The sequence below is a fragment of the Synechococcus sp. CCY 0621 genome, assembly GCF_019038465.1.
Lineage (GTDB): Bacteria > Cyanobacteriota > Cyanobacteriia > PCC-6307 > Cyanobiaceae > Cyanobium.
This window is the reverse complement of sequence record NZ_JAFKRH010000014.1, coordinates 1-55,088: the sequence shown is the minus strand read 5'-3', so window position 1 is coordinate 55,088 and position 55,088 is coordinate 1. Positions and strand designations below refer to the sequence as shown.

The 55,088-nt window shown below is 68.3% G+C and carries 57 protein-coding genes (1 of these 57 running past the window's edge); 23 read left to right on the top strand and 34 right to left on the bottom strand.

The features are described from left to right. On the bottom strand, positions 1–903 hold the 5' end (the start) of the coding sequence (locus KUG43_RS04165; RefSeq protein ID WP_216906403.1) for a putative bifunctional diguanylate cyclase/phosphodiesterase. Its footprint begins 954 nt before the window's first position; 903 of the gene's 1,857 nt are visible here — the first part of the coding sequence; the start codon lies at positions 901–903; its stop codon lies off the left edge, out of view. On the opposite strand from KUG43_RS04165, the gene KUG43_RS04160 reads away from it, so the two are divergent. Then, positions 865–1,143: a hypothetical protein gene (locus KUG43_RS04160; protein ID WP_216906402.1), complete on the top strand. Its 279-nt coding sequence runs from the start codon at positions 865–867 to the stop codon at positions 1,141–1,143. The two genes, KUG43_RS04165 and KUG43_RS04160, sit on opposite strands and share 39 nt — an antisense overlap. Before the next feature lie 260 nt (positions 1,144–1,403). Here KUG43_RS04160 and KUG43_RS04155 read toward each other — a convergent pair whose 3' ends face one another. From KUG43_RS04155 to KUG43_RS04135, 5 genes are all read right to left on the bottom strand, one after another. Beyond that, entirely contained in the window at positions 1,404–3,479 is a 2,076-nt protein-coding gene (locus tag KUG43_RS04155) for a transglutaminase family protein (protein ID WP_216906400.1), read from the bottom strand. A gap of 30 nt (positions 3,480–3,509) precedes the next feature. Beyond that, positions 3,510–5,936 (bottom strand): glycogen/starch/alpha-glucan phosphorylase, encoded by a 2,427-nt coding sequence (locus tag KUG43_RS04150; protein ID WP_216906398.1) that lies wholly within the window; start codon positions 5,934–5,936, stop codon positions 3,510–3,512. A 106-nt stretch (positions 5,937–6,042) separates the two neighbouring features. Further along, positions 6,043–6,942, bottom strand: coding sequence for a transglutaminase family protein (locus KUG43_RS04145; protein ID WP_216906396.1), 900 nt, complete (start codon positions 6,940–6,942; stop codon positions 6,043–6,045). Then, complete coding sequence (locus KUG43_RS04140) at positions 6,927–7,907, bottom strand: alpha-E domain-containing protein (RefSeq protein WP_216906394.1); 981 nt, start codon at positions 7,905–7,907, stop codon at positions 6,927–6,929. The genes KUG43_RS04145 and KUG43_RS04140 overlap by 16 nt, the downstream gene beginning before the upstream one ends. Continuing rightward, positions 7,901–9,340, bottom strand: a complete 1,440-nt coding sequence (locus KUG43_RS04135; protein WP_216906392.1) for a circularly permuted type 2 ATP-grasp protein — start codon at positions 9,338–9,340, stop codon at positions 7,901–7,903. Before KUG43_RS04135 ends, KUG43_RS04140 begins: the two co-directional genes overlap by 7 nt. Before the next feature lie 408 nt (positions 9,341–9,748). Between KUG43_RS04135 and KUG43_RS04130 the strand changes: the two genes are divergently transcribed. The 3 genes from KUG43_RS04130 to KUG43_RS04120 all read left to right on the top strand — a co-directional run bounded on the left by KUG43_RS04130 (position 9,749) and on the right by KUG43_RS04120 (position 11,692). Continuing rightward, a complete protein-coding gene (locus tag KUG43_RS04130; protein WP_216906389.1) occupies positions 9,749–10,066 on the top strand; it encodes a PilZ domain-containing protein in 318 nt (105 codons plus the stop codon). 68 nt (positions 10,067–10,134) lie between these two features. Next, positions 10,135–10,932 carry a hypothetical protein gene (locus KUG43_RS04125; RefSeq protein ID WP_216906386.1) on the top strand — a complete coding sequence of 266 codons (798 nt, stop codon included), beginning with the start codon at positions 10,135–10,137 and terminating at the stop codon, positions 10,930–10,932. Positions 10,933–10,954: 22 nt separating this feature from the next. Continuing rightward, the gene (locus tag KUG43_RS04120) at positions 10,955–11,692 is read left to right on the top strand and encodes a hypothetical protein (protein WP_216906384.1); all 738 of its coding nucleotides are present in this window, start codon (positions 10,955–10,957) and stop codon (positions 11,690–11,692) included. Here the strand turns inward: KUG43_RS04120 and ureC are convergent. The 6 genes from ureC to KUG43_RS04090 form a co-directional block, all read right to left on the bottom strand. Beyond that, on the bottom strand, positions 11,677–13,401 hold the full coding sequence (gene ureC / locus KUG43_RS04115; RefSeq protein WP_216906382.1) for an urease subunit alpha: 1,725 nt from the start codon (positions 13,399–13,401) through the stop codon (positions 11,677–11,679). The genes KUG43_RS04120 and ureC overlap by 16 nt on opposite strands. A 7-nt stretch (positions 13,402–13,408) precedes the next feature. Next, positions 13,409–13,726: an urease subunit beta gene (locus KUG43_RS04110; RefSeq protein ID WP_159816252.1), complete on the bottom strand. Its 318-nt coding sequence runs from the start codon at positions 13,724–13,726 to the stop codon at positions 13,409–13,411. Positions 13,727–13,740: 14 nt separating this feature from the next. Then, positions 13,741–14,043 carry an urease subunit gamma gene (locus tag KUG43_RS04105; RefSeq protein WP_015110097.1) on the bottom strand — a complete coding sequence of 101 codons (303 nt, stop codon included), beginning with the start codon at positions 14,041–14,043 and terminating at the stop codon, positions 13,741–13,743. A 79-nt stretch (positions 14,044–14,122) separates the two neighbouring features. Beyond that, a complete protein-coding gene (locus KUG43_RS04100; RefSeq protein ID WP_216906380.1) occupies positions 14,123–15,703 on the bottom strand; it encodes a serine hydrolase in 1,581 nt (526 codons plus the stop codon). A 92-nt stretch (positions 15,704–15,795) separates the two neighbouring features. Beyond that, positions 15,796–16,479 carry a Coq4 family protein gene (locus KUG43_RS04095; protein WP_216906378.1) on the bottom strand — a complete coding sequence of 228 codons (684 nt, stop codon included), beginning with the start codon at positions 16,477–16,479 and terminating at the stop codon, positions 15,796–15,798. A gap of 52 nt (positions 16,480–16,531) precedes the next feature. Further along, the gene (locus KUG43_RS04090) at positions 16,532–17,446 is read right to left on the bottom strand and encodes an urease accessory protein UreD (protein ID WP_216906376.1); all 915 of its coding nucleotides are present in this window, start codon (positions 17,444–17,446) and stop codon (positions 16,532–16,534) included. A gap of 110 nt (positions 17,447–17,556) precedes the next feature. On the opposite strand from KUG43_RS04090, the gene ureE reads away from it, so the two are divergent. Genes ureE through KUG43_RS04075 form a run of 3 tightly spaced genes read left to right on the top strand, consistent with a single transcriptional unit; the run spans position 17,557 to position 19,804 of the window. Continuing rightward, on the top strand, positions 17,557–18,111 hold the full coding sequence (ureE, locus tag KUG43_RS04085; protein ID WP_216906373.1) for an urease accessory protein UreE: 555 nt from the start codon (positions 17,557–17,559) through the stop codon (positions 18,109–18,111). Beyond that, positions 18,108–18,791, top strand: coding sequence for an urease accessory protein UreF (locus KUG43_RS04080; RefSeq protein WP_216906371.1), 684 nt, complete (start codon positions 18,108–18,110; stop codon positions 18,789–18,791). The genes ureE and KUG43_RS04080 overlap by 4 nt, the downstream gene beginning before the upstream one ends. Further along, positions 18,791–19,804: an ABC transporter substrate-binding protein gene (locus KUG43_RS04075; protein WP_216906370.1), complete on the top strand. Its 1,014-nt coding sequence runs from the start codon at positions 18,791–18,793 to the stop codon at positions 19,802–19,804. Before KUG43_RS04080 ends, KUG43_RS04075 begins: the two co-directional genes overlap by 1 nt. 24 nt (positions 19,805–19,828) lie before the next feature. Here KUG43_RS04075 and KUG43_RS04070 read toward each other — a convergent pair whose 3' ends face one another. Together KUG43_RS04070 and KUG43_RS04065 are read right to left on the bottom strand one after the other, a co-directional pair. Then, positions 19,829–20,698, bottom strand: coding sequence for an MlaD family protein (locus KUG43_RS04070; protein ID WP_216906368.1), 870 nt, complete (start codon positions 20,696–20,698; stop codon positions 19,829–19,831). 2 nt (positions 20,699–20,700) lie between these two features. Next, positions 20,701–21,357, bottom strand: a complete 657-nt coding sequence (locus KUG43_RS04065; protein ID WP_216906365.1) for a hypothetical protein — start codon at positions 21,355–21,357, stop codon at positions 20,701–20,703. 14 nt (positions 21,358–21,371) lie between these two features. Here KUG43_RS04065 and ureG point away from each other — a divergent pair, with 14 nt between their 5' ends. The 6 genes from ureG to urtE all read left to right on the top strand — a co-directional run bounded on the left by ureG (position 21,372) and on the right by urtE (position 27,530). After that, positions 21,372–21,986: an urease accessory protein UreG gene (gene ureG / locus KUG43_RS04060; RefSeq protein WP_216906363.1), complete on the top strand. Its 615-nt coding sequence runs from the start codon at positions 21,372–21,374 to the stop codon at positions 21,984–21,986. A 213-nt stretch (positions 21,987–22,199) separates the two neighbouring features. Next, positions 22,200–23,495, top strand: coding sequence for an urea ABC transporter substrate-binding protein (urtA, locus tag KUG43_RS04055; RefSeq protein ID WP_216906361.1), 1,296 nt, complete (start codon positions 22,200–22,202; stop codon positions 23,493–23,495). A 139-nt stretch (positions 23,496–23,634) separates the two neighbouring features. After that, complete coding sequence (locus KUG43_RS04050) at positions 23,635–24,792, top strand: ABC transporter permease (RefSeq protein WP_216906359.1); 1,158 nt, start codon at positions 23,635–23,637, stop codon at positions 24,790–24,792. Positions 24,793–24,852: 60 nt separating this feature from the next. After that, a complete protein-coding gene (gene urtC / locus KUG43_RS04045; protein WP_216906357.1) occupies positions 24,853–25,959 on the top strand; it encodes an urea ABC transporter permease subunit UrtC in 1,107 nt (368 codons plus the stop codon). A 69-nt stretch (positions 25,960–26,028) separates the two neighbouring features. Further along, the gene (gene urtD, locus KUG43_RS04040) at positions 26,029–26,775 is read left to right on the top strand and encodes an urea ABC transporter ATP-binding protein UrtD (RefSeq protein ID WP_216906355.1); all 747 of its coding nucleotides are present in this window, start codon (positions 26,029–26,031) and stop codon (positions 26,773–26,775) included. Between the two features lie 29 nt (positions 26,776–26,804). Continuing rightward, positions 26,805–27,530 (top strand): urea ABC transporter ATP-binding subunit UrtE, encoded by a 726-nt coding sequence (urtE, locus tag KUG43_RS04035; protein WP_216906354.1) that lies wholly within the window; start codon positions 26,805–26,807, stop codon positions 27,528–27,530. Positions 27,531–27,628: 98 nt separating this feature from the next. Here urtE and KUG43_RS04030 read toward each other — a convergent pair whose 3' ends face one another. The 6 genes from KUG43_RS04030 to queC form a co-directional block, all read right to left on the bottom strand. Further along, positions 27,629–27,901: an FmdB family zinc ribbon protein gene (locus tag KUG43_RS04030; RefSeq protein WP_216906351.1), complete on the bottom strand. Its 273-nt coding sequence runs from the start codon at positions 27,899–27,901 to the stop codon at positions 27,629–27,631. 87 nt (positions 27,902–27,988) lie between these two features. Then, positions 27,989–29,194, bottom strand: coding sequence for a formamidase (fmdA, locus tag KUG43_RS04025; RefSeq protein WP_216906349.1), 1,206 nt, complete (start codon positions 29,192–29,194; stop codon positions 27,989–27,991). A 166-nt stretch (positions 29,195–29,360) separates the two neighbouring features. Further along, positions 29,361–29,858, bottom strand: coding sequence for a hypothetical protein (locus tag KUG43_RS04020; protein WP_216906347.1), 498 nt, complete (start codon positions 29,856–29,858; stop codon positions 29,361–29,363). A gap of 26 nt (positions 29,859–29,884) precedes the next feature. Then, positions 29,885–30,757 (bottom strand): aminotransferase class IV, encoded by an 873-nt coding sequence (locus KUG43_RS04015; protein WP_216906345.1) that lies wholly within the window; start codon positions 30,755–30,757, stop codon positions 29,885–29,887. Then, entirely contained in the window at positions 30,754–32,052 is a 1,299-nt protein-coding gene (locus tag KUG43_RS04010) for an anthranilate synthase component I family protein (protein WP_216906343.1), read from the bottom strand. Before KUG43_RS04010 ends, KUG43_RS04015 begins: the two co-directional genes overlap by 4 nt. Further along, complete coding sequence (gene queC / locus KUG43_RS04005) at positions 32,049–32,789, bottom strand: 7-cyano-7-deazaguanine synthase QueC (protein ID WP_216906769.1); 741 nt, start codon at positions 32,787–32,789, stop codon at positions 32,049–32,051. The genes KUG43_RS04010 and queC overlap by 4 nt, the downstream gene beginning before the upstream one ends. 71 nt (positions 32,790–32,860) lie before the next feature. Between queC and KUG43_RS04000 the strand changes: the two genes are divergently transcribed. Further along, a complete protein-coding gene (locus KUG43_RS04000) occupies positions 32,861–33,400 on the top strand; it encodes an ecotin family protein (protein ID WP_216906341.1) in 540 nt (179 codons plus the stop codon). Positions 33,401–33,404: 4 nt separating this feature from the next. On the opposite strand, the gene KUG43_RS03995 is transcribed toward KUG43_RS04000, so the two are convergent. The 7 genes from KUG43_RS03995 to gcvT all read right to left on the bottom strand — a co-directional run bounded on the left by KUG43_RS03995 (position 33,405) and on the right by gcvT (position 40,368). After that, on the bottom strand, positions 33,405–34,061 hold the full coding sequence (locus KUG43_RS03995) for a 7-carboxy-7-deazaguanine synthase QueE (protein WP_216906339.1): 657 nt from the start codon (positions 34,059–34,061) through the stop codon (positions 33,405–33,407). Then, positions 34,048–34,515: a TA system VapC family ribonuclease toxin gene (locus KUG43_RS03990; protein WP_216906337.1), complete on the bottom strand. Its 468-nt coding sequence runs from the start codon at positions 34,513–34,515 to the stop codon at positions 34,048–34,050. Before KUG43_RS03990 ends, KUG43_RS03995 begins: the two co-directional genes overlap by 14 nt. Further along, positions 34,496–34,795 carry a hypothetical protein gene (locus KUG43_RS03985; RefSeq protein ID WP_216906335.1) on the bottom strand — a complete coding sequence of 100 codons (300 nt, stop codon included), beginning with the start codon at positions 34,793–34,795 and terminating at the stop codon, positions 34,496–34,498. Before KUG43_RS03985 ends, KUG43_RS03990 begins: the two co-directional genes overlap by 20 nt. Before the next feature lie 86 nt (positions 34,796–34,881). Beyond that, positions 34,882–36,582: a CTP synthase gene (gene pyrG / locus KUG43_RS03980; protein WP_286194371.1), complete on the bottom strand. Its 1,701-nt coding sequence runs from the start codon at positions 36,580–36,582 to the stop codon at positions 34,882–34,884. A gap of 199 nt (positions 36,583–36,781) precedes the next feature. Further along, complete coding sequence (locus KUG43_RS03975; RefSeq protein WP_216906333.1) at positions 36,782–37,267, bottom strand: Dps family protein; 486 nt, start codon at positions 37,265–37,267, stop codon at positions 36,782–36,784. 89 nt (positions 37,268–37,356) lie between these two features. Beyond that, positions 37,357–39,180 carry an aspartate--tRNA ligase gene (gene aspS, locus KUG43_RS03970; RefSeq protein ID WP_216906331.1) on the bottom strand — a complete coding sequence of 608 codons (1,824 nt, stop codon included), beginning with the start codon at positions 39,178–39,180 and terminating at the stop codon, positions 37,357–37,359. Between the two features lie 72 nt (positions 39,181–39,252). Next, positions 39,253–40,368 carry a glycine cleavage system aminomethyltransferase GcvT gene (gene gcvT, locus KUG43_RS03965; RefSeq protein ID WP_216906329.1) on the bottom strand — a complete coding sequence of 372 codons (1,116 nt, stop codon included), beginning with the start codon at positions 40,366–40,368 and terminating at the stop codon, positions 39,253–39,255. Positions 40,369–40,524: 156 nt separating this feature from the next. Between gcvT and KUG43_RS03960 the strand changes: the two genes are divergently transcribed. Beyond that, on the top strand, positions 40,525–40,764 hold the full coding sequence (locus tag KUG43_RS03960; RefSeq protein ID WP_216906327.1) for a hypothetical protein: 240 nt from the start codon (positions 40,525–40,527) through the stop codon (positions 40,762–40,764). Positions 40,765–40,946: 182 nt separating this feature from the next. After that, on the top strand, positions 40,947–41,306 hold the full coding sequence (locus tag KUG43_RS03955; RefSeq protein ID WP_286194370.1) for a cyclic nucleotide-binding domain-containing protein: 360 nt from the start codon (positions 40,947–40,949) through the stop codon (positions 41,304–41,306). On the opposite strand, the gene speB is transcribed toward KUG43_RS03955, so the two are convergent. After that, entirely contained in the window at positions 41,300–42,160 is an 861-nt protein-coding gene (speB, locus tag KUG43_RS03950) for an agmatinase (RefSeq protein ID WP_216906323.1), read from the bottom strand. The two genes, KUG43_RS03955 and speB, sit on opposite strands and share 7 nt — an antisense overlap. Then, the gene (gene speE / locus KUG43_RS03945; RefSeq protein WP_216906321.1) at positions 42,157–43,032 is read right to left on the bottom strand and encodes a polyamine aminopropyltransferase; all 876 of its coding nucleotides are present in this window, start codon (positions 43,030–43,032) and stop codon (positions 42,157–42,159) included. Before speE ends, speB begins: the two co-directional genes overlap by 4 nt. Positions 43,033–43,089: 57 nt before the next feature. On the opposite strand from speE, the gene KUG43_RS03940 reads away from it, so the two are divergent. Then, positions 43,090–43,827: a carbonic anhydrase gene (locus tag KUG43_RS03940; RefSeq protein WP_216906318.1), complete on the top strand. Its 738-nt coding sequence runs from the start codon at positions 43,090–43,092 to the stop codon at positions 43,825–43,827. After that, entirely contained in the window at positions 43,824–44,258 is a 435-nt protein-coding gene (gene arfB / locus KUG43_RS03935) for an alternative ribosome rescue aminoacyl-tRNA hydrolase ArfB (RefSeq protein ID WP_216906315.1), read from the top strand. Before KUG43_RS03940 ends, arfB begins: the two co-directional genes overlap by 4 nt. On the opposite strand, the gene mazG is transcribed toward arfB, so the two are convergent. Both mazG and bicA read right to left on the bottom strand, forming a co-directional pair. Then, complete coding sequence (gene mazG / locus KUG43_RS03930; protein ID WP_216906312.1) at positions 44,218–45,111, bottom strand: nucleoside triphosphate pyrophosphohydrolase; 894 nt, start codon at positions 45,109–45,111, stop codon at positions 44,218–44,220. The genes arfB and mazG overlap by 41 nt on opposite strands. Positions 45,112–45,162: 51 nt before the next feature. After that, a complete protein-coding gene (gene bicA / locus KUG43_RS03925) occupies positions 45,163–46,869 on the bottom strand; it encodes a bicarbonate transporter BicA (protein WP_216906309.1) in 1,707 nt (568 codons plus the stop codon). A 634-nt stretch (positions 46,870–47,503) separates the two neighbouring features. On the opposite strand from bicA, the gene KUG43_RS03920 reads away from it, so the two are divergent. The 5 genes from KUG43_RS03920 (at position 47,504) to KUG43_RS03900 (ending at position 52,033) form a co-directional block, all read left to right on the top strand. Next, entirely contained in the window at positions 47,504–48,511 is a 1,008-nt protein-coding gene (locus KUG43_RS03920) for a sodium-dependent bicarbonate transport family permease (protein ID WP_216906306.1), read from the top strand. Between the two features lie 57 nt (positions 48,512–48,568). Next, a complete protein-coding gene (locus KUG43_RS03915; protein WP_216906304.1) occupies positions 48,569–48,883 on the top strand; it encodes a P-II family nitrogen regulator in 315 nt (104 codons plus the stop codon). Positions 48,884–49,136: 253 nt separating this feature from the next. After that, positions 49,137–50,477: a cation:proton antiporter gene (locus KUG43_RS03910; protein WP_216906302.1), complete on the top strand. Its 1,341-nt coding sequence runs from the start codon at positions 49,137–49,139 to the stop codon at positions 50,475–50,477. Positions 50,478–50,541: 64 nt separating this feature from the next. Then, complete coding sequence (gene arsS, locus KUG43_RS03905; RefSeq protein WP_216906300.1) at positions 50,542–51,516, top strand: arsenosugar biosynthesis radical SAM (seleno)protein ArsS; 975 nt, start codon at positions 50,542–50,544, stop codon at positions 51,514–51,516. Positions 51,517–51,583: 67 nt separating this feature from the next. Next, positions 51,584–52,033: an arsenate reductase ArsC gene (locus tag KUG43_RS03900; protein WP_216906297.1), complete on the top strand. Its 450-nt coding sequence runs from the start codon at positions 51,584–51,586 to the stop codon at positions 52,031–52,033. Positions 52,034–52,076: 43 nt separating this feature from the next. Here the strand turns inward: KUG43_RS03900 and KUG43_RS03895 are convergent, their stop codons facing one another. The 3 genes from KUG43_RS03895 to KUG43_RS03885 are packed head-to-tail and all read right to left on the bottom strand — an operon-like array spanning position 52,077 to position 54,968. Next, a complete protein-coding gene (locus KUG43_RS03895; protein ID WP_353617922.1) occupies positions 52,077–52,964 on the bottom strand; it encodes a DUF547 domain-containing protein in 888 nt (295 codons plus the stop codon). Between the two features lie 4 nt (positions 52,965–52,968). Next, a complete protein-coding gene (locus tag KUG43_RS03890) occupies positions 52,969–54,261 on the bottom strand; it encodes a hypothetical protein (protein ID WP_216906295.1) in 1,293 nt (430 codons plus the stop codon). Next, the gene (locus KUG43_RS03885; protein WP_216906292.1) at positions 54,252–54,968 is read right to left on the bottom strand and encodes a glycosyltransferase family 2 protein; all 717 of its coding nucleotides are present in this window, start codon (positions 54,966–54,968) and stop codon (positions 54,252–54,254) included. The genes KUG43_RS03890 and KUG43_RS03885 overlap by 10 nt, the downstream gene beginning before the upstream one ends. Between the last annotated feature and the right edge of the window lie 120 nt (positions 54,969–55,088).

Below are 55,088 nucleotides of genomic sequence, written 5' to 3'. Positions count from 1 at the left end.
GCCCATCCCGGGGGTGTTGCCAAGGGTGCGGCGGATCTCCTCAGCCCACTGCAGAGCCTGGCCCCGGTCGGCCATGGGCAGGGGCCGCAGCAGGATGAATTCATCACTGCCGACCCGGGCCAGCCAGTCGTCTGGCCGCAGCAGGTGGCGCAGGCAGCTGCCACTGGCCTGGAGCACCTGGTTGCCGATCTCATGGCCCAGGCTGTTGTTGATCGACTGGAAGTTGTCGAGGTCGAGGTTGATCAGGGCGATGCTGTGGTCCGTACCGGAGGTGCGCAGCAGACGGGCCAGCTGACGAACGGCGGCGGCCTTGTTGGGCAGCCTGGTGAGGGGATCGACAAAGGCGATGCGCTCCAATCGCTGCTGAATCTCGTGCTGTTCGCTGATGTCCTGAACCGTTCCCACCGTGAACAGCGGTCGTCCGTCATCGTCGAGGGTCGTGCACCCCCGCTCCAGCACCACCTTGAGCAGGCCATTGCCAAGCAGCAGACGATGCTCGATTCGATAGGGCTGGCCCGAGCGGAAGGCGTCCTGGAAGGTGGCATCCACCAGGGAACGATCCTCCGGATGCACCGTCCTGAGGAACACCTCGTAGGACGGCGCCGTCAGCTCCGGGGCGGTATTGAAGATGCTGTAGGCCTCGTTCGACCAGAGCAGTTCTCCGGTGCGATGGTTCAACTCCCAGCTGCCCACGTGGGTGAGTCGCTCGGCTTCCTGGAGCAGCGAGCCCAGCCGGGAGCTTTCCCGCAAGGCCGTGTCCAGATCACTGCGGTCACGGTGGCTGACGAGGGCCACCAGCCGGCCCCGTAACTCCAGCACCTGATAGCTGACGGACACATCCCGGCAGCTGCCGGAACGGGCCCGATGGCGCGTGGCGAAGCTGCCCCTGGGCTGCTGGCGCATCACCCTCAGCTGATCCCGCATCAGATCATCGGACAGGCCCCTATCCGCCTGAATCGCAGCTGGATTCAATGTGAGGAAGTGGTCCCGCTCATAGCCAAGCCGTTCGTGGGCGGAACGGTTGCAATCAATGAAATGGCCAGTGGCGAGATCCAGGACAACGAGATCATCGCTGCCCAGGTCAGCGGCAAAACGCAGGGCATCACCGACGCTGTCAACGCAAGGAATCAGCCCCTGTTCTGAAGGGGTGCTGAACCAGAAAGATTGCACTGGTGCTTCCATTCACCAGGGATGTTAGGCATCGTTTTCGGTGCTGACCAGGCTGGGGAAGGAAAATCTCCCTCCCTCCCGAAGTGGTTCGTGATAACTGCAGCGCTGCTGAGAATTGGACTGACAATATGGCCCCGAGCTGTCTGAAGAGTGAAGGAAAGAGAAGAATTTGATGGCGCTGAACGCTCTCCCCGGCTTTGGTTGTGGTTCATGTCCGCTGCTCACGCAGACGGTCAGCCGATCCGCAGATCGATGGTGTGGTCGGTGGGGCGTTGACGCCCCTGCCAGGCGGGCGCCCCGGGAACGAACCCGGGCGCCAGGCAGGTTTCAAAGCGGTGGCCATCGGGGTGCAGGCGGAAGCCGAAATCCCCGCCGGGGGCGCGCAGCACCAGCTCCAGCGGCATGTGCGGCTCGATCGCCGGATGCAGGCACGGGTAGAGACGCTGGAAGCGGAAGCGCACCGCCAGCACCTGGGACGCCCCCTCCCCGGCGGGCTCCAGCGGCAGGGGCCGACCATTCACCAGCAGCTGGCAGTCCCGACGGAACGTCGGGTTGGCCACCACCTCGAAGCGGCGCAGGGAGCCGTCGATGAACCGGCTGGTGAAGCCCCCCTGCACCGGGGTGTCGCAGATCAGGGGCCAGGGCTCGGGGGCGGGCCGCAGTTCCAGGGCCGGGGCCACATCGGTGGAGTTGGCCTCCCCGTGCCAGCGCAGCAGGGGCGGAAAGCGCCACTCCCAGATGGCCCGGAACGGCGCCGGATCCAGGGCCAGCCCATCCGCCGCCAGGTCGGCCAGGATGCCCTCCAGATCAGCCCAGAGCTGGCTGGGCAGCAGCTGGCGGTCATGCAGGCTGGAGCCCCAGTCGTGCAGCTCGGTGGGGCGGTGGCGGGGCTCCAGCAGGTGGGCCGCCAGGGCCGTCCACAGCAGGGCAATGGTGCTGCTCCACGCCATGCTGGGCAGGCTTTCCAGCGCCCGGAACTCGACCAGGCCGAGGCAACCGGCCGGGGCCCCGGGGTTCCAGAACTTGTCGAAGCTGATCTCGCTGCGGTGGTTGTTGCCGCTGCGGTCGGCATGGAGATGGCGCAACGTTTCGCCGATCAGACCCCGGACATCCCCGAAGGGTTCGCTCGAGGGCTGGCCCTCCGCCTGCTCGATGGCACGGTAGGCCAGCTCCAGATCGAAGCAGTCACCGATCGCCTCGTCCGGCCGTGGCGACTGGGAGGAGGGGCCCACCCCGGGGCCGCAGAACAGGTACGCCAGTGACGGGTGCCGTTGCCAGTAGCGCAGGATCCCCGTCAGCCAGGCCGGCCTTGAGAAGAAGGGGTGGTGGGCCAGGTCGGGGCCACCCCAGAGCAGGTGGTTGCCGCCACCGGTGCCCTCCTGGCGGCCGTCGCCCAGGTCTTTCCAGCTGCGCAGGCCAACGCGCTCGCCGACCTCCTCCAGCCGCTGCAGCCACTCGTGGTACTCCAGCCAGCTGTGGCAGACGGGCAGGTTGATCTCCAGCACACCCGGATCGGCCGTCAGGCCCAGCACCTGCCAGCGCTCGCCGGCATCGAAGGGCAGCACGCCGCTGAGCCGCGGCGCGGCCAGGTCGCCGAGGCTGTCGGCCACCGCCTGCAGCAACTGGCGCAGCGGTTCGCGCTCCAGGGGCGGCAGGAACAGTTCCCAGCCGTCGGGATCGATCTCCAGGGTGAGCACCTGGCGGGGCACGTCGTCGGGCAGGTGCTCCAGGGGCAGGCGCAGGCCGGCCGGACCCGGGGCACCGGTGAGCTCCCGCAGGCTCTCCTCCAGGGGCCAGGGTGCCACCTTCCAGTCGACCACTCCCCCCTCGGCCGCCGTCTCCGCAGGCGCGACGCTCAAGGGGGCCGCCCAGGCCCGCCGCTCGGGATCGAGGGGATCCCGCAGCAAAACGGGCTGGAGCCTGAGTCCCAGCAGCCCACCCAGGCGCTCCAACCAGGCCGGGCCTTCGCTGGCTTTCAGCGGTGAGCCCTCCAGACCGGGCTGGCAGAAGCCTGGCCAGCGGACCGGCGCCGTGCCGTCATCGCCCAGGAACAGCCGCAGGGCCCAGCGGGGATTGACCTCGCCGTCATAGCGCTTGCCCGGGCAGTAGAGCAGCGTGCTGCCGCGCCAGACCCGCTGCTGCAGGTCCCGGGCCATGGTGAGCTTGGTGGGGCCGTCGGCCGTGACGCTCCACTCCGGCCCCTCCGGTTCAAGGGGCACCAGGGTGGGCTCACCGCCGAGGGTGAGCTGGATGCCAGCGGCGCGCAGGCGCGACTCGGCCGCCCCGGCCACCTGTTCCATCCAGCTCATGAGGGCCAGCTCATGCGGGTTGCGGGACGTTCATGTTGACGAGTTGGGAATCACGCTGCAGGAGTTGACGGGGACCGGGACCACCTTCCAGATGCGCTCGGCGTACTCCTGGATGGACCGGTCGCTGCTGAAGAAGCCGCAGCGGGCGGTGTTCAGCACAGACATCATGCTCCACCGTCCTGCGTCGGACCAGGCGCTGTCGACCTCATTCTGGGCGCGGCGGTAGTCGCCCAGGTCGGCCATCACCCGGAAGGGGTCGCTGCTGCAGAGGTTGGCCAGCAGCGGATGGAACAGGTCGCGGTCGCCTTCGCTGAAGTGGCCCGAACCGATCAGGTCGATGGCCTCCTTGGCCAGGGCGTCATTCTCCAGCCAGGGCATCGGGTGGTACCCGTTGCGGTTGATGGCGGCCAGCTGCTCGGCGGTGTGGCCGAACAGGAAGAAGTTGTCGTCGCCGACCCGCTCGCGGATCTCGATGTTGGCCCCGTCGAGGGTGCCGATCGTGAGGGCGCCGTTGAGGGACATCTTCATGTTGCCCGTGCCGGAGGCCTCCATGCCGGCGGTGGAGATCTGCTCGGAAAGATCCACCGCCGGGTAGATCTTCTGGCCCAGCTTGACGCTGAAGTTGGGCAGGAAGATCACCCGCAGGCGGCCGTCCATGGCCGGATCGATGTTGATGATCTCCGCCATGCCCACGATCAGACGGATGATCAGCTTGGCCATGGCATAGCCAGGGGCCGCCTTGCCGCCGAAGATCACCGTGCGCGGCGGCAGGTCCTCCCCGGCTCGCAGGCGCAGGTAGCGCTCCACCACCTGCAGGGCGGCCATGTGCTGGCGCTTGTATTCGTGGATCCGCTTCACCTGCACGTCGAACAGGGAGGAGGGATCCACCAGCACGCCGGTGTCCTGGCGGATCGTGGCGGCCAGGCGCTCCTTGGCCTGCTCGCGCACCCCCTGCCAGCGCTCCAGGAAGCCGGCATCGGTGGCCAGGGGCTCCAGCTGGCGGAGCTGGTCGAGGTGCCGGCACCAATCGGTGCCGATGGCGTCATTGAGCAGGTCGGCCAGGGGCGGGTTGGCCACCGCCAGCCAGCGCCGCGGCGTGACGCCGTTGGTGATGTTGGTGAAGCGCTCCGGCCAGACCTGGGCGAATTCGGAGAACAGGTTCTCCTTGAGCAGGCGGCTGTGCAGCTCCGCCACGCCGTTGACCGTGTGGCTGCCCACCACCGCCAGGTGGGCCATGCGCACCTTGCGGTGCGGGCCTTCCTCGATCAGCGACAGCCGCTCCAGCAGGTCGGGCTGGCCGGGGAATCGGATGCGCAGGGTGCGCAGGAAGCGGGCATTGATCTCGAAGATGATCTGCAGCTGGCGGGGCAGCAGCTGCTGGAACAGTTCCAGCCCCCAGGCCTCCAGGGCCTCGGGCAACAGGGTGTGGTTCGTGTAGCTGATCGTGGCGGTGGTGATGCTCCAGGCGGTGTCCCAGTCGACGCCGTGGTCATCGATCAGCAGGCGCATCAGCTCCGCCACGGCGATCGCCGGGTGGGTGTCGTTGAGCTGCACCGCAAACTTGCGGTGAAACTCCGTCACCGGAATTCCCTGGCTGCTGAGGATGCGGAACATGTCCTGCAGGGAGCAGGAGACGAAGAAGATCTGCTGACTGAGCCGCAGGCGCTTGCCCTGCTCCAGCTCATCGTTGGGGTAGAGCACCTTGGAGAGCGTTTCCGACTGCACCTTGTGCAGCACGGCCCGGGTGTAGTCGCCGGCATTGAAGGAAGCGAAATCGAAGGCGTCGGGCGCCTGGGCCGACCACAGCCGCAGGGTGTTGGCCGTGTGGACGCCGTAGCCCAGGATCGGGGTGTCATAGGCAACACCGATCACGGTCTGGCCGCCGATCACCACCGGATAGCTCCATTCCGGCCGGATCACCTCCCAGGGGTTGCCGCGGGCCAGCCACGGGTCGGTGCTCTCCATCTGGCCGTTGGGGCCGATCTGCTGGCGGAAGATGCCGAACTCGTAGCGAATGCCGTAGCCGATGGCCGGCAGCTCGAGCGTGGCCATCGACTCCTGGAAGCAGGCCGCCAGCCGACCCAGCCCGCCATTGCCCAGGCCCGGTTCCGGCTCCTCCGCCAGCATCTCCTCCAGGGTGAGACCAAGGGCGGCGCAGGCGGCCCTGGCCTCCTCCCGCAGCCCGAGGCTGACCAGGTTGTTCTCCAGGTGGGGCCCCAGCAGGTATTCCGCCGACATGTACGTGGCGGTCCGCACGTGCTGGCTGGTGTAGGTGTCCACGGTGTCCACCCAGCTGGTCAGCAGGATGTCCCTCACCGCCAGCGACAGGCAGACGTAGTGGTCGTGGGTGGTGGCGAGGGAGGCCGACTTGGCCTGGCTGGAGAACAGATGGCGGCGCATCGCCTCCAGGAGGGCCTGCCCCTTGGGTGGGCAGGGGGCGGGAGTGGAGCTTGCCATGGGGGAGATGCCGTTAGCTGCGATGTGGGACCTGTCCTGGCCTGGGGAGTGCCCCTGCCGCTGCACCATCGGATACAGGCGGGCGCACCTTAAGAGTGGCTTCGTTTCAGCGCTGCAGCACCTCGTGTCTGGTAGCGCCCATGGGAGCGGGCTCCAGCAACTCCGCCTCGATGGTCCAGTCCAGCTCGCTTTCCACCCCCGCAGGACCCGAGAAGCTGCCGTTCACCGCTGCCGTGAGGGTGGGTTTGGAGGAGGTGGCCAGGGTGATGTAGCGGTCGTCGATGCTGCCCTGGCCACTGGGGTCGAAGCCCCGCCAGCCCGCCCCGGGCAGGTAGACCTCCGCCCAGGCATGCAGGTCGTACTGCTTGGGCGCCGGCTCCACCAGGTGATAGCCGCTCACAAACCGGGCCGGCAGGCCGGCACAGCGGCAGGTCTCGATCATCAGCATCGCCAGGTCGCGGCAGGAACCGACCCTTTCCTTGAGGGTGCGGCCCGCCGGCCAGGCGGGCCCCACGTGCCGCTGGGTGTACTTGACCCGGTCCTTGATGATCTCGACCAGTTGATCGAGGAACATCAGCCCGCGCTGGTCGCTGCCCATCAGCGCTTCCTGGGCCAGATCCACCGCGGCCGGGTCGTGCTGGCCGTTGGGCAGCCACCCCTCCAGGGAACCCAGCAGATCGCCATTGAGGTGGCCCACCGGGTAGGGCAGCAGGGGCTCCTGGTCCTCCAGGCAGGCGGCCAGGGCCGGGGGCTGCGTGGTCTCCACATCGCTGATCGCCTGCACCCGGAAGGTCTCGGTGCTGCCCTCGAAGCGGGCCCGGAGGATTTCATCGCCACTGGCCGCCACCAGCGGATAGAGCAGGGACGGTTCCGGGCTGATGGCCAGGTGGAAATGGAGCAGGCGCTGGAAGCCGTGGCCCCTGGGCTTCAGGCAGAAACGGTGGGGACCCAGGAACACCGGGGCGCTGTAGCGGTAATGGAAGGTGTGGGTCAGGCGGGCTCGCATGCCGCCTCATGACTGGAGGTGCTGCTCGGGGGCGCGATGAAGTAGCGCGCTTCGATCAACGCATGCAGGCGGTTGAGATCCGACTGGAAGTTGTCGATGGCCTCATGCAGCCCGGTGGCGACGAGTTCATCGATCCTGGTGAAACTCCAGTGGGCCAGGGTGAGCCCGATCAGGCATTCCAGGTCATCCGCTGGCCGCGGGACCGAGCTGCCGCGGATGATCCGCAGGGTGTCGCTGATCCGCTCCAGGCAGTAACGCACGGAGCGGGGGAAGATCGGATCCAGCAGCAGGAAGGCAGCCACGGCCTTGGGTTCGATGGCCTGCTGGCTCGACTGCCGGAACATCTGGTAGGCGCCGGCCGAGCGCAGCAGGGAGATCCACTGCAGCTCGTCAAGCACCCCACCCACTTCCTCAGGGGAGGGCAGCAGCAGGAAGTACTTGACGTCCAGGATCCGGGTGGTCTTGTCGGCCCGCTCCAGCAGGCGCCCCAGGCGGCTGAACTGCCAGGAGAGGTCGCGGCTGAGGGTGGCATCGGTGATCCCGTAGAAGAGCTGGCAGGCGCGGCGGATTTCCCGCAGCTGCTCCTGGGGCGGTTGTTGCCAGAAGGTCTCCTCCTGCAGCGTCCAGTAGATGTCGTTGATCTGCTCCCACATCTCCGTGGTGATCACTTCACGGATCTGCCGGGCGTTCTCGCGGGCACTGCCGATGCAGTTGAGAACGCTGCTGGGATTGTCGGCCTCCCGCACCAGGAAATGGATCACGGCTTCGGGGGTGACCACCGGACAGAGCTCATCGAAGAGCTTGCGGTCACCGCTGGCGTCGATCAGGGGGAGCCAGGGTTCGGCGCTACCAGGGGGGCAATCAAGGGCCATGGCCTCGCTCACCTCCACGAAGCGGGAGATGTTCTCGGCCCGTTCAACGTTGCGGTTGATCCAGTAGAGGGAGTCGGCGACGCGGCTCAGCATGGGGCTTCATCCACGATCCAGGTGTCCTTGCAGCCGCCCCCCTGGGAGGAGTTGACCACCAGGGAGCCGCGCCGCAGGGCCACGCGGGTGAGGCCGCCGGGGCTCACCCAGGCCTCCTTGCCGCGCAGCACGTAGGGACGCAGATCGACGTGGCAGGGGTAGAGCTCGCCTTCGCTCAGGGAAGGCACGGTGGAGAGTTCCAGGGTGGGCTGGGCGATGTAGTTGCGGGGATCGGCCTGGATCTTGATGGCGAACTCGGCGATCTCCGCCTGGCTCGCGTGGGGGCCGATGAGCATGCCGTAGCCGCCGGCTTCCGCCACCGCCTTCACCACCAGCTCCCCGAGGTGCTCCAGCACGTAGGCCTGGTCGTCGGGCCTGGAGCAAATGTAGGTGGGAACGTTCTCGATGATGGGCTCCTCATCCAGGTAGTAACGGATCATCTCGCCGACATAGGCGTAGATGAGCTTGTCGTCGGCGACGCCGGTGCCCGGGGCATTGGCGATGGCCACCCGGCCCGCGGCATAGGCCCCCATCAGGCCCCGCACCCCCAGCAGGGAATCAGGGCGGAACACGGCCGGGTCGAGGAAGTCGTCGTCGATGCGGCGGTAGATCACATCGACCGCCTCAAGGCCGGCGGTGCTGCGCATCCACACCCGATCCCCTTCGCAGACCAGGTCGCGGCCCTCCACCAGCTGGATCCCCATCTGCTGGGCGAGGTAGCTGTGCTCGAAATAGGCGCTGTTGAACACCCCGGGGGTGAGCAGCACCACCTTGGGCGTGTCGGTCCAGGGGGCCAGTTCCCGCAGGGTCTGCAGCAGGTGGGAGGGGTAGTCATCGATCGGCTGCACCGTGCGCCCGGCGAACAGGCTCGGGAACATGCGTTTCATCACCCGCCGGTTCTCGAGGAAGTAGGCCACCCCCGAGGGGCAGCGCAGGTTGTCCTCCAGCACCCGCCAGGTGCCATCGCCGTCGCGCACCAGATCCAGGCCCGAGATGTGGCACCAGCGCCCGAGGGGCGGCTGGAAGCCCTGCATCTGGGGCCGCCAACCCTGGGAGCTCTCCACGTCAGCCCTGGGCACCACGCCGTCGGCCAGGATTTTCTGGTCGCCATAGACGTCGGCCAGGAAGCGGTCGATCGCCTCCAGACGCTGGATCAGGCCCCGCTCCAGGCGCTCCCAGTCCTGGGCCCCGATCAACCGGGGCAGCGGATCGAAGGGCAGGATCCGTTCCACACCCTTGCTGTCGGAATCGTTGAGGCGGAAGGTGGCTCCGAGGCGCTTGAGCAGCATGCCGGCGGCCTCATGGTTCCGGTTCAACTGGTCGAGTCCCATCTGGCCGAGGGACGAGAGCAGCGGCTTGAGGGTGGCCCGGGGCTGGTCGGTGGAGGTGAAGTACTCGTCGTATCCCTGGTTCGGTTTGTACTGACTGAACATTCCAGACCCTTCCACGCGATTGGATCCTGCAGTGCCGCCGGGGTGGTCACCCGTTGCCGTTGTTACGGAAACAAGGGGCGCTGTCGGCTGAGGGTCTCCACAAACCATCGCTGTAGAGCCACTGTCGCCATCCTGGCGCTTCCTAGCGCTCCATACGAATAGCGTTTCCCTAAGCATGGTTCTCGATGAGACACAGAGGGTTGAGGATGAACGCAGAGGCGAGGAGCCCTGCCGATGCTGCCCAACAAGACCGGGTCCCAGCCTTTGAGGAACTCGTGCGCATCGGGGGTCCTCCTGCGCGACCAGGACAGGGCTGGCGTCCGCCGAGACAATCGGGTCTACCTCCGTCATCCCATCGAGAGCTGCCGCACCATCGCCCTGCGGCGCCTGGATGACGCTCGCCAGCCCATGGGCCGCTGGTTCCTCGCCGACATCGTCGACGTGGGAGAAGGCGGCATGTGCCTGATCGCCGCCGAAGAGCAGTCCCTTGCACCGGGGCAGTGGCTCCTGATGGATCTGCGCGCCCATCCCGGCTTCGGCCAGTTGCGGATGCGGGCCCAGTTGCGCTGGCTCACCCGAGCCCGCTTTGCCCTCACCTTTGGTGTGGCCTTCGAAGCGCCCCTGAAAGAGTTGCCGGTGCTGTCGGTGGAGCGGCGCAAACAGCGCCGGGATCCCAACCAGGAGGACTGGGCCTTCGCAGAGGAGCGGGAACCGGCGCTCTCCTGAGCCGACAACGGTGTGGCACACACGAGGGAGTTCACTAATCTCAAGGCAGCAATGCCGAGTGCAGCCCCGTGGCCCGTACGCCGACACCCGAGGCAGGCCTGATCGCCGCTTCCTTGATTGCTGCGGGCCTGACCCTGGCGCCGGCACCGGCCCAGGCCATCGGCACCACCTTCAGCTTCGACCTCGGCAGCGCCACCGCGACGCCCCCCAGCCCCCTGGCCTCGTCCAACAAGACCTTCACCGCCACCGCCGAGGGCCTCACGCTCAATCTGGTGTTTCAGAACGCCCTGCGACCCAACGGCAACGCCAAACCGGTGAGTGCGACTGCCGACGGCCTCTGCATCTACAAAGCCGGCGGGGCGGGCCTCAACAACGTCGGCCTGACCAACTGCGGACGCCGCAACCGCGGCAACGGCTTGGGCGTGGCCAATCAGGAGTCCATCGAGCTGTTCTTCGACCGGCAGGTGGAACTGCTCAGCTATCGCTACGGCAGCCTGCGGGTGGGCCTGGGCAATCCCCTGCTCACCTGGGGCGATCCCAACAGCCCGGTGGTTTCCACCGAAACCCTGTTCGAGAAACAGATCAACACCAGCTACGCCTTCACCAACCCCTTCATCGTTCAGGCCAACCAGATCCTCTCGATCACCGGCACCGGCGGCGGCCGCGGCACCAGCTCCACCGAGGCACTGCTCAGTGGGCTGGTGGTGCGGGCCCTCCCGGAGCCACCAGCCAGCTCGAACGTCCCGGGTCCCCTGCCCCTGCTCGGGGCCATGGCGGCCTTCGGCTGGAGCCGCCGGCTGCGTTCCCGCCTGAGCCCCGCGGGTCCCGTCGTCCCAGCCTGTGACCACCACAGATCCGAGGCTTGAGACGAGGGCCCCGTCAGGCCCGGTGTCATCACTGGCTTCGATCCTGCTCGCCGCGGCCCTGGCCCTGGCGGGCCTGTTCGTCCTGGCCGTGGTGGCCGGCGCCCTTCCGGTTCAGGTACTGCAACGCGACTGGCAGCAACGCTTCATCGAACTGGTGATCGCCAACTCCGGGTTCCCCCTTGTGGCTTTCGTGCTCGTGCACCTGGCGGCCCACGTGGAGCCGGAACGTCTGGAGCTCTTCCAGCTGCGCCAGCGGCTGCGGCGCTGGGCCGTGCTGATCACCGTTCTGTACCTGCTGCTCATCCCCCTGCAGCTCTCCGTCACCGTGCGGCAGTTCAGCGACCGCGCCGCCCTGCAGGCCCAGCAGCGGCGCCTGGTCAGCGATCAGTTCAGCAGCTTCGCGGCCCTGATCCGCTCGGCCCCTGACGCCCCCACCCTGCAGCAGCAACTGGCGGCGGCCGATGGGCCAGCCCTCACCACGGCCGATCTGGCCAAACCGATGCCCCGGCTGCGCCAGGACCTCCTGGCCGCCCTCCGCCAGGCCGAGGCGGCCATGCCCGCCAGCATCGAGCAGGCAACCCCCCTGGCCCCCCTGGCCTGGGCGGCCCTTCGCGATGGCCTGCGCCTGAACGGCTCAGCCCTGCTGATGGCGGTCGCCTTCGCCGCCGGCGCCCAGGGCCGCACCAGTAGCCGCAGCCTGCTGGCGCGCCTGCTGATGGTCTGGAAGTCGGTGCGCCGGCGCCGCTACAGCAGGAAGTAGCGCTGGGCCATCGGCAGCATCTCCGCCGGTTCGCAGGTGAGCAGCTCCCCGTCGGCGAAGACCTCGTAGGTCTGGGGATCCACCTCCACCTTGGGCAGGGCGGTGTTGTTGCGCATCTGGGCCTTGCCGATGCCCCGGGTGTTGACCACCGGCACGCAGGCCCGCTTCAGGCCAAGGCTGCTGGGCAGGTCGGCGTCGAGCGCGGCCTGGCTGACGAAGTTGAGGCAGCTGCCGGTCAGCGATCCGCCGTAGGCGGCGAACATCGGCCGGCCGTGCACGGGCCCCGGGGTGGGGATCGAGGCGTTGGCATCGCCCATCTGGGCCCAGACGATCGAGCCCCCCTTGATCACCAGCTCCGGCTTGACCCCGAAGAACCCCGGTTTCCAGAGCACCAGATCCGCCAGCTTGCCCACCTCCACCGATCCGATCTGGCTGTCGAGGCCATGGGCGATGGCGGGATTGATGGTGAGCTTGGCGATGTAGCGCTTCAGGCGGGTGTTGTCGTTGCGGCCGCCGCGGGGGCCGGCGGCGTCCTCGGGGAGGAAACCGCGCTGCACCTTCATCTTGTGGGCCGTCTGGAAGGTGCGGGTGATCACCTCGCCGACGCGGCCCATGGCCTGGGAATCGCTGGCGATGATGCTGAAGGCGCCCAGGTCGTGGAGGATGTCCTCGGCGGCGATCGTCTCGCGGCGGATGCGTGATTCGGCGAAGGCCACGTCCTCGGGGATGCGGGGATCGAGGTGGTGGCACACCATCAGCATGTCGAGGTGTTCCTCGAGGGTGTTGACGGTGTAGGGCTTGGTGGGGTTGGTGGAGCTGGGCAGCACGTTGGCCTCGCCGCAGATCCGGATGATGTCGGGGGCATGGCCGCCGCCGGCCCCCTCGGTGTGGAAGGTGTGGATGGTGCGGCCGCCGATGGCCCGGATCGTGTCCTCCACGAATCCGGCTTCGTTGAGGGTGTCGGAGTGGATGCAGACCTGCACGTCGTACTTGTCGGCCACCGTCAGGCAGCAGTCGATCGCCGCCGGGGTGGTGCCCCAGTCCTCGTGCAGCTTCAGGCCGCAGGCGCCGGCACGGATCTGCTCCTCGATCGCCGCAGGGGTGCTGGCGTTGCCCTTGCCGTAGAAGCCGATGTTGATCGGCAGCCCCTCGGCGGCCTGGAGCATGCGGGCCAGGTGGAAGGCGCCGGGGGTGCAGGTGGTGGCGTTGGTGCCGGTGGCCGGGCCGGTGCCGCCGCCCAGCAGGGTGGTGACGCCGGAGGCGAGGGCGGTTTCGATCTGCTGAGGGCAGATGAAGTGGATGTGGGTGTCGATCGCCCCGGCGGTGACGATGTGCCCCTCCCCGGCGATGGCCTCGGTGCCGGGCCCGACCACGATCGTCACCCCATCGGTGATGTCGGGGTTGCCCGCCTTGCCGATGGCGCAGATGCGGCCGTCCCGCAGGCCGATGTCGGCCTTGACGATGCCCCACCAGTCGAGGATCAGGGCATTGGTGATCACCGTGTCGACGGCCCCCTCGGCGCGGGGGGTCTGGGCCTGGCCCATGCCGTCGCGGATCACCTTGCCGCCCCCGAACTTCACCTCATCGCCGTAGGTGGTGCAGTCGCTCTCCACCTCCAGGATCAGTTCGGTGTCGGCCAGCCGCAGCCGGTCCCCGGTGGTGGGGCCGTAGGTCTCGGCGTAGGCGCGGCGGTCGATGCGATAGGGCATGGGAGTGTCAGTCGAGGGGGCCGTTCACCAGACCGTTGAAGCCGAACACGCGGCGGTCGCCGACGTAGGGCACCAAATGCACGTCCCGCTGGTCGCCGGGCTCGAAGCGGATGGCCGTGCCGGCGGGGATGTCGAGCCGCAGGCCGCGGGCCGCCTCGCGGTCGAATTCGAGGGCGCCGTTGGCCTCGTGGAAGTGGAAATGGGATCCCACCTGCACGGGACGGTCGCCCCGGTTCGCCACCGACAGGGTGGTGACCGGGCGGCCGGCGTTGAGTTCGATCGTGCCGGGCTCGGGGATCAGTTCGCCGGGGATCAGGGGGGCCATGGCGGGGTGGGGGGTCAGCGGATCGGTTCGTGGAGGGTGACGAGCTTGGTGCCATCGGGGAACATCGCCTCGATCTGCACCTCGGGGATCAGCTCGGGCACCCCCTCCATCACCTGATCCCGGCTCAGCCAGGTGGTGCCCTCCCGCATCAGCTCCGCCACGCTGCGGCCGTCGCGGGCCCCTTCGATCACCTGGAAACTGAGCCAGGCCACCGCCTCGGGATGGTTGAGCTTCAGGCCCCGGCCGAGTCGCCGCTCCGCCAGCAGGGCGGCGGTGACGATCAACAGCTTGTCTTTCTCCTGGGGGGTGAGGTTCATGCAGACGGCACTGGCCGGCCCCACTCTCGCAGCGCTCCGGTACCGGGTCAGGTTCAGAAGGAACCTTCGGCGCGCCGATTCAGCGCCGCTGGAGCACCCCCTGGCCGTTGAGGTTGAGGTTGTCGATCCGCACCGCCGTGGCCCGGCCGTCGGGGCCCACCGTGAAGCTGACGGCACTGGGGCCGTAGGCGTTCTCACCGGCGGGCTGGTAGCGGAAGCCGTCGCCGCTCACCGGGGTGAGGGGGAAGGGGCGGAGCTGGGGACCCAGCTGCAGCTCGAGGCCATCGCCGCGGCGCACCACGGCGACCGGGCCCACGTAGGCATTGGCGTAGCTGCCGGTGTAGGCGTCGGCGGGACGGGCCGGCAGCGGCCGGGCCGGGGTGGCCACGGCGGGATAGTCCTGCTGCTCCATGCCCCGGAACAGGGGGCGCAGGGCGGCGAGGTAGTCACGCTTCACCCTTCCGGTGGTGGCCAGGTCGAGGAAGCTGAGGCTGAGGGCCTCCGGCACCCCCAGCGGCTGGCTGTTGGAGAGCACGATGATGCCAAGGGATTCCGCCGGGAGCAGGTAGACGGCCGTGGCGGCGCCGAGGTCGAAGGCGCCCGAGTGGCCCAGCTGCACCGTGCCCCGGTCGGTGTAGCCCACGTTCCAGCCCAGCCCGTAGAAGCCAGCACGGTCGGTGGTCGGATCGCGGGGCGGCTGGCTGACGATCTGGGGCCGGTGGGTCTCCGCCAGGGCGGCGGCGTCCACCAGCGCACGGCCATCGAGGCGGCCGCCGGCCAGCTGCAGCCGCAGCCACTGGCCCAGATCCCGCACGCTGGAGCTCACGCCGCCGGCGGGGGCCTGGGCATCGGCATCCCGCTGGTAGCGGGCCACCCAGCGGCCCCCCTCCGGCACATGCAGGGAGGCACGGTTGGCGGCGGCCACGAAATCGGCGTGGCGGGAGCTGGTGCGGGTCATGCCCAGGGGGCCGTAGAGCCGTTCACTGGAGAGCTGCTCCCATGGCAGGCCCACGGCGTTGGCTGCGGCCACGGCGCCGGCCGTGAAGCCGAAGTTGGTGTAGGCGTAGTCGGCGCGGAAGCGGTTGCCGGTGGGCAGCAGCCGCAGCCGCTCCAGGATCGTGGCCCGATCGAAGCCCAGGTCCTCGAGGTGATCGCCGGCGTGGTCGGGCAGGCCGCTGCGGTGGGACAGCAGGTCGCGGATGGTCACCGAAGGGGCGATGGCCGGCGGGCCGATGCGGGCCTGGGGGAGGGTGCGCAGCACCGGGTCGTCCCAGCCCAGGCGCCCGTCGCCCACCAGGCCGGCCACCACAGTGGCGGCGATCGGTTTCGAGAGTGAGGCCAGCTGGAAGACGGTGTCGGCATCCACCGCACCGGGCTCACCCACCCGCCGCAGGCCGTAGCCCTTGAGGAACACCACCCGGTCGGCGTGCACCACCACGATGGCCAGGCCCGGGACACCGGTGCTGCGCTGCATCTCCGCGGCCAGGGCATCGAGCTTGGGCAGGGCGGCGGCCAGGCTTTCCGCCGTCACCTGACGTGGCGGCGGCGTAGGCCCCGACGGCGCCTCGGCGCTGCGGGCGGCACCCGGGGGCTGGAGCACCAGGGCCAGGCCCAGAACCAGGGCGACCGCCCCTGGGCGGCGCAGGACGCTTGGGGCCACGGCAACGCCGGCGACTCGGGGCAAGCTAGGCCGGGCCAAGGCTCCTGCCCCGGTGGTCAGAAGCCGCCGGAGCTGCCCCCGCCGTCGCCGCTTCAGCAGACATTCGCTCCGTAGGGGGCGTCATCGGCCGGCAGGGTCACCCCCAGCCGCTGCCGCCACTCCGCCACCGGCAGCTCCCAGCCCTCCTCCCAGCGAACCGTGGCGAAGGGACGGGCGGTGAAGCCGATCGTGGTGCCATGGCTGATCGACCGGCTCAGGCTTTCGTAGCCATCGAGCTTGAAGCGGAACCCGGCGATCTGGGCCGCGTGGGTGAGGCTCACGTAGGCGGGGAAGCCAATCTGGGTGGCGGTGATGGCCAACACGCCGTTCTCCCCCACCGGCGTCGTGCCGAAGCCACTGACCACATGGTGGATGTCGTGGGTGGTGGCGATCCGCTGGGTGAGCCAGCGGCCCTCGGTGTCGATGGGGCGGGGGCGGAAGAATTCGGGGTCGTAGTTGAAGCGGCGGATCAGGGCGGCGTAGCTGTGGCCGAGGCTCCCCTCCGGCAGCGTTTCGAGCCGCTCCAGATCCGGCTGCAGGGGCGGATAGCGCTCGTCCATCATCGCCGCCCCGCCCGGCAGGGCCCGGAAGCGGGCGATGCAGGCCTCCATCTGGGGCGTGTCCAGGAAGCTGTCGACCAGGTCGGCGATCCGGCCAAGATCCCCCTGACTGCGGCCCACAGCGATCAGCTGGCGCGCCTGGCCCAGGGCCTGAAGGGAGAGCTGGAAGCGATGCATCGGGGGGCTGCGCCTGGGGCGAACCTAGGCCCGCTGCAGCGCCTGTTCGGGGTCACCAGCTGCGGGCTGCGGTCGCCAGCAACGGGTCCTGGTCGAGGGGTTGCTCCTGGAACGGCCAGACCCGGGGCAACACCGGAGCCGCCAGCCCCCGCTCAGACCGGATCCGGGCCCAGATCCGCGTGAACCAGAAGCGGGCCGCCTGGGTGGAGCGGCCCCTGAAGCGGGCCACCAGGCCCCGCTCCAGCCGCCCACAGGCCATCTCCCCCTCCAGCCCGTGCCGCTCAGCACGGCAGGCCTCCAGCAGGGACTCGCCCACCGGCCCGGGGGCGGCCCACACCAGGCTGGCGAACACCGGCTGCCCCCCCAGTCCGTGGGGGCTCTCCAGACTCTCGCCGCCCAGCTCCAGCCGGTCCACGAGCTCCCACTGGCCCTGCCGCCGGATCTGCAACAACGATCGCCAGCGCCCGGATCCGAGCGTCTCGCCATCGGCGCTGCGCCCCAGCCGCACCACCTCCGCGCCCAGCCAGCTGGCCCCTTCGGCCAGCTCCACCCGGCAGATCTGCTGGAACAGACCATCCCTGAACACCACGAGTTCCTGGGGCAGCCATTCCAGATCGGCCCCCGCGGCGAGCCGGAAATCGAGCGTCTGATGGGTCCAGCTCCCGGCGGGGACCCGCCGGGAGCGGCCCACGGTTCCGTACACCTTCTGGGCCGCCACGCTGGTGATCAGGGCCCGGCTGCCGGCGCCGAGCTCGGCGCTGATGGCCAGTTCGTCACCCCCCACCAGGCCGCCGCCGGTGTGCAGCAGGGGCAGTTCGCAGCGGCCATCGGCGGCGGGGAAGGCCCGCTGGATCTTCAACGGTGCCGACGCTCCGCCCTGGTGCCGGGTGGCACCAACGGCGCCGTCGCTGGTCTCAAAACGGAGCCGGGCCTGGGCTCTCCAGGGGGCGGGAGCGGTGAGCTGCATGACGAGGATCGTGGGGCCCAGGGGGCCTGGATTCGGTAGCAGCCGACACAGGACCGCCTGCCAACGGCTGGCCAGGGTGGATGGACCACCGTTGCCCGCTGGCCTGCTCCATGCCCAGCCCCACTGTTTCCGACGCCACGGTTTCCGACGCCACTCATTCCGAGGCCACCGCTCCCCTGCTGCTGGTGCGGCACCTGCGTCAGGGGGAGGTCTCGGGGCCAGATCCAGAGCCGCTGCCGGAACCGCCGTTGCGCTTGCCGCTCCGGGCCGACGAGCGCACCAGCCTGCGGGGCCATCGCCGCAGCGCCTGTGGGCGGGACCTGCTGTTGCAGCTGCCCCGCGGCGCGGCCCTGGAGCCCGGCGACCGGCTGGCACCGGAGGCCGGTGGGCCCCTGGTACTGGTGGAGGCCGCCGATGAGCCGCTGCTGGTGGTGCGGGCCGCCGATCCCCTGGCCCTGCTGCAGGCGGCCTATCACCTGGGCAACCGCCACGTGGCCATGGAACTGCACGGCGACCAACTGCGCCTGGGTGTCGACAACGTGCTCGAGGAGCTGCTGCGGCAACGGGGGCTGACCGTGGAGCGGATGGTGGGACCGTTTCGGCCCGAACCAGGGGCCTACGAACCGTCCGGCCACGCCCATGACCACCACCATCCCCACCCATGAGCCTCGCCCGGCTGCGGCTGTTCCAACTCGTCAGCCCCGCCCTGCCGGTGGGGGCCTTCAGCTATTCCGAGGGCCTGGAGGTGCTGGTGCAGGCGGGCCAGCTGCCGGACGCCGCCAGCGTGCGCCGCTGGCTGGAGGCGGAGCTGGACCGCGGCGCCCTGACGATCGAGGCGGCCAGCCTGGGCCGGCTGATGGAGGCCCTGGCCCGATGGCGTGAGGCACCGGGAGGGCACGCCTGGCAGGAGGTGCTGGATCTGGACAGTTGGCTGCTGGCCCAGCGGGAGGCGGCCGAGGTGCGGGCCCAGCAGCGGCAGATGGGCCTCTCGCTGCTGCAGCTGCTGGCGGACCTGGGCCTGCCCATACCCGGGGAGCGGTCCCCGCGGCTGGCCTGGCCGGCGGCCTGGGCCTGGGCGGGTCTGGCCCTTGAGATCCCCCCCCAGGAGCTGGTGGAGGCCTACCTCTACGGCTGGATCGCCACCCAGCTCAGCGCCGCCGTGCGACTGGTGCCCCTGGGTCCCACGGCGGCCCAGCGGATACAGCTGGCCCTGGCTCCCGCCATCGCGTCACGGGCGGCGGTGCTGGCGACCGCCGATCCCGAGGCCCTCTGGAGCGGGGGGGTGGGGGCGGGCCTGGCCCAGCTGGGCCATGGTGAGCTCTACTCGCGGTTGTTCCGCAGCTGATGCCAATCGCGGACAGGATCAGCCGGCGACGGGCCCTGCACCTGCTGGGCGGCGGCACCGCCGGCGGGGTCCTCCTGGCCGCCGGCTGCACCCGCCGCTCCCGCCCCCCGGGCCCGCCCCGCCTCGGGCTGCTCCAGTACGTCCGGGGTGCCGCGCCTGATGCGGCCCGCCGCGGGTTCGTGCAGGCCCTGGCCAGGGGCGGCTTCCGCCCGCCAGCCAACCTGACCCTGCAGGAGCGCTTCGCCGAGGGCAGCACGGCCACCAGCCGCGCCCAGGTGATCGCTCTGCTGGAGGCCGGGGTCGACATGCTGGTGGCCATCGGCACCCCGCCCCTGGCGGCGATCCTGGCCGTCGCCCCCGCCCGGGTGCCGGTGGTGTTCGCCTACTGCTCCAACCCCTGGGGGGCCGGGGCCGGCACCAGCTACACCCATCACCGGCCCAACGTGGTGGGCACGGTGAGCACCAGCCCCCTCGCCGAACAGCTCGAGCTGGCCCGCCGGATCAGCCCCGGCCTCTCCAGCGTCGGGCTCGTCTTCAACCCCTCCGAGGCCAATGCCAGCTTCGAGGCGGAGCTGCTGCGCCGGGAAGCGACCCAGCGCTCGATCGCGGTCGTGATCGAGCCGGTCTCCGGGCCGGGGGAGGTGGCCCGGGCCGCCGATGGCCTGGCCGCCCACCGGGTGGGAGCCCTGGTGCGGGTGGGCGACTACGCCACCAGCGTGGGCTTCGCCGCCCTGGCGGCGGCAGGTCTGCGCCATCGCCTGCCGGTCTATTCCGTCGATCCCTCTGACATCACCACGCGGGGATGCCTGGCCGTGGTGGGCTGGGATCCGGAGGCCGATGGGGCCCTGGCCGGGGATCTGGCGGTCAAGGTGCTGCGGGGCCGCTCGCCCGCCGACCTGCCCTTCGAACCGGTGACCCAGAAGCTCCTGCTGCTGAATCGCCGCACGGCCCGGGCGATCGGGGTGACCTTCCCACCCGAGCTGCTGCGCCAGGCCGATCGGCTGGTGGGCTGAGCCGTCCGGCGGCCGCCAGGGCGCTCAGGGCCTGCGGTCCTTCAGATGGTCCCCGGGCCGGTCGATCAGCTCAAACAGCCAGCTCTCGTTGAGGGTCTTGACCAGACGGTTGGTGGTGGCGGCCATGGTGGTCAGCTCCCGCAGGGTCTGGAGCAGCAGCGGGCGTGTCTGGGTTTCGGTGCTCTCCAGGCGCCGGATCAGGGCCGAGAGGTCGGCGGCCGTGCCATCGGCGCGTCCCTCCAGGCGCTGCGCCAGTTGGCGGGTGGCGCCCAGCGTGCGATTCAGCTCGCTGCTGCTGCGCTGGGCGTCGGACTCCAGGCGGGTCGCCAGGCGACGGCTGGCGGCCAGGGTCTGGTCCAGCTGGTCGAGGCTGCGGGGCAGGCGGGTCTCCGCCAGGCTGAGGCCACTGCTGACGGCCCGCTGCAGGGGGATGCGGCTGCTGGCCACCTCAGCGAGCAGATCATCGAGATCGGGACGACTGGTGAACACGAGCGTCTCGCCATCCCCGATCGGCGCCTGGCCCACCGCCGCCGGGTCGGGGGTGATGGCGATGTAGCTGTCACCCAGGAGTCCCACCTGGGCCAGTTCCGCCCGGCTGCGGCGCCCCACCATGGAGCGGTAGGGGTCCCGCAGCTCCAGTTCCACCAGCACCTGGGCATCGGGTTGGAGCAGGATCCGGCGCACCTGGCCCACGGCGTATCCCGAGATCCGCACTGCCATGCCTGTCTGCAGGCCAGCGGCGTCGAGGGTGCGGAACTGCAGGCGCACGCTGGGGGTGAGCCAGTTGCCGGCACGGGCGATCCCCACCACGAACAGCCCCAGCAGCCCCACCGCCCCCGCCAGGAAAACCAGGCTCTGGGGACCGGGGCGCCGCGGCGGAACGGTGGGTGTCATGGTCAGCCCCCCCCCATGCGCAAGGGATCAACAGTGATCGTCCAGAGCAGGTCGAGACAGACCAGCAACCCGAGGCCCAGCAGGAACGATCGGGACATCCGGGAGGCCATCGCCATCGGGCCAGAGGAGGCGCGCCGAGCTTGCTGCAGACAGATGGCGGCAGTGATCGCGCCGTAGAGGCCCGTCCTGATCAGAGCGGCGGCGAAGCGGGCCGGCTCCAGCTTGCCGATCAGGAACCCCACCTCCGCCACCACATCGCCCTGGTTGAGGGTGAGGCTGGCGGTGATGAGCACCGCCGCCATGTAATAGAGCAGCAGCACGACGCTGAGCAGGCCGCTGGCCAGCAGCTCGGGTCCCCAGGTGCCGGGGGAACGGCGTTCACCGAGCAGCAGCGGTCCATCCCGCAACAACAGCAGCAGGCTGACCAGCAGCGGCCCCAGGAACAGCAGGGCCCGCACCGCCAGCAGTTCCACCGTGACCCTGGAGAGCTGCTGCAGGGGACTGCGCAGCAACTCGATGAACCCGAGGCAGACCACCACCCCCGTCCCGGTGACGGTCGCGACGAGTCGCCCATCCAGACGCTCGAAGCGGCGGATCAACCTGGGGATCGGTTCATCGCTCACCGCGGCCATCGGCGCTGGCGTCAGGATGGCACCCATCCTGGAATCGGGCGATGGGCAGCAAACTGCGGGTCGGGGTCGCGGGACCGGTGGGCTCGGGAAAGACGGCCCTGGTGGATGCCCTTTGCCGCCGGCTGCGGGAACGGTTGCAGCTCGCGGTCGTCACCAACGACATCTACACCCAGGAGGATGCCCAGTTCCTCACCAGAGCCGGCGCCCTGGCCCCCGAGCGCATCCGCGGGGTCGAGACCGGAGGCTGTCCCCACACCGCCATCCGTGAGGACTGCTCGATCAACCGGGCGGCGGTGCAGGAGCTGGAAGAGGCCTTCCCGGACCTGGACCTGGTGCTGGTGGAAAGTGGCGGCGACAACCTGGCGGCCAGCTTCAGTCCGGAACTGGTCGATCTCTGCATCTATGTGATCGACGTGGCCGCCGGCGACAAGATCCCCCGCAAGGGAGGGCCGGGCATCACCCGCTCCGATCTGCTGGTGATCAACAAGATCGACCTGGCGCCGATGGTGGGGGCCAGCCTGACGGTGATGCAAGAGGACACCGAACGCATGCGCGGTGGTCGCCCCTGGTGCTTCACGAATCTGCGCAGCGGTGAAGGCCTGGACAGGGTTGAGAGTTTCCTGCTGCGGCAGCTGCCCGAGCCCGCCGCCGCCTGAGCCTTGGGGCCTCCTGATATTCGCTTGTCACCCGTTCATCACCAAAACCGTAGGTAATGCAACATATCGACAGGAACGGCACGTGCAAATCCTCACTCCAGCAAGCCCCGGGTGGCTTTCTGTCTCATTGGATACCGGGAGTAACCACGTCCTTCCTTACCTTTCCAATTGCCGTCGGTTACGGCGACTACAATTCATCTTGAACAGGCTTCAATGTCTCTGCATCTTTCAAGGCGACTGGCAGCTGCAATCGCCGCATCTGCCGTGAGCGTAACCCTCGTCTCCTGTGGAGGCGAGTCCGGGTCCGGCGGCAATTTCGACGGTGAAGTGAAGGTTGGCATCCTTCATTCACTCAGCGGCACCATGGCCATCTCCGAAACGACTTTGAAAGAAGTCGAGGAAATGGCGATCAAGGAAATCAATGACGCCGGCGGCGTCAAAGTTGGCGGCAAGTCGTACAAGATCGTCGCTGTCGCCGAAGATGGTGCCTCCGACTGGCCCACCTTCGCCGAGAAAGCCCAGAAGCTGATCGACTCCGACAAAGTCGCCGTCGTGTTCGGCGGCTGGACCTCTGCCAGCCGCAAGGCGATGCTGCCGGTCTTCGAGTCGAAGAACCACATGCTCTTCTACCCGATCCAGTACGAGGGTCAGGAGTGCTCCAGGAACATCTTCTACACCGGCGCCGTTCCGAACCAACAGGCTGAACCTGCTGTTCAGTGGCTGATGGACAAGTTCTCCGGCAAACTCGGCAAGAAGGTGTACCTGGTTGGCTCTGATTACGTGTACCCACGTACAGCCAACACCATCATCAAGGAGCAGATGAAGGCTCTGGGTGGTGAGACGGTCGGCGAAGACTACATTCCCCTCGGCAACACCGAGGTGGCCCCGATCATCGCCAAGATCAAGAAAGCCTTCCCCGATGGCGGGATCATCATCAACACCTTGAACGGTGACTCCAACGTCGCCCTGTTCAAGCAGTTCAAGGCTTCAGGCATCGACCCGGCCAAGTACCCGATCATGTCCTTCTCCATCGCGGAAGAGGAGATTCGCCAGATCGGTCCTGAGTACACCACCGGCACCTACGCCGCCTGGAACTTCTTCATGAGCCTGGACACCCCGGCTTCCAAGAAGTTCACCGCCGACTTCCAGGCCATGTATGGCGCCGACCGGGTCACGGGTGACCCGGCGGAATCCGCCTACAACATGGTCTACCTCTGGAAGAACGCCGTCGAGAAGGCTGGAACCTTCGAAGATCTCGACAAGGTCCGCAAGGACATGATTGGGATCACCTTCGCCGCTCCCCAGGGCGAAATCAAGATGTTCCCCAACCACCACACCTCCGAGCGGGTGCTCATCGGTGAGGCGGAAGCCAACGGGCAGTTCAAGATCCTGTCCGACAGCGTCAAAGCCATCCCGCCGCTGCCCTGGAACCAGTTCGTTCCTGAGACCAAGGGCTTCACCTGCGACTGGACCCAGGACCGTCCTGACGCCGGCAAGTTCAAGATGTGATCACGGCCCAGTCCGTGAATCCATGAAAGACAGGTGGTTCCTTCGGGGGCCACCGCTTTCCGGCTCAGCACACCACCACGTTCGACCCGATCGAGCGCTGCGTTTGCGGCGCTTGATCTAACTTTCAACATTCATTCCGTTGGAACTTTTCTTTTCTCAGATACTCGATGGCCTGAGCATCGGGTCAGTCCTGCTGCTTGCAGCCACGGGTTTGGCGATCGTTTTCGGGTTGATGGGCGTCATCAATCTCGCCCACGGCGAATTCATGATGCTGGGGGCGTATGTCACCTACGTGGTGCAGTCGGCCTTCAAGCCCATGGGTGGTGTGATCTTTGAGCTCTACTTTCCGATCTCCCTGGTACTCGCCTTCATCGTGACGGCGCTCATCGGGGTGCTGCTGGAGAAAACATTGATTCGTCAGCTCTATGGCCGCCCGCTGGAAACCCTGCTTGCCACCTGGGGCGTCAGCCTGATTCTCATCCAGCTGATCCGCAGTGTGTCCACCGCCATGACGCTGGGCATCATTGTTGGTGTTGTGGTCGGATTCCTGCTTTCCAAGTTACTCGGAGCTAAGTACTCCGAGAAGCCCTTCTTCACCTATCTCAACGGACTTGGCTGGGCGGTCGCCATCGGCATTGGCCTGGTCGCCGTCAACCTGTTCGACCAGATCCGGCCCCTCGCCAAGCCCTGGTTCGGCCCTCGCAACATTGACGTGACCGCCCCCAAGTGGCTGCAGGGAAGCTGGGGAATGATCGGCACCATCGAGCTGCCAGGTCTTCGCATCTTCATCATCCTTCTGTCGGCCCTGTTGCTGGTGGCCACCTACTGGTTCCTGAACAAGAGCGTCTGGGGCCTGCGCATCCGGGCCGTCACCCAGAACCGGCAGATGAGCAACTGCCTCGGTATTCCCACCGATCGGGTCGACAGCATCACCTTCGGCATCGGCTCCGGTCTGGCCGGCGTGGCCGGCTGTGCCATCACCCTGCTGGGGTCAGTGGGCCCCAATCTCGGCGCCGCCTACATCGTGTCCTGCTTCATGGTGATCGTCCTCGGAGGGGTCGGGAATCTCCTGGGTACGGTGCTGGCCTCCCTGCTGCTGGGCATCATCCAGTCAGTGATCGGTTCGGGCACCCTGCTGACGATCTTCCCCGACATGCCACTGGCGGCGAAAGGGGTGATCGAGTTCTTTGCCACCACCAGCATGTCCCTGGTGCTGGTGTTCATCTTCATCATCGTCTTCCTCCAGTTCCGCCCCAACGGCATGTTCCCCCAGAAGGGTCGCTCGGTCGATGCCTGACCCCTTCTCGCCCCCACTCTGCAGATTCCCGTTCCATCTCCCCACCAGGAGGTCCTACCTGTGAAACTCTTCCAACGACTCGTACCCTGGATTCTCCTGGCGATTGCCCTGTTCATCCTTCCGGCAGCGCTCGACGACTTCCGCCTCAATCTCTTCGGCCGCTATTTCGCGCTGTCGATCACGGCCCTGGCGATCGACCTGATCTGGGGTTACACCGGTCTGTTGAGCCTGGGGCAGGGCATCTTCTTTGCCTTGGGTGGCTACGCGGTGGCCATGAACCTGATGCTCAACACCAAGAGCCAGGCGGGTGGCAACGGGATTCCCAAGTTCTTTGAGAATTACGGGGTTGATCAGCTTCCCTTCTTCTGGCAACCCTTCTGGTCGCCGGTGTTCTCCCTGATCGCCCTCTGGGTGATTCCTGCGGCTGTGGCCGGCGTGGTGGGTTGGCTGATCTTCAGAAACCGCATCAAAGGGGTGTACTTCTCGATCATCACCCAGGCGGCGTTGATGGTCTTCTTCCACTTCTTCAACGGCCAGCAGAAACTCTTCGACGGCACCAACGGCCTCAAGACCAGCACCAGCGAGCTGTTCGGCCAGCTGGTGGGATCGCCGGACATGCAGACCTGGTTCTACCGACTCACGGTGTTGCTTCTGCCCTTGGCCTTCCTTGTCTGTCGCTACTTCACCAGCGGCCGCTTCGGTGATGCGCTGATCGCCATCCGAGATGACGAAAGCCGGCTGCGCTTCGCCGGTTTCAACCCCGTCCCCTTCAAGACGATCGTCTTTCTGGTGGCTGGGGCCCTCTGTGGCATCTCCGGGGCCCTCTATACCGTCCAGTCCGGCATCGTGTCGCCTCAGTACATGTCGATCTCCTTCTCGATCGAGATGGTGATCTGGGTGGCCGTGGGTGGTCGTGGCACCCTGGTCGGTCCGATCATCGGAGCCACCGTGGTGAACTACCTGCGCAGCCTGGTAAGCGAAGCGCTGCCGGAAGCCTGGCTGTTCGTTCAGGGGGCCCTGTTCATCTTCGTGGTGGTTCTGATGCCCGACGGCATCTACGGGTGGATCACCAAAGGCGGCTTCCGCACCTTTCTGGCTGCCTTCGGCATTGCCAAGAAGGCCAAGACCTACCCCCAGATCGACAAGGAGGCCGTTCCGGTGGATTAGTCCTCCAGGGGACCCGTCCTGGTTTGTCTGCTGTGACTGCTTTTCTGAATACGCACCCTTCCGAAGTCCATGTCAGAACCTCTACTCGAGCTCAATGACGTCAGCGTGAGTTTCGACGGCTTCTATGCCCTCACCGACCTCAGCCTAAAGCTCTACAAGGGTGAGTTGAAGTCCATCATCGGCCCCAACGGTGCTGGCAAGACCACCTTTCTGGATGTGATCACCGGCAAGGTGCGGCCCACAAAGGGAACAGTGACTTTCAAAGGGAAGTCCCTGCTGGGTGTTTCCGAGCAGAAGATCTCCCGCAATGGCATCGGCCGCAAGTTTCAAACCCCGCGGGTGTTTGAGAATCTCACGGTGCTGCGCAACCTGGAGCTGTCCGCCTCGCCGGAGAAAAACGCTTTCAGCCTGCTGGGCTCCAGCCTGCCCCAGTCCTCGAAGGATGAGGTGCATCGCATCATGAATTACGTCGGCCTGACGCCGTTTGCCACCGTCAAGGCCGGCTCGCTCTCCCACGGCCAGAAGCAGTGGCTGGCCATCGCGTCCCTCGTGGCCCAGGCCCCGGAAGTGCTGCTGCTCGATGAACCCGTCGCCGGCCTCACTGACGAGGAAACCCTGCGCACCGCCGAACTGATCAAGTCCCTGGCCGGCGACCACACCGTGGTGGTGATCGAGCACGACATGGAGTTCATCCGCGACCTGGGTTTTGACGTCACCGTGTTGCACCAGGGACAGGTGCTGACGCAGGGGCCGCTGGAGACGGTCAAGTCCGACCCGCGGGTGATCGAGGTCTACCTGGGGCCGCCCGAACAGTAATCGCATCCCGACCATCACCCACCGACCCCATGTCCACCACCAGCGCCCAACCCCTGCTCCAGGTCTCCGACCTGAATGTCTATTACGGAGAAAGCCACATTCTCCGCAACGTTGACCTGACCATCCACGAAGGCAAGATGGTCTGCCTGATCGGCCGGAATGGCGTCGGCAAGACCACCTTCCTCAAGACGGTCATCGGGCTGTTGCAGCAGCGATCGGGGACCATCCATTACCAGGATGGTCAGCTCACGACCCAGCCGCCCTACAAGCGGGCCCGCGCCGGGATCGGCTATGTGTCCCAGGGCCGGGACATCATTCCCCAGGTGACGGTCAAGGAAAATCTGCTGCTCGGCATGGAGGCCCTGCCCGGGGGTCTGGAGAAGAACCGCCACATCGATCCTCTGATCTTCGACCTGTTCCCGATCCTCGAGAAGTTCCTGAAGCGCAAGGGGGGCGATCTCAGCGGCGGTCAGCAACAACAGCTGGCCATTGCCCGCGCCCTGCTGGGCAAGCCCAAGTTGCTGCTCCTGGATGAACCCACCGAAGGCATTCAGCCCTCGATCATCCTCGACATCGAGCACGCCGTGCAGCGCATCATGAAGGAAACAGGAATCAGCGTGTTGCTGGTGGAGCAGCACCTGCACTTCGTGCGCCAGTCCGATTTCTACTACGCCATGCAGCGCGGCGGCATCGTCTCCAGTGGCCAGACCGACCAGCTTTCCGATGACGTGATCAAGGAATTCCTCACGGTCTGAGGTTGATTCGCTCGTTTCTCCCAGTCCGCGCCACCCGACGGTGATGCGGACTGGGATTTTTGGATCTGCCGCCTTCACCTGCGGCGGCCCCTCTGGCCCTAACAGCCGCGATTCAGCATCCAGGGACGGGTGCCACTCTCTTTGAGCCGCTGCTTACCGGCCGGTTCCTTGGTTTCCTTGCGCACCAGGCGCGGACCGGATTGTTCCTGCTTCAGCCTGAGCGGACCGCTGAGCGACATCACAGGGGTGAAGACGCGCACCCCTTCCGCCGTGCAGGTCGGACAGTTGGTTTCCTTCTGACGCTCATCGATGCTGCGCCAGACTTCATAGTTGTCGCAGCCATTGCTGCAGCTGTATTCGTAGACAGGCATGGTGCAAACGGGGAGAGAAGTGAAAGCGGAACGGTGGCACAAAAGAAAAGGGGCCTGACATTCAGGCCCCCGCATTCCACTGGCTGATCAGCAGGGGAGAATGTCCTGATCGAAGATCGAGGTGGGGATCGCCAGGGTGCAGCAGGCGTTGGGGATGTCAACGATGCCGCTGATCCTGCCTTCCACCGGCGCACAGCTCAGCAGCAGGTAAGCCTGCTCGCCGGTGTAGCCGAACTTCTTGAGGTACTCGATGGCGTTGAGACAGGCACGCCGGTAGGCGATGTGCACGTCCATGTAGTACTGCTTACCTTCGAATTCATCAACGGAGATGCCTTCGAACACCAGGTAGTCGGTGTAGTGGGGTTCCACCGGGCTGGTCTTGAACATGGGGTTGACCATCCCATACTTGGCCATGCCACCTTTGATGATCTCCACATGGAGATCGAGGTAACCGGACATCTCGATGGCGCCACAGAAGGAGATCTCCCCATCGCCCTGGGAGAAGTGGATGTCACCCATCGAGAGCTTGGCGCCTTCGACATAGACGGGGAAGTAGATCCGCGTGCCCTTGGTGAGGTTCTTGATGTCGCAGTTGCCACCGTGCTCCCGGGGCGGCACCGTGCGGGCGGCTTCATTCGCCACCCGCTCGAACTCGCTGGAGGGCAGGGTGCCGAGGATGGCGCTGTTGGGGTTGGGCAGGGCCGCCAGTACCGGCTCGCTGCCGGAGAGACCGGCGCCATAGGTGCGGCGGTCGGGGGCGGTCTTCACCAGTTCCGTCTCACGACGGTTCCACTCATTCAGCAGTTCCTGGGAAGGGGCGCAGCCGATCAGGCCCGGGTGGGTGATGCCGGCGAAGCGCACACCGGGAATGTGGCGGGAGGAGGTGTAGATGCCCTCCAGATCCCAGATGGCCTTGGCGGCCTTGGGGTAGTGATCGGTGAGGAAGCCACCGCCGTTCTCCTTGGCGAAGATGCCCGTGAATCCCCATTCATCGCCCTGCAAGGCTCCGACATCAAGAATGTCGACCACCAGGATGTCGCCGGGCTGGGCCCCATTGACCCAGATCGGCCCGCTCAGGACATGGACGACCTCCAGATTGACATCTTCAATGTCTTTGGGGTCGTCGTTGTTCTTGATCTGGCCATCGGTCCAGTCCTTGCATTCGATCCGGAACACGTCACCAGGATTCACCGAGGCCACGGCCGGGATCTCGGGATGCCAACGGTTGTGACCGGGCATGTCCTGCTGATCCATCGGCTTGGTGAGATCGACGGAGAAGAGTGTTTTTGGCATCGAGAAAGCGAGGCGCAATTTCCTTTCCATCCAAAAGGAAGGCCTGCGGCTCGAAAGTATCTGTTGCTACCGGATACTGGCGGATTAACGCCAGCTTCATGGGATCGAAGCAAGAATCATTATCAAGCCGCGGTCACTGTTTTCGAGGCCTTGGCCGACGGGGTGATCAGGTGTCGTCGAAATCGCCTTTCCGGCACAGATTGTCCTTCAGCCGTGATACCCAACCATTGGGTTCCAGCGTTCCTGTCTTTTCGGTGCGGCCGTCAAAATGGAAAAGGAACTGCCAGCGATCTTTGACAGGAAATGTTCTTTTGGCATTCAGATCGCTGATCGGATCTCCATAGATATTGTCATAGGCTTGCCAGCCTGGCTCTCCCTTGACGCTGCAGATCGCCGTAACTTCATACATCTTTCCCTTGCCATCTCCGGCTATGGAGGTGATCTTCACGACACCCTTGTGCAGCCCGTTGGCAATGCCAGGCGTGAAGTCTCTGACGAGCTCCACCCGGCTGCCGTCGACCTCCACCAGCAGGTCGCCCGGCTTGGCGTTCTGGATGGCCACCTCCTTGGACGTGGCGCCACAGCCGGCCAAAACGACGCCCAGACAGGCCAGCAATCCCGCCAGGTGCTTCCTGGACCCCTGGCCCCCCACAGCGTCGGACAAGGTGTTCGATCGACTCTGGGGCCAACCTAAGCCGACGCCAGCAGCCGCTCCCACAGGCTCTCGGCCCCGCTCGGCAGGGGCAGCTCACGGCTCTCGCAGCGGCGGATCGGCCGGAGGCCCAGGCTGTTGATCAGCAGGGCCCCCTCGCTGGCGAGCAGGTCGGCGACGCCGAGGCCGCCCTCCCGCACCAGCCCCAGGGCCAGCCCACGGCCCCGCATCACCCCCGGCAGGCAGCCGCTGGCCAGGGGCGGCGTGATCCACGCGCCCTTGAGCCGCACGAGCAGGTTGGCGCTGGTGCCGCTGCAGAGGCCACCGCCGCCGCCCAGCAACAGGGCGTCATCGGCGCCGGCGGCCCGGGCCTCCCGCAGGGCCTGGATGGCGCCGGCATAGGCGAAGGTCTTGCAGCGGCCGACCAGGCTGTCGGGGTTGCGCCGCTCCACGCGGCTGACGATCACCGCCACAGGTGCGCTGGGACGCGTCCAGGGGCTCAGTTGCAACCAGAAGCGCGGCTGCCCCTGGGGTTCGCCCGGCCCCGGCAGGCCAAGGCCCCGCCCGCCGCCACGGCCCCGGCTCCAGTTGAGCCGCAGGGCGCCATCGCCGCTGAGGCCGCTGCGGGCCACGGCCTCGGCCAGCAGCGGCCGCACCCGATCGGCCCCGGGGGGTGGGGCCATGCCCAGGCTGGCGGCCGAGGCCTGCCAGCGCGCCAGGTGCTCCGCCAGCAGCCGGGGGCGCCCCGCCTGAACCAGCACCGTCTCGAACAGGCCATCGGCCAGCAGCAGGCCCCGGTCGTTCAGGGGCAGGCAGAGCCGGTCGGGATCGCCCCAGGTTCCCTCCGGGGACGGCCCGTCGATCCAGGCGATGGCCCCGGGCCCCGGGCCGGTGTCGCCGACGCCGCTCATGCCAGGGCCTCCAGCAGGGGCTCGATCTTCCAGCCCATCTCCCGGGCCTCCCCCGCCGGGTCGGAGTCGGCGACGATACCGCCACCGGCGTGCAACCGCAGGCGACGGCCCTTCTGCAGCAGGGTGCGGATGAGGATGCTGCTGTCGAAGCCGCCGTCGGCCCCCAGGTGGAACAGGGAGCCGCAGTAGGGCCCCCGCGGCACCGGCTCGAGCTGGTTGAGACGCCGGCAGGCGCGCACCTTGGGGGCGCCGGTGATCGAGCCCCCCGGCCAGCAGGCCCGCAGCAGGTCCACCAGGCCGCAGCCGTCGGCGAGCTGACCCATCACCACCGAGGTGAGGTGATGCACATGGGCATAGCTCTCCAGCCCCAGCAGCTGGGGCACGTGCACCGACCCCGGCACGCAGACCCGGCCCAGGTCGTTGCGCAACAGGTCGACGATCATCACGTTCTCGGCCCGGTCCTTGGGATCACAGATCAGGGCGGCGGCACTGGCGGCATCGGCGTCGGGATCGCGGTGGCGGGGCCGGGTGCCCTTGATCGGCCGCGTCTCCACCCGCCCATCGGGGTGCAGGCGCAGGAAACGCTCGGGGGAGGCCGAGATCACCGCCTCCTCGCCGGCGATCGCCAGGCCCGCGAACGGGGCCGGTCCATGCCTGACCAGGCGGTGGTAAAGCGCCAGGGGATCGGGCCGCTGCGGCCGCAGGCTCTCGCAGCAGGCGGTGAGGTTGGCCTGGAACAGATCGCCGGCGGCGATCCACTCCCGCAGGATCCGCACCTGGGCGGCGAACGCCTCTGGGGAGGTGTGCCAGTGCCAGTCGTCCCGAGCAATGCCGGCCCCATCGGCGGCCACCGCCGCGGCCGTTCCCGGGTCCTGCAGCAGACGGACCATGGCCGCCATCCGGGCGGGGTCGTCGCCCTCGAGCCAGAGCCGCTGCTCGCCCCGATCGAAGTGGATCAGGGGGTCGTGGTGGGCCGCCCACAGGGTGGCCATGTCGGAGTCCTGCCAGTGGTCGGCGGGCTCCACCCAGGCCCCGGCCTCGTAGCCGAGCCAACCCAACCACGGCCCCCCCTTGCGCTCCAGGTCCGCCAGGACGGCGAAGGGGTCGACCGCCCCGGGGGTGTCCGGCAGGCCCCGGCAGCTCACACAGGCCACCGGATCCACCCCGAGCACACCACGGCGGCCGAGGGGGCTGCTGTCGCCATCGAGCAGCACCAGCCCGTCCTGGCCGAAACGGTCCGCCAGGACCCGGGCCAGGGCCCGGGGCTCCAGCCAGGGGAGCGGCTCGTGCTTCAACTGTCGGCCCGGGCGTGGAGGGCGGCTCCGGCGCGGATGGCGGCACTGGCCAGGTCGGCACGGCCCGCGGCGACCAGGGCGGCATCGCGGATGCGGCAGCTGTCGCAGCGGCCGCAGGGGAGATCCTCGCCGCTGTAACAGCTCCAGGTGGCCGCGATCGGCACCCCCAGCCGCAGCGCTTCGCGCACGATGGTGGCCTTGTCCCAAGCCACCAGCGGCGCCCACAGTCGAGCCCCCTGCCCCTCTCGCCCCGCCTTGCTGGCCAGGTCGGCCAGGGTCTGGAAGGCGGCCAGATAGTCGGGGCGGCAGTCGGGATAGCCGGAGTAATCCACCGCGTTGACCCCCAGTACCAGGCTGCCGGCACCGCGGGCTTCGGCCAGGCTCAGCCCCAGGGCGATGAAGACCGTGTTGCGTCCGGGCACGTAGGTGGTGGGAATCACCCCCTCGCACACCCCCCCATCAGGGACGGGGATGGCCGGATCGGTGAGGGCCGAGCCACCCCAGGCCGCCAGGTTCACGGCGATCACGTGGTGCTCCTCCAGCGCCAGGGCGCCGGCCACGGTGGCGGCGGCGGCCAGCTCGCGCCGGTGGCGCTGGCCGTAATCGAAGGAGAGGCCGATCACCCGGTGGCCCGCTTCGATCGCCAGGGCGGCGGCGGTGGCCGAATCCAGCCCGCCGGAGAGCAGGGCGATGGCGAGTGGCGTTGGTGGGGGGGGCGTGACAGAAGGGCGCGCGATGGGGCCGGTGGGCGCAAGGTGACCCCATTGTGGAAGCGACCGCAGGCGGCGGAAGATGCGATCGTGATTCGATGAGGATCCCCATAGCCCACGCCCTGCGCCGCGCCAGCGTCATCGTCACCCTGCCGGCCCTGCTCGCGGGGTGGGGGGTTGCGGCCCGGGCCATCCCCCGGCTGGATCTGACGCCTTACCCCAAGCCCAGCGCCGGCCAGACCCGCTGGGTGATCCAGTTGCCCGGCGTGCTGCCGCCCGGCACCGATCCGCGCCTCTCCCCCCATCCGAGCGACTGGCGGGTGCAGCTGATCCCCGGCCGGGAGGTGGAGGCCGACTGCAACCAGCAGGCCTTCCGCGGCCGCTTCCGTGCCAGCAAGTTGAAGGGGCTGGGTGCCAGCGTCTACACCGTGAGCGATGTGGGGCCGACGGTGTCGACCCGCATGGCCTGCCCCCCCGGCCAGGCGAAACGCAAGGTGTTCGTGCCCATGGGCAGCAAGCCCTTCGTGGTGCCCTACGACGCCAGCCGGCCGATCGTTCTGTACACCCCCAAGGATCTGCAGCTGCGTTGGCGGCTCTGGAAGGCCGAGAAGGTGCAGCAGCCGGCCCAGGCGCTCTGAGGCTTCAGCGCACCCCCAGCCACTTGTGGCTCTGCAGGCTCAGCCGCCAGCTGGGGTGGCGCCGCACATAGGCCACCGCCAGCTCCTGGGCGGCCGACTCGTCCCAGGCGGGCTGGAGCAACAGCTCGGGGCCGGCAGCGCCGGACGGCGGCCGCCGCTGGGCTTCGGCCGCCATGGCTTCAGCGAAGGCCAGGTCGTCCTGGGACGTCACCACCACCTTGAGTTCGTGGCAGCGGGCCAGTACTTCGACAGCCGGGGGGCGATGGGGCTTGGGGGAGAGGGTGATCCAGTCGAAGCAGCCGCTGAGCTCCCCCACGCCGCTGGTTTCCAGGTGCAGCGGCAGGCCAACGGCAGCCAGCGCGGCACAGAGGCCGTCGAGGGGCTGCTGGAGGGGCTCGCCGCCGGTGATCACCACGAAGGCCGCGCCGGCGGCGCCGGCAGCGGCGGCCTCGGCCGCCAGGTCGGCCAAGGGGCGCCGCGGATGGGCCGCCTCCGGCCAGGAGTGCTTGGTGTCGCACCAGGGACAGCCCACATCACAGCCCGCCAGGCGGAGGAAGAAGGCGCTGCGTCCGGCATGGACACCCTCCCCCTGCAGGGAGTGGAAGGTTTCCACCACAGGCAGCGCCGGCAGGGGAGGGGTAGGCACCTCAACCGCCGCCATGGGAATCGGCCTGCAGAAGTTCCAGATCAAGCCCCGCCCCGAGGAACTGGCGAAAATCCTGATCCAACGTGACCATCCGGGTGGAGCTGCTGATGGCGAAGGCCGCCAGGTAGGCATCCATCCAGCGTTTCGGTGCGGCCACGGTTAGCCCAGCCAAACGCCACCAGAGCCCCTCTATCCCGATCGGCTCGCCCACCAGGTCCACCTGGGGCAGGGCCTGAAAGGCCTCCAATGCAGCCACCGCATCCTGATTCGTGACCGCCGCCGCTTGGTAAGCCGTGAAGATCGCCGGGGTGGAGACCAGCCGCAGAAAGCTCTGCTGGGTGGCTCGGCAGAACAGGGCCGGAGCCGCGGGCGTGGCCCGAAGCAGCACCGCCTGGGCGCTGTGATGGGCTGGATGGGCGGCGAAGGCCGCCGCCACCCACACGTTCACATCAAGCAGGTCGGCCGGCACGGCGGAGGTCCTCCAGCTCCAGGGCCTGTTGCTCCAGTTGCAAGGCCGTGGCCAGATCGATTCCCGGCCGGCCGCTGGCTGGCTCACACCGGAACACCGGCAGCCCGGCTGAATCCACCATCACCCCATCGCTGGCGATGGGCACTGACGCCGTCGTACTGCCATGGAGGCCCTGGCGGATGTACTCAGCCACGAGATCCTTGAGGGTGCGCCCTTGCTGAAGGGCCCGTTGCTTGGCCTGGCGCACGAGGTGGTCCGGCAGGTCGAGGGTCGTTTTCATCAGCCCAGGGATGCTGCTAACCCAGTCTACTGGCAAGCCAGCAAGCTGGGTTAGCCGTTGGCTGGCGGGTTGATTCCCTGCCGGCGTCAGGCCTGCACGGGCATCGCCTGGGGGGCCGCAGTGGCCTGGGACTGCTGGCCGTTGCGGGCGGCCACCTCACCGCGACGCTGCTGGGCCGCCTCGATCAGCCCCCGGAACAGGGGATGGGGCTTGCCGGGGCGGGAGAGAAACTCCGGGTGGTACTGGCAGGCGGTGAAGAAGGGGTGATCCTTCAGTTCGATCAGCTCCACCAGGCGGCCATCAGGGGAGGTGCCGCTGATCTCGTAGCCCGATTCCAGGAACAGCGAGCGGTAGGCGTTGTTGAACTCGTAGCGGTGACGGTGGCGCTCGTAGACCACCTCCTCGCCGTACAGGCGCTGGGCCATGGTGCCCGCCGTCAGCCGGCAGGGGTAGACGCCCAGCCGCATGGTGCCGCCCAGATCCACCACGTCCTGCTGTTCGGGCAGCAGGTGGATCACCGGGTGGGGGGTGGCGCGGTCGAGCTCGGCGCTGGTGGCCCCCTCCAGGCCCGCCAGGTGGCGAGCCCACTCGATCACGGCGCACTGCATGCCGAGGCAGAGGCCCAGGAACGGCACCCGCTGCTCCCGGGCCCAGCGGATCGCCGCCACCTTGCCGTCGACGCCGCGGTGGCCGAAGCCGCCGGGTACCACCACCGCATCCATGCCCCGCAACAGGGCGTCGGCGCCCTGGCTCTCGATCTGCTCGGCGCAGACCCAGTGGAGATCAAGGGAGGCGTCCCGCTCCAGGCAGGCGTGGCGCAGGGCCTCCACCACCGAGAGGTAGGCGTCGTTGAGCTGCACGTACTTGCCCACCAGGGCCACCTTCACGGCGGGCCCGGGGTGGCGCAGCTTCTCGACCAGATCCGCCCAGCGCGCCATGTCGCTGTCGTGGTCGACCAGGGAGAGGACGTCGAGCACCTGGCGGCAGAGGCCCTCACTCTCCATCGCCAGAGGCACCGCGTAGATGCTGTCGGCATCGAGGGCCTGGATCACGGCACTGGCCGGAACGCCGCAGAAGCCGCCGATCTTGGCCTTGAGGTCGGTGCTGATCGGGCGGTCGCTGCGGCAGACGAGCACGTCGGGCTGGATGCCGATCGATCGCAGCTCCTTCACCGAATGCTGGGTGGGCTTGGTCTTGAGTTCGCCGGAGGTGCCGATGAACGGCAACAGGGTGACGTGCACATAGGCCAGGTCCTGGCGGCCGACATCGCCGCGGAACTCGCGGATCGCCTCCAGGAAGGGCAGCGATTCGATGTCGCCCACGGTGCCGCCGATCTCGGTGATCACCACGTCGGCGCCGCTGTTGGCCGCCACCCGGTGGATGCGCTCGCGGATCTCGCCGGTGATGTGGGGGATCACCTGGACGGTGCCGCCGTTGTAATCGCCGCGGCGCTCCTTGTTGATCACCGCCTGGTAGATCGAGCCGGTGGTCACGCTGTTGAGGCGTGACATGGCCGTGTCGGTGAAACGCTCGTAGTGGCCCAGATCCAGGTCGGTCTCGGCACCGTCTTCGGTGACGAACACCTCACCGTGCTGATAAGGGCTCATCGTGCCCGGGTCCACGTTCAGGTAGGGATCCAGCTTCAGGATCGAGACGCTGTAGCCCCGCGATTTCAGCAACCGGCCGAGGCTGGCCGCCACGATGCCCTTGCCGATGCTGGAGACCACCCCGCCGGTGACGAAGACGAACTTCGCGGCATGGCCCCGCGTGGCGGACGGTGCGGTCATCGGGCACTGCGCTGATCCCCCAATCTACCGACCCCTTCCAGTCCGCCCGCGCTCAGGGGGGCTCCCCTCCCAACGCCCCTCCCAACGCCCCTCCCCCCCGCGCCCCGCGCCTCCTGGGGGGTGCGTCAGCGGCGCAGCCGAAGCCGGCCGTTGCCCGCGCCAGCGAGCGTGGGCCGGCGCAGGCCGCGCCCGCTGACGCTCAACCCTCCAGGAGGCTCCTGAGCATCCAGGCGGTCTTCTCGTGGATCTGCAGCCGCTGGGTGAGCAGGTCGGCGGTGGGCTGGTCGTTGGCCTCGTCGGCCAGGCTGAACACCGAGCGGATCGTGCGGGCCACGGCCTCATGGCCCTCCACCAGCTCCCGCACCATGGCCAGGGCGGCGGGGACGCCTTCGGCCTCGGGGACCGAGGAGAGGCCGGCGTAGATCGAGCCTCCGTAGGGGGCCGGGAACCCGAGGGCCCGGATGCGCTCGGCGATCAGGTCGAGGGCGGTCCACAGCTCGGTGTACTGGTCCATGAACATCAGATGGAGCGTGTTGAACATCGGCCCGGTGACGTTCCAGTGGAAGCCGTGGGTCTTGGCGTAGAGCACGGTGCTGTCGGCCAGAACGCGGCCGAGGCCCTCGGAGATCTGCTGGCGCTGGTCCGCCGGAATGCCGATGTCGATGGGGGGAGCGGTGATGGCCATGGCGTGGGAGCGGGAGTCGCCATTCTAAGGCGAAGTGATTCCGCTTAATGGCGGCATCATGGCGGTAACGGCGCGGCAGCAGCGGCCCCTCAGCCCTCCTCGTCGCTCCAGGTGCTGGCCACGTGCAGCTCCTCCAGCTGCTTCGGCGCCACATCGGCCGGGGCCTGGGTCATCAGGCAGCGGGCCTGCTGGGTCTTCGGGAAGGCGATCGTGTCGCGGATCGACTCCTCGCCCGCCAGCAGCATCACCAGCCGGTCCATGCCGAAAGCGATGCCGCCGTGGGGCGGAGCGCCCATGTCGAGGGCCTCCATCAGGAAGCCGAACTGGCGCTCGGCCTCCGCCAGTGGCAGGCCGATGGTCTGCAGCACCTGGCGCTGCAGGGCCGAATCGTGGATGCGCAGCGAGCCGCCGCCCAGCTCGAGGCCGTTGAGCACCAGGTCGTAGGCCTGGGCCCGGGCCGTGGGCAGCGTGCCGGCCCAGGCGGCCGGATCGCTGCCCAGATCTTCGGCGTTGGGGGCGCAGAAGGGGTGATGCAGGGCTTCTAGGCGGTTCTCGCCGGCGTTGAACTCGAACATCGGGAAATCCACCACCCAGAGGAAGTTCCACTGGTCGTTGTCCCGCTCGGCCGGCACCAGGCCGAGTTCACGGGCCAGGTACTGGCGCACCCGGTCGAGGGCCTTGTTGACGGTGGCGGTGTCACCGGCGCCGAACAGCAGCAGGGTGCCTTCGCTGGCGCCGGTGCGCTGCAGCAGTTCCGCCTTCGTCTCGGCAGAGAGGTTGTCCTTGATGGCGCCGATACTGTCGATCTCGCCGCCGGCCCGCACCCGGATGAAGGCCAGGCCGCCGGCCCCCGCCTTCTGGGCCTCGCTGAACACATCCCCACCGGGTTTGATGCGCACGTTGCTGACGGCCTCGTTGCCGCCGGCCACGGCGATGCACTTCACCGAGCCCCCGGCCGCCACGGCGCCGGAGAACACCTTGAAGCCCATGCTGGCCACCAGGTCGCTCACGTCGGTGAGCTCCATGCCGTAACGGGTGTCGGGCCGGTCGGTGCCGTAGCGCGCCATCGCCTCGTGCCAGGTGAGGCGGGGGAAGGGGCGGGGCAGCTCGATCCCCTTGACGGCCTTCCAGATGGCGGCGATCAGACCCTCGTTGAGCGCCAGGATCTGCTCCTGGTCCATGAAGCTCATCTCCATGTCCAGCTGGGTGAACTCCGGCTGGCGGTCGGCCCGCAGGTCCTCGTCGCGGAAGCAGCGGGCCACCTGGTAGTACCGCTCCAGGCCGCCCACCATCAGCAGCTGCTTGAACAGCTGGGGCGACTGGGGCAGGGCGAACCATTCCCCACCGCAGACCCGGCTGGGCACGAGGTAATCACGGGCGCCCTCGGGAGTGGACCGGGTGAGCACCGGGGTCTCCACCTCGATGAAGCCCTCCCCCTCCAGATAACCGCGGGCGGCCTTCACCGTGGCGTGGCGCAGCCGCAGGTTGCGGGCCATGCGCTCACGGCGCAGGTCGAGGTAGCGGTGGCGCAGGCGCAGCTCCTCGCGGGTGTTCTCCTCGTCGTGCACCGACACCGGGAAGGGCAGGTTGCCGCGCACTTCGTTGAGCACAGTGATGCCGCTCGCCAGCACCTCGATCGCACCGGTGGCCAGGCGCTCGTTGAGGGATTCGGCCGGCCGGGCCCGCACCTTGCCCTCCACCCGCAGCACCGTCTCGTGGCGCAGCCGCTCGGCCACGGCGAAGGCGGCGGGGGCCAGGTCGGGATCCACCGTGATCTGCACGGTGCCGCTGCGGTCCCGCAGGTCGATGAAGATCACGCCGCCGTGGTCGCGGCGCCGGTCGACCCAGCCGCCCAGCTGAACGGCCTCGCCGATGGCGTCGTTGCGCAGATCGCCGCACCCGTGGCTGCGCATGGAGAAAAACAATGTCAATCCGCGAGTTTCCCACAGGGCGCCCGCGGCCCGGCCCTGCTCATGACTCCGTCCTCAACCGCGCCGGTAGAACGGCCGCCGCACCACCACCGCCGGCTCGGCCCGGCCGCGGATCTCCACCGCCAGTTCGGTGCCGGGCTTGGCCGCCGCCGCGGGCACGTAGGCCAGGGCGACCGCTTCCCCCAGGGTGGGGGACCAGGTGCCGCTGGTGACCTCGCCCACCGGCAGGCCGTCCTGCAGCACTGGATAGCCGTGGCGTGCGATGGCACGGCCCTGCAGCTTCAGCCCCACCAGCTTGCGGCCCACCCCCTCGGCGGTCTGGCGCTCCAGGGCGGCGCGGCCGATGAAGGCGGCAGGCATCTCCAGGTGCACCAGCCAGCCCAGACCCGCCTCCAGGGGGGTGGTGGCCGCGTCCATCTCGTTGCCGTAGAGGTGCATCGCCGCCTCCAGCCTCAGGGTGTCGCGGGCGCCGAGGCCGCAGGGGGTGACGCCTTCGGCCAGCAGGCGCTGCCAGAGGGCCAGGCCGGCCTCTCGGCCCAGCAGCAGCTCGAAACCGTCTTCGCCGGTGTAGCCCGTGCGACCCACGAACACCGGCGCGCCATCGATGGCCAGCTCCCGGTGGCCGAAGCGGGGCAGCCCCGCCAGGCTCGTGCCCACCAGGGCCTCAAGGCGAGCGGGCGCCTCCGGCCCCTGCAGGGCCAGCAGCACCCCGTCGCCCTTGCGGTCGGTGATGGTGATCCCCTCGGGTTCCAGCTGGCTGGTGATCCAGGCGGTGTCGGCCTCGGCGCAGGCGGCGTTGATGACCAGCACCAGTTCGTCCCGCTCGCCCTCGGGGCCGTCCAGCCGGCCCCGGTCGTAGACGATCAGGTCGTCGCGAATGCCGCCGGCGTCGTTGAGCAGCACCGTGTAGCAGGCCTCGCCGGGGCCGATGCGGAACAGGTCGGTGGGCACCAGCCGCTGCAGGGCATCCTTGGTGCCCTGCCCGCGCAGGGTGAGCACGCCCATGTGGGAGATGTCGAAGACGCCGCAGTGCTGCCGCACGGCGTTGTGCTCCTGCACCAGGCCGGCGAACTGGATCGCCATCTGCCAGCCGGCAAAGGGCACCATGCGGGCACCCGCGGCGACGGCCGCGGCGTCCAGGGGGGTGCGGCGCAGGGGAGTGGAATCCATCGATGGCGACCGGCCGGCCAAGGGGACGCCGGTGCCCGGTGGGGCGATCCTATGGAGCGGCGGCCTCCAATACCGAAGAAAGCCTGTGATTCGGCTTTTACGCCTATCACACTGGCGAAGAACTGCGTACTTTGGTTAGCCCACAAGGTCAAGAGGATGGGCAACCGTCCCAACTGTCGCAGCTGCCGCCACTGCACCCCACCTGCCGGGGTGGAGATGGGATGGTGCCAGCTGCGCCAGCTGCCCATCCATCCCGAACTGGTCGCCGACCTCTGGTGTCACCACTGGACGGCACGACCGCCGCGGCTGCCCGTGGTATCCCCCGATGGCCTGCTGAAGCCGGCACGCCTCCCGATGGGCAGCCATCAGCTCAGCCTGGCCACCGGCCTCCACTGACGGGGCCTGGAGGGTCAAAAATGTGACGGTTGATCCAGTTTTGACAGTCTTCCGCTGATTCTTCCCAGCTTCTCCTAGCGGAAGGCACCGTTTGGCCCTAGGAAGGCTCTACACGTCCACCCCCACCACGGAGGTCCCCGGAATTGATCAGAACCGCCACATTCCCATCACCCATCGACCTGATGGCCGTTCATATGGATTGTGAAACCTTCACCCTTCCCACAGGAGCCCACGTCTTCTCCCGCGGCGCCAGCGCCAACGCCATCTATGCCGTGCGGCGCGGCATCGTCGAGCTGGTGGGCGAGCAGGGCGAAAAAACCTGCTTCCGCCCCGGTGAACTGTTCAGCTACCAGGACATCACCTGGCGGGAGCTGAGCCACCGCAGCGACGCTTTCGCACGAACGCCGGTGGAAGTGCTGCGGCTCGATCGGCTCCGCTTCCTCAACCTGCTGCACAACCACCCCACCCTGGCCGTGCAGCTGATCGGCCAGCAGCACACCCGCCTGCGCGAGCAGCGTGCCAGCGGCACCTGCTGCTACTGAGCGCCAAGCAGCAGCAGCAGGCTCCGGGTCACCTTGGCGGCCAGCACGGCGCTGACACCGCTGGGGTCGAGCTGGGGAGCCAGTTCCACCACGTCGGCGGCCACCAGCTGGTGGTGCCGCAGTTCTTCCAGCAACTCGGCGAAGTGGGGCCAGTGGAAGCCGCCGGGCTCCGGGGTGCCCGTGCCGGGCAGCACGGCGGGATCGAACCAATCGAGGTCGACGGTCAGATAGAGCGGCCGGCCCCGCAGGGGCGCCAGGGCCGCGGCCATGGCGGCGATCGGCACCAGCCGGCCGCTGCTGCGCAGCTCCTCAAACTCCTCGCGGGTGCCGCTGCGGATGGCGATCTGGCGCAGCTCGCCGCTGGGCAGCACCTCCAGGCAGCGGCGCATGGCGCAGGCATGGCTGTGGTGGGCCCCGAGCCAGCTCTGGCGCAGGTCGGCGTGGGCATCGAGCTGCACCAGCACCAGATCGGGGTGGCGCTGCGCCACCGCCGCCACGGCCCCACTGCTGATCGAGTGCTCACCGCCCAGCATCAGGGGCGCCAGGCCCAGATCCAACACCGCCTCGGTGGCCCGACGCACCGCCGCCACCACCGGCTCGGGGGCGCCGAAGGGGATCGCCACGGCCCCGAGGTCGGCGAAGGCCAGATCCTCGAGATCAAGGTCGAGCTGGGGGTCATAGCTCTCCAGGCCGCTGCTGACCTCCCGGATCGCCGCCGGGCCGAAGCGGGTGCCGGGGCGGAAGGAGGTGGTGCCGTCGTAGGGCACGCCGAACAGGCCCACGGCACAACCCTTGGGCTCGCGGCGGGCGCCCATGTAGATCGCCCCTTCGGTGTCGAACAGTTCCAGGCTCATGGCTGGGCCGCGGCATCGGCCAGCTGGCGCTCCACGAAGGCCGGCACCGCCTCGAAGGCCCCCCGCTGCCAACGGGGCGACCAGATGCTGCAGCCCGCCGCCACCGCCGCGGCCCGCTCCGGCAGTGGCTCCCGGTAGCGGGGGCCATCGGGGCAGGCGAAGGTCCAGCTCCACCAGCCGCTCGGGTACATCGGCACCCAGCCGTACAGCGGGTCGGCATGGCCGAACACCTCGCGCAGCAGTTGCACGGTGTCGATGTGCACCTGGCGGAAGGCCTCGGGGGATTCGCTCTGGGTGGCGAACACGCCGCCAGGGCGCAGCAGGCGGCGACAGTGCTGGAAGAACGTGCGGTTGAACAGGCCCTCGGCCGGCCCGGCGGGATCGGAGCCGTCCACCAGCACCACGTCGTAGCTGGCGTCAGGAGCGTTCGCCGCCCAGGCGATGCCGTCGCCGACGGTGAGGTGGAAGCGGGGGTCGCTCCAGGCGTCGCCGCCGAGGCTGGGCAGGTGCTTCCGGGAGAGCTCCACCACCAGCCCGTCGATCTCCACCATGTCGAGGTGGGCGACACCGGGGTGGCGCAGGCACTCGCGGGCGGTGCCGCCGTCACCGCCGCCGATCACCAGCACCCGCTCGATCGAGGCGGCGGCGCAGAGGGCCGGGTGCACCAGCGGTTCGTGGTAATGCCGCTCCTGCTTCTCCGCCGTCATCCAGCAGCCGTCGAGCAGCAGGCCCTTGCCGTAGGTCTGGCTGTCGATGATCGTGATGCGTTGGTAAGGGCTGGTGTGCTCCTCCACCACAGTGGCCGCCAGGCCGTAGCGCACCCCGCCCAGCTCCTCGTCCACCCAGGCGCCCGGTGGCTGTTGCGGTCCCATGCGGTTGGCTCGTGGCTTTCCAGCTAAACCTTCGGCAGGACCCCTTGTCACGGCGCCATGGCACATTCCAGACGCCAACTCCTGCGGCTCCTCGGCCTGGCGGGCACCGGGCTGGCCTTCAACACCCTGCGGCCGGCGTCGGCCGCCGCCGCGGACGGCACCCTCTCGGAACGGCTGTCGGTGTGCCGTCCCGCCGGCGACCCGCTGCAGGAACTGCTGCGCCGCAACCGCGACTTCTCCCGCACCTGGCAGGCGGCCGAGCGCAGCGACGATCCCCTGTCGCGGGCCACCCTGCTGCACGAGACCTGGCCGCTGCACTGCCAGGTGCGGCCCGATGCCCTGGCCGCCGGCCAGCGGCCCTGGGCCTCGGTGCTCTGCTGCGCCGATTCGCGGGTGGCACCGGAGTGGATCTTCGCCTGCGGCGCCGGGGAACTGTTCGAGGTGCGCAGCGCCGGCAACACGGCCTTCGACGCGGGTGTCGCCTCGCTGGAGTACGCCGTGGCGGAGCTGGCGGTGCCCCTGATCCTGGTGATGGGCCACAGCGGCTGCGGCGCGGTGACCGCCGCCATGGCCAGCAACCCGCTCACACCCCTGCTCGAGGAGCTGGTGACACCGATCCGGGCCAGCCTGAAGCCGGGTGCGGATCTGGCCCAGTCGGTGCGCACCAACGCGGCCGCCGCCGCCAGCGCCCTGCCGCAACGCAGTGCCCTGCTGCGCCAGGCCCTTGCCGACGGCCGACTGCACATCCAGGCCGCCTACTTCGACATCGGCAGCGGCGAAGTGAGTCTGGTGTGAGCGGCGATCTGCCCCTGGGAAACGGCCTGGTGATCCCGGCGGCCGAACTGGGCTGGCGGTTTTCGCGTGCCTCCGGCCCCGGGGGCCAGGGGGTGAACACCACCGACTCCCGGGTGGAGCTGGTGTATGACCTGGCCGCCAGCGGTGCCCTGCCCCCGACCCTGCGGGAGCGGGCCCTGCGGCGGCTGGCCGCCCGGCTCACCCCGGCCGGGCTGGTGGTCGTGGCGGCGGAGCAGCGCTCCCAGTGGCAGAACCGTCAGGCGGCCCAGAAGCGCCTGGTGGAGCTGATCCAGGCGGCGATCGCGCCGCCGCCGCCGCCCCGCCGCCCGACCAAGCCCAGCCGCGGCTCGGTGGAGCGCCGGCTGAAGGCCAAACGGCAGCGGGGATCGATCAAGAACCACCGACGGCAGGGTCCACCGGAGGACGGATAGGGCCGAGCCCCCCCTCAGCGCGGATCTGGGCCTTGGCCGCCTGCCAGTGGCCCTCCAGCTCCGCGAGGCGGCGGCCGCCGAGGTCGCCGCCCAGGGCGGCCTCCACCCGGGAAAAGCGATCGAGGAAGCGGCGGTTGGTGCCGGCCAGGCCCTCCTCCGGGTCGAGGTTGCACCAGCGGGCCACGTTGACCAGGGTGAAGAGCACGTCGCCCAGCTCCTCCTGGGCGTGGGCCCGGTCGCCGCTGGCCACGGCCTCCCGCAGTTCGTCCATCTCCTCCTGCACCTTCGCCCACACCCCCTCGATGGCGTCCCACTCGAAGCCGGCGGCGGCGGCCTTGCGCGAGATGGTCATGGCGCCGGCCAGGGCCGGCTGGCCGCGCACCTTCAGGGCCAGCCGGTCGCTGAGGGGGCTGGCGGTGGCTGGCTGCTGGCGTTCGGCGGCCTTGATCACCTCCCAGCTGCGGCGCACGGCCTCGGGATCGTCGACCCGTTCCGCCTCAGGATCGAACACATGCGGGTGGCGGCGCACCAGCTTCTCCGTAATGGCAGAGGCGACGGCGGCCAGATCGAAGCGTTCCGTTTCGCTGGCGATGCGGGCGTGCAGGACCACCTGCAGCAACAGGTCGCCCAGCTCTTCCGCCAGGTGATCGTCGTCGCCCTGGCGGATCGCATCGGCCACCTCGTGGGCCTCCTCGAGCACGTAGGGGATCAGGCTGCTGTGGGTCTGGGCCAGGTCCCAGGGGCAGCCGCCCTGGGGATCCCGCAGACGGTCCACGATCGCCACCAGCTCCGCCAAGGCCTCCAGCGTCGCGCCATCGGTATCAGAAGTGGAGAGCGACCGGGAACCGGACATCGCGGGAGGGGGGAACCACCACCATCCTTGGTGATGGCACCGGCCAGGTGATCAGGCCAAGCTGGCCACCGCCTGCTGCAGGGCGTCGTGGCGGCTGAGGGTGGTGCGCTCCAGGGGAAGCTTGGCGTACAGCCCCAGCTTCTCGAGGCGCTGGCGCGTGGTGCCGCTGGCGCCGACCACGAACACCTGGCGACCCTTCTCGATCGCCTCCTCGACGGCCAGTTCCACCGCCAGGGCCGCAGTGACGCCGAGGTGGGACACCTCGGTGAGATCGAAGACCACCGCCTTGCAGACGCCGATGGCGTTGTGCTCGCGGCCGATGGCCTTGGCCACGCCGAAAATCATCGCGCCGGTGAGCTGGAACAGCAGCACCTCCCCCTTGCCCTGATCCAGCAGGGTCTTCTCCTCTGGGTTGAGCAAAAGATCGCCATCGCCGGTGGAGACCGACTTGACCGACTTGCTCTGCAGCGCGCTCATCTTGTCGATCGTGAGGATGTTGGCGATGAACACGCCAATCCCCACCGCGGCGATCAGATCCACCAGCACGGTGAGCCCGATCACCAGATACATGATCAGCGCCCCGGTGATGGAGATGCGGTGGGCCCGCTTGAGGAAGCCCCAGTCGACGATGTCGAAGCCCACCTTCAGGGCGATCCCCGCCAGCACGGCCTGGGGAATCTGGGCCGCCAGCCGGGTACCGGCCAGGATCACCAGCATCAGGATCAGGGCGCGGCTGATGCCGGAGAGGGCACTGCGCCCCCCGGCCTGGATGTTGACGACGGTGCCCATGGTGGCGCCGGCGCCGGCGATGCCGCCGAACAGGCCGGAGGCCAGGTTTCCCAGGCCCTGGCCGATCAGTTCCTTGTTGGGATCGTGCTCGGTGCGGGTGATGCTGTCGGCGATCACGGCGGTGAGCAGGGCGTCGATGCAGCCGAGCATGCCGAGCACGGCGGCATCGACCAGCATCAGCTGGAGCTGGGGTAGCTCGAAGTGGGGCAACTGAAGGGAGGGGAATCCGGAGGCGATCTCGCCGATGCGGCGGATGTCCTCACCCCCTGCTGCAGCTCCGCCACCACTTCCGGTGAGCAGGGTCAGGGAGAGGAGCGTGCCCAGCACCAGGGCGATCAGCTGGGGCGGCGCCACCTTCTTGATCTTGCCCGGGGTGAACCAGAGGATCGCCAGCGTGATCACCGCCAGGGTGACTTCCGCGGGTCGGGCGTTGGCGAACAGGGAGGGCAGGCTGGTGAGGGTTCCCATCACGCCTCCCTTGGGGATGGCCTGTCCGAGGAAGGGACCGAGCTGCAGGACCATCAGGATGATGCCGATGCCGCTCATGAAGCCCGAGATCACCGTGTAGGGCATCTGGGTGACGTAGCGGCCCAGCTTGAGCATCCCGAAGACGATCTGGAACACCCCGGCCAGCATCACCACGGTGAAGGCCATGGCCAGACCGTTCTCCGGATCCCGGGCGGTAAGGCTGGCGATGACGGCCGTCATCACCACCGTCATCGGTCCGGTGGGCTCGGAGATCAGGGTGGGGGTGCCGCCGAACAGGGCCGCGAACAGACCCACCAGCACGGCGCCCCAGAGGCCGGCGGCGGCGCCGGCTCCGGAGGCCACACCAAAAGCCAGGGCCATCGGCAGGGCGATCACCGCGGCGGTAACCCCCCCGAACAGGTCCCCCTTGATGTTGCTGGTGCTGATGTGGTTCAGCAGGCGGAAGGGGGGAGGCCCTGGGACCACCGAATCGGTTGCCATCACTACAGACGGATGTGGTGGGCGCAACCATAGGGGTTACTCAGGACGCCTGGGTTTCCTCAACCCTTCCGGGAGCAAGGCCGAAGAATTTCGCAATCTTGCCCCGGGGCAGCCGACCCTCGCGCTCGCCACGTTTCTGCCTGCCTGCCCCAGGCTCCGTCCGACCTGGACCATGCGGGATTCCTCCCGTAGGTGTGCGGCCATGAGAAGGGGCCCCACAGCAGATCACGCAGGGATGTCGGGAACGGGATCGGAACGTTCCGTGCGATTCACCATTCCCCTCGAACACCCAGATGCCTTGGCGAACCAGGGATCCTTGCAGAAATGACAGATCTCACCTTGCCATCCCGAGCATCACTTTCCTTCGACCCGTGAAGAGACCTGAACGGTTCCCGGGATGGAGCCGTGAAGCATGCTCTGATTGGCTCGATAGCAACTCGTATGACTTCTCTACAGAGACACGAGTGAGCACACCTGGCAAGAACGTAGCCGAGTGAATACGCCTGCTCATTGGCGCCGGTTTTGCGGAGAACCGTACATTCTGTTCATTCTTTTACGATTCTTAACGTTCAGACGACGCCTGCGCGAGCCTGCTACCTTCCACAGGCCAAATCTAGGAGCTGCAAACTAAAAGGTGACATTCCTCTCCGACTTCGTCCCGCTCTTCTTAGAGCAGCTTCAGTCCCCGACACTCGGATTCCTGATCGGCGGGATCATCGTTGCCGCCCTTGGCAGCCAGCTGGCGATCCCGGATTCGATCTACAAGTTCATCAGCTTTTTCCTGCTGATGAAGATTGGCCTGACGGGCGGGATTGCGATTCGCAATTCCAACCCCTCCGAGATTCTTCTACCTGCACTTGCCGCAGTCCTGGTTGGCATCGTGGTCGTGTTCATCGCCCGCTACACCCTGGGGAAACTTCCCGGCATCAGCGTGCCTGATGCCGTGGCCACGGGTGGTCTGTTCGGCGCAGTGAGTGGCTCCACGCTGGCGGCGGTACTGCCGCAGCTGGATTCCGCCAAGATCCCCTATGAGGCCTGGACGGCGGCCCTCTATCCCTTCATGGATATTCCGGCCCTGGTGACGGCGATCGTGGTGGCCAGCGTCTACATCAGCAAGAAGAGCGGCAACACCGCCGATAAAGTCGAAATCTGGCCGATCATCAAGGAAAGCATCCAGAGCTCGGCCGTCACGTCGCTGCTGCTGGGCGTGGCCCTCGGCATCCTCACCAAGCCCGAGCCCGTCTACGAGAGCTTCTTCAACCCCCTATTCCGCGGCTTCCTCGCGATTCTGATGATCATCATGGGGATGGAGGCGGCCCAGCGCATGAACGAGCTGCGCAAGGTGGCCCAGTGGTTTGCCATCTACGCCTTCTTCTCCCCCATCGTCCATGGATTCCTGGCCTTCGGTCTTGGCCTGATCATCCACAAGCTCACCGGCTTCAGCATCGGCGGCGCGGTGGTGCTGGCGGTGATCGCGGCCTCCAGCTCGGACATTTCGGGACCACCTACCCTGCGTGCCGGCATCCCGTCGGCGAATCCCTCGGCTTACATCGGTGCTTCAACGGCCATCGGCACACCTGTGGCGATTGCCATCTGCATCCCCCTGTTCATCGGGATTGCAGAGGTTCTCCTCGGCCGTTAACCCTTAAACTCTGACGCCTATACACTTTCTGCATACCACCGAATCGAGGTCAAACCCATGAGCCAACAGGTCTGGAAGCTGGTGATCGTGGCAGAGGAAATCCTCTCCAAGAAACTCATCAAGCTCATCAAGGCGGCAGGAGCCACCGGTTACACCGTCAATGCCGCCGGTGGCGAAGGCAGCCGAAATGTGCGCTCCACAGGAGAACCCAGCGTGTCACACACCCTCTCCAATGTGAAGATCGAAGTTCTCACCGGAACCCGCGAGCTGGCCGACACCATCACCCGTGAGATTGAAGCCAAATATTACGCGGATTTCTCGATCATCACCTACATCTACCAGGTCGAAGCCCTTCGAGATCACAAGTTCTGATCCACCGGGATCCCCGCCTCACTGAGCTCCCTCCTGGGCGTGAAAGGTTTTGTTCAAGGCGCCGGCTGCCATGGAAACTCCCGCTTCCATGGCCCGTTCGGCCCTCCGCAGCACCATTCCGCCCCGATCGGTCAAGGGCATCGATCACCACCGCTGATCGGATCCATCACGGGATCCTTTGGATTTTGGAGTGTTCCAGGCAACCGATCGCCATGGATTCCACTAAAACTGCTGCCACCCCGAAAACTGCCGGATGGATTTATTGCCCACGCTGCTGATGGAAGTCGGCAGCCACCAGGTTGAAGTGACGGAAACCCTCATCGGGGTTGGCCGTTTTCTCGTGATTTTCGTGGCGGCCCGCTTCATGGCGGAGCTCATGGTGCGCCTCCAGCTGCCCACGATCCTCGGCGAACTGGTCGCCGGCGTCATCATCGGCGCTTCCGGCCTGCACCTGGTGGTCCCTCCCGAGGCCCAGGCCCAGCTGAGCGGAGCTCTGCTCGGGATGCTGAGCTCCCTGGGCGGCATGACCCCGGAGTCCATCAGTTCTCTTTATTCCGAGACGTTTTCCAGCCTGAAGGTGGTGGCCGAAATCGGCCTGTTCTCGCTGCTGTTCCTGACGGGCCTGGAAAGCGAATTGGATGAACTGGTGGCCGTGGGGATCCAGGCGGGCACCGTGGCCTTCACCGGCGTGGTGCTCCCCTTCGCCGCCGGCACCGCAGGGCTCTATTACCTCTTCCACGTGCCGTTCATCCCGGCCGTCTTCGCCGGCGCCGCCATGACGGCCACCTCGATCGGCATCACGGCGAGCGTGTTCGGTGAGCTGCAGTGGCTGAAGCGCAAGGAGGGCCAGATCGTCATCGGTGCCGCCGTGCTCGATGACATCCTCGGCATCGTCATCCTGGCGGTGGTGGTCTCCCTGGCCGGTGGCGGTTCCTTCACCATCGGTCCGGTCGTGCAGCTATGCGTCGCGGCGGTGGTCTTCGTGGCTGTGGCGCTGGTGCTCAGCCGCTTCGCCGCCCCCGCCTTCGACTGGGTGGTGGATCAGCTCAAGGCCCCCGGCGATGTGGCGGTGGCCAGCTTCGTGGTGCTCACCCTCTGCTGCTTCGCCGCCCAGGCCATCGGCCTCGAGGCCGCCCTGGGGGCCTTCGCCGCCGGCCTGATCCTCAGCGCCTCCAAGCACACCCACGACATCGAAGCCGCCGTCAAACCCCTGGTGGCGCTGTTCGCCACGGTGTTCTTCGTGCTGATCGGCACCGGCATGGACCTCTCGGTGCTCAACCCCTTCGATCCCGCCAACCGCGAGGGGCTGGTGGTGGCCCTGTTCCTGCTGGTGGTGGCCGTGGCTGGCAAGGTGGCCACGGGCTGGACCTACACCAGCAAGGACCCCACCAACCGCCTGGTGGTGGGTCTGGGGATGATGCCCCGTGGCGAAGTGGGTCTGATCTTCCTGGGTCTGGGAACCCAGGCCAACATCCTCACCCCGGCCCTGGAAGCCGCCATCCTGTTGATGGTGATCGGCACCACCTTCCTGGCCCCGATTCTGTTGCGGCTGGTGATCGGTGGACAGAAGGAGGCGGCACCACAGCCCAGCTGAGCCGCCTCCCCGCCCATCCGATTCGCCGCCCTGCCGGTACCCCCGGTATCCGTTCCCCCCATCCATGGGCGTCGCCGATCTGACCGGCTCCACCACCACCCTGGCTCCGCCGTTCCCGGCCCTGAGCCGCGGCCGGCTCGACACCCTGCAGGTGAACCTGGGCTACCGCTGCAACCAGAGCTGCAGCCACTGCCATGTCAACGCCGGCCCCAGCCGCACCGAGATGATGGATCCGGCCACCATCGCCCTGGTGCCGGCGGTGCTGCGGGCCCGGGCGATCGCCAGCCTCGATCTCACCGGCGGCGCGCCGGAGCTGCACCCCGACTTCCGCGACCTGGTGCGCCAGGCCCGGGGGCTGGGGGTGGCGGTGATCGACCGCTGCAACCTCACGATCCTCAGTGAGCCCGGCCAGGAGGACCTGGCCGCCTTTCTGGCCCGGCAACGGGTGAAGGTGGTGGCCTCCCTGCCCTGCTACCTCGCCGACAACGTCGACCGGCAGCGGGGCGATGGGGTGTTCGAACGCAGCCTCGCGGGCCTGCGCCAGCTCAACGACCTCGGCTACGGCGATCCGGACTCCGGCCTGGAGCTGGATCTGGTGTACAACCCCCAGGGCCCCCGCCTGCCGCCGCCCCAGGCCGCCCTGGAGGCCGACTACCGGCGGGAGCTGGCCGATCGCTTCGGCCTGCGCTTCAACCGCCTGTTCACGATCACCAACATGCCCATCCAGCGCTTCGCGGCGGTGCTGCGCCAGCAGGGGCAGCTGGAGGGCTACATGGCCTTGCTGCGCCAGCACCACAACCCGGCCAACCTGACCCAGGTGATGTGCCGCAGCACGCTCAGCGTCGACTGGCAGGGCTTCCTCTACGACTGCGACTTCAACCAGATGCTCGACCTGCCGGTCGGCGGTGGCAGTGTCCCCCGGGCCCACCTGCGCCAGTTGCTGGAGCAGGACCCCGACGGCCAGCCGATCGCCGTGGCCGAGCACTGCTTCGGCTGCACCGCCGGCGCGGGCTCAAGTTGCGGAGGGGCTTTGAGCTGAGGCCCCTCGGGCCGCTCTGAAGCCCCCAGTCGAGCAAGCGATCGACAGGAATCCCCCTTCCCCAACCATGACCAATCCGATGACATCCACCCGACGGCGGGTGCTCGTGGTCTGCACCGGCAACTCGGCGCGCAGCATCATGGCCGAAGCCCTCTTCCAGACCCTGGGCGCGGGGGCGATCGAGGTCGTCAGCGCCGGCAGTGCCCCGACGGGTCGGGTCCATCCCCTGGCCCTGGAGCAGATCGGCCGCCTTCCCGTGGACCCGTCCCGGTACGGCAGCAAAAGCCTGGCGGCAGTGCTGGAGGCGGCGACGTCGCCGTTCGATCTGGTGGTCACGGTCTGCGACCACGCGGCCGAGAGCTGCGGCACGTTCCCGGGGGACCCGGCCAGGGTGCACTGGGGCCTGGCCGATCCAGCCGCCCACCAGGAACCCCAGCAGGCCCGGCAGGCGTTCTCCGCCTGCTTCGATGAGCTGGCCGACCGCATCGGTGCCCTGCTGAACGAGCCGGAGGCCTGAGCGACGGCCGGCACTTCGCCAGGGCCGTGGCCGGGGTGATGCCTCATGGGCTCTGGCGATTCAGGTCCCAGTTGTAGGGGAGGTAGGCGAAGCGGTAGTCGCCGCCCAGGATCAGGGCGCGCTCCACGGCGGGGCGGTAGCGGGCGATGAAGCGCAGAACGGCGCTCTGCTTCTCGTGGCCCGGCACAGGCTCCGCCTGCGGATCAGCCCGCTGCCAGTCCTCGGCGAACCACTGGAAGATCGCAGAGATCCGCACCGTTCCGGCGGCCCGGTCGATCGCCAGGCCCACGGGGCTGGCCAGCCAGCGGGTCGTCTGATCCTCCAGCTGCCGCTCCAGCGCCGCCCCCGTGAAGGCCTCCTGCCGCAGGGGCGGGCAGCTGATGGCGGCGCACACCAGGGCTGCATGGATGCGGGGTTCGTTGTACTCGCGCCGCAGGATCTCGTGCTCGATCGCATCGAGGGTGAGGCCGCGGCCCATCAGCTGGTGGCGGCGGAACTTCCACACGCCGGGAATCGCCTTGATGCTGGGCCGGATCGGATCGTTGTCGATGATCGCGCGCAGGGTGAAGGCGTTGTAGGCGTTGATCAGCAGGGCGATCTGCTCCGCCTCCGACCAGGAGGCGAAGCGCTCGGGGGCCAGGGCGCCCAGCACCTTGATGTAGCGATCGAGCTGGGCCGGATCCCGCTGCAGGGCGGCGTAATCCACCAGACCCTGGTCATCCACCACCGTTCGCAGCACCGCGTTGAAGGGTCCTGGATCGAGGCGGGGCTGGGGGGCGGCGGCCACCGGGGACGGACGGCTGGCCTCGGCAGCCCTCCACGGGGCCGGCCCGCCGCCGCAGCCCGTGGCGGTGATCAGCACCAGGCCGCAGGCCAGCAGCAGCGGGGTGCGGGAGCGGGCACGGACCATGGCAAAGCGGAGGAACACCACGGGTTTACCGGCCAGGGGCCGATTCGGTTCGATCCCGGGCGCTGAGCAGCAGCCCCAGCAGCAGGGGCAGCCACAACAGCAGCCGCTCCGCGGTGGTGAGCTGCCAGTCCGGCAGGCGTGAGGGCAGCACGAAATAGACGAACGCCGAGAGGCTCACCAGCCGCGCCCCCCAGTTCTGGCTCGGCACCGCGAAGGGCATCAGCCAGATGAAGTACCAGCCGTGCACCACCGGCGAGAGCAGCAGCAGGGCCAGCAGGTAGCGCCAGGCGAACACCCCCAGCCGGGCGCTGGTGACCAGAAGCACCAGGAGCACCGGCAGCAGCAGCAGCCCATGCACCGCATTGGTCTGCAGGGTCCAGGGCCAGAGCTGGCCGATCCAGTGCGGCAGCCACTCGGCGCTGCGGCCGTGGCGGATGAAGCTGGAGCCGGTGGGCAGCAGCGGGCAGCTGCGCAGACCGCAGAACAGGGACGCCCCCAGCAGCAGCGGCGCCAGCCCCAGCAGCAGGGTGGCCAGCACCGGGGCGGGCCGCCGGAACCGGCGCCAGCGGCTCCAGGCCCGCTGCAGCAGCAGCGGCAGGGTGATCCACTTGAGGGCCACGCTCAGGCCCAGCAGCAGGTCGATGCAGGCCTGGGGGCGTTGGCCCTGGGGCGGGGGATCCCGCTCGGCCAGCAGCCAGCCGGCCACCAGGGGCAGCAGGAACCAGCTGTCGTAGTGCCCGCCGCCGCTGAGGCCATAGATCACCAGCGGGTTCCAGGCGTAGAGCGCCGCCCGCGCCGCGCCGAAGCGAGCGGCGAGCAGGCCGGCGATGGCCAGGTCGGCAGCCGTGAACGACAGCTTGAACAGCAGCACCTGCTGGGCCACGGCGGCATGCAGCCGGAACAGCAGCTGCGCCAGGGGCGGGTAGATGGCGGTGGTGTCGGGGTGGTTGATCGACGACCACCAGGGCGTGCGCAACCCCTCCAACGCCGCGGCATCCGGGGGCAGCGCATAGGGACTGAACCCATGCAGCTGGATCCCCCCCTCCCAGAGGTACCGCCAGATGTCATCGCCGGGCTCCATGGCCAGCAGGGCCAGCCTTGTGAGCACCGCCACGGCCCAGAACAGGGCGCGGGGGATGGTGGGCAGCGACCAGGAGAGGGCGAAACCCAGCCCCATCACCGCGGCCGCCCGCCAGAACGACAGCAGCTGGGCGGCGTTGAACAGGTCGCCGTGGGGGCGCATCAGCAGCGCCCCGCCGATCAGCAGCAGGGCACTGGCGGGCAGTTGCAGGCGCCGCAGCCAAGTCGTCAGGTCCATCGCCGCAGCCACAGCCGGCCCAATGTGGTGAGGATCACACTCCCGGCCCGGAGGCTGGCTCCCCAGCGACCGGAAATCTTCGAGGCGCCGGCCAGGCGCGGGCGATGGGAGATCGGCACCTCGCGGATGCGCAGGCCCAGCTCGATGGCCCGCACCTGCATCTCCAGGGTCCAGCCATAACCCCGGTCGCGCAGGGCCATCGCCTGAAAGGCCTCGCGCCGCACCAGCCGCAGCGGCCCCATGTCGCGGTAACGGAACCCCCAACCCAGGCCGATCAGCGTCGTGGCCAGCCGGTTGCCGCCCCGCTGCAGGGGTGTGAGTGAGGCACGACCCAACGCCGTGGCGGTGCGGTCGCCGAGCAGCAGGTCGTGGTCGTTGATGAGCTCCAGGAAGCGGGGCAGTTCCTCGAGCGGGTCGCCGCCATCGCCATCGCAGAACAGCAGCCAGTCCACGTCGGGAGCGAGCTGCAGGCACCCCCGCCAGCAGGCCCGGCCGTAACCGTGACGGGGTTCGCTGAGCACCTCCGCCCCCAGCTGCCTTGCGATGGCGGCGGTGTCGTCGCTGCTGCCGTTGTCGACCACCCGGATGCGGTCGAGCCCCTGGCGGCGCAGCTGGCCGATGACGTGGCCGATCGTCTGGCGCTCATCGCGCACCGGAATCACCACCTGGATGGCCCCCATCGCCATGGCCGATTCCGGGTTGGGCATGGAATCCCCTTGCTAGTGAACGTACCGACCAGAGGGCCGCGCGGATGGCCTCCTACCCGGGGGCGGGGCAATCCGCAACGCCAGATCGTCGGTACGACGGAGGAACGGATCTCCCCATGG

Bases quoted from the DNA above. Each gene is read 5' to 3' on its own strand.
- KUG43_RS04160 (WP_216906402.1), top strand. From the start codon at position 865: ATGGCGCGTGGCGAAGCTGCCCCTGGGCTGCTGGCGCATCACCCTCAG.
- KUG43_RS04155 (WP_216906400.1), bottom strand. From the start codon at position 3,479: ATGAGCTGGATGGAACAGGTGGCCGGGGCGGCCGAGTCGCGCCTGCGC.
- KUG43_RS04150 (WP_216906398.1), bottom strand. From the start codon at position 5,936: ATGGCAAGCTCCACTCCCGCCCCCTGCCCACCCAAGGGGCAGGCCCTC.
- KUG43_RS04145 (WP_216906396.1), bottom strand. From the start codon at position 6,942: ATGCGAGCCCGCCTGACCCACACCTTCCATTACCGCTACAGCGCCCCG.
- KUG43_RS04140 (WP_216906394.1), bottom strand. From the start codon at position 7,907: ATGCTGAGCCGCGTCGCCGACTCCCTCTACTGGATCAACCGCAACGTT.
- KUG43_RS04135 (WP_216906392.1), bottom strand. From the start codon at position 9,340: ATGTTCAGTCAGTACAAACCGAACCAGGGATACGACGAGTACTTCACC.
- KUG43_RS04130 (WP_216906389.1), top strand. From the start codon at position 9,749: ATGGGCCGCTGGTTCCTCGCCGACATCGTCGACGTGGGAGAAGGCGGC.
- ureC (WP_216906382.1), bottom strand. From the start codon at position 13,401: ATGCCCTATCGCATCGACCGCCGCGCCTACGCCGAGACCTACGGCCCC.
- KUG43_RS04110 (WP_159816252.1), bottom strand. From the start codon at position 13,726: ATGGCCCCCCTGATCCCCGGCGAACTGATCCCCGAGCCCGGCACGATC.
- KUG43_RS04105 (WP_015110097.1), bottom strand. From the start codon at position 14,043: ATGAACCTCACCCCCCAGGAGAAAGACAAGCTGTTGATCGTCACCGCC.
- KUG43_RS04095 (WP_216906378.1), bottom strand. From the start codon at position 16,479: ATGCATCGCTTCCAGCTCTCCCTTCAGGCCCTGGGCCAGGCGCGCCAG.
- KUG43_RS04090 (WP_216906376.1), bottom strand. From the start codon at position 17,446: ATGCAGCTCACCGCTCCCGCCCCCTGGAGAGCCCAGGCCCGGCTCCGT.
- ureE (WP_216906373.1), top strand. From the start codon at position 17,557: ATGCCCAGCCCCACTGTTTCCGACGCCACGGTTTCCGACGCCACTCAT.
- KUG43_RS04080 (WP_216906371.1), top strand. From the start codon at position 18,108: ATGAGCCTCGCCCGGCTGCGGCTGTTCCAACTCGTCAGCCCCGCCCTG.
- KUG43_RS04075 (WP_216906370.1), top strand. From the start codon at position 18,791: ATGCCAATCGCGGACAGGATCAGCCGGCGACGGGCCCTGCACCTGCTG.
- KUG43_RS04070 (WP_216906368.1), bottom strand. From the start codon at position 20,698: ATGACACCCACCGTTCCGCCGCGGCGCCCCGGTCCCCAGAGCCTGGTT.
- KUG43_RS04065 (WP_216906365.1), bottom strand. From the start codon at position 21,357: ATGGGTGCCATCCTGACGCCAGCGCCGATGGCCGCGGTGAGCGATGAA.
- ureG (WP_216906363.1), top strand. From the start codon at position 21,372: ATGGGCAGCAAACTGCGGGTCGGGGTCGCGGGACCGGTGGGCTCGGGA.
- urtA (WP_216906361.1), top strand. From the start codon at position 22,200: ATGTCTCTGCATCTTTCAAGGCGACTGGCAGCTGCAATCGCCGCATCT.
- urtD (WP_216906355.1), top strand. From the start codon at position 26,029: ATGTCAGAACCTCTACTCGAGCTCAATGACGTCAGCGTGAGTTTCGAC.
- urtE (WP_216906354.1), top strand. From the start codon at position 26,805: ATGTCCACCACCAGCGCCCAACCCCTGCTCCAGGTCTCCGACCTGAAT.
- KUG43_RS04030 (WP_216906351.1), bottom strand. From the start codon at position 27,901: ATGCCTGTCTACGAATACAGCTGCAGCAATGGCTGCGACAACTATGAA.
- fmdA (WP_216906349.1), bottom strand. From the start codon at position 29,194: ATGCCAAAAACACTCTTCTCCGTCGATCTCACCAAGCCGATGGATCAG.
- KUG43_RS04015 (WP_216906345.1), bottom strand. From the start codon at position 30,757: ATGAGCGGCGTCGGCGACACCGGCCCGGGGCCCGGGGCCATCGCCTGG.
- KUG43_RS04000 (WP_216906341.1), top strand. From the start codon at position 32,861: ATGAGGATCCCCATAGCCCACGCCCTGCGCCGCGCCAGCGTCATCGTC.
- KUG43_RS03995 (WP_216906339.1), bottom strand. From the start codon at position 34,061: ATGGCGGCGGTTGAGGTGCCTACCCCTCCCCTGCCGGCGCTGCCTGTG.
- KUG43_RS03985 (WP_216906335.1), bottom strand. From the start codon at position 34,795: ATGAAAACGACCCTCGACCTGCCGGACCACCTCGTGCGCCAGGCCAAG.
- pyrG (WP_286194371.1), bottom strand. From the start codon at position 36,582: ATGACCGCACCGTCCGCCACGCGGGGCCATGCCGCGAAGTTCGTCTTC.
- KUG43_RS03975 (WP_216906333.1), bottom strand. From the start codon at position 37,267: ATGGCCATCACCGCTCCCCCCATCGACATCGGCATTCCGGCGGACCAG.
- aspS (WP_216906331.1), bottom strand. From the start codon at position 39,180: ATGCGCAGCCACGGGTGCGGCGATCTGCGCAACGACGCCATCGGCGAG.
- gcvT (WP_216906329.1), bottom strand. From the start codon at position 40,368: ATGGATTCCACTCCCCTGCGCCGCACCCCCCTGGACGCCGCGGCCGTC.
- KUG43_RS03960 (WP_216906327.1), top strand. From the start codon at position 40,525: ATGGGCAACCGTCCCAACTGTCGCAGCTGCCGCCACTGCACCCCACCT.
- KUG43_RS03955 (WP_286194370.1), top strand. From the start codon at position 40,947: ATGGCCGTTCATATGGATTGTGAAACCTTCACCCTTCCCACAGGAGCC.
- speB (WP_216906323.1), bottom strand. From the start codon at position 42,160: ATGAGCCTGGAACTGTTCGACACCGAAGGGGCGATCTACATGGGCGCC.
- speE (WP_216906321.1), bottom strand. From the start codon at position 43,032: ATGGGACCGCAACAGCCACCGGGCGCCTGGGTGGACGAGGAGCTGGGC.
- KUG43_RS03940 (WP_216906318.1), top strand. From the start codon at position 43,090: ATGGCACATTCCAGACGCCAACTCCTGCGGCTCCTCGGCCTGGCGGGC.
- mazG (WP_216906312.1), bottom strand. From the start codon at position 45,111: ATGTCCGGTTCCCGGTCGCTCTCCACTTCTGATACCGATGGCGCGACG.
- bicA (WP_216906309.1), bottom strand. From the start codon at position 46,869: ATGGCAACCGATTCGGTGGTCCCAGGGCCTCCCCCCTTCCGCCTGCTG.
- KUG43_RS03915 (WP_216906304.1), top strand. From the start codon at position 48,569: ATGAGCCAACAGGTCTGGAAGCTGGTGATCGTGGCAGAGGAAATCCTC.
- KUG43_RS03910 (WP_216906302.1), top strand. From the start codon at position 49,137: ATGGATTTATTGCCCACGCTGCTGATGGAAGTCGGCAGCCACCAGGTT.
- arsS (WP_216906300.1), top strand. From the start codon at position 50,542: ATGGGCGTCGCCGATCTGACCGGCTCCACCACCACCCTGGCTCCGCCG.
- KUG43_RS03900 (WP_216906297.1), top strand. From the start codon at position 51,584: ATGACCAATCCGATGACATCCACCCGACGGCGGGTGCTCGTGGTCTGC.
- KUG43_RS03890 (WP_216906295.1), bottom strand. From the start codon at position 54,261: ATGGACCTGACGACTTGGCTGCGGCGCCTGCAACTGCCCGCCAGTGCC.
- KUG43_RS03885 (WP_216906292.1), bottom strand. From the start codon at position 54,968: ATGCCCAACCCGGAATCGGCCATGGCGATGGGGGCCATCCAGGTGGTG.